The following is a 56,461-nucleotide window of genomic DNA, read 5'->3' as shown; positions in this document are numbered from 1 at the left end:
ACACCGCGCGCGACCCGAAGTCCGCGTCGAAGATGCTGTCCGCCGCGTTGGCCTCCAATGCGAACAACGGATACCCCGCCTCCCCCAACATTTCTGCTGCCTCGCCCGCGGTCCGGGTCCGCAGCACCGGGGCGTGAAAGGCCACCCCAGCCGATGCCTTGATGACCAGCGGATCGAGGCTGGCGACTCCTCGGTGCGGGACGACGATGCCGTCGATTCCGGCTGCTGTTGCGGTGCGCAGGATCATGCCCACGTTCGCCGGTGTCGTCAATCCGTCGAGCAGCAAGACGGTACGAGGTGCGTTCGCCGGATCTGCCAGTGCGTCTGCGAGCGGCCGCATCCTGCGCGCCACCACATCAGCCAACACACCCTGATCATGCCGCCCATTCCCCGCGAGCAACTTCACCCGGTTTGCGCTGGCCCGTTCGACTCGCACAGCGCGGTCGGCGGCGGCGTCCTTGATCTCCTCGATGACTGGTCCGCGCAGCCCCTCGGCGAGGAGCACCTTGTCCACCCGCAGGTTGTAGTCGGCCAACGCCTCCAGCACGGGTTTTCGCCCGTAAACGGTGACGAATCGATCTTTCGGGGAAGCTTCGCTGGTCACGCTGTCAAGTGTCACACGTGCCGCGCAGCGCGCCTCGACTGGAATCCCTCGGGATTGCGCGGGTTGGTGTGCCAGGATCGCGGTCATGTCCGATCGTCTCTCCGCCGCCGATGCGTCCTTCTTGTACCTGGAGGACTACACGACGCCGATGCACGTCGGCGGCGTCGCGGTGTTCCGCCGCCCCCGCACCGGGTTCGACTACGACAAGGTGTTGGCGTTGATCGACCGTCGGCTGGGCTTGGTGCCGCGCTACCGGCAACGTGTGATGCAGGTGCCGGGGAAACTGGCGCGCCCGGTGTGGGTGGACGATCAGGATTTCGACATCACCTACCACGTGCGCCGGTCGGCCCTGCCCAAGCCCGGCAACGATGACCAGTTGCACGACCTGGCCGCCCGACTGATGTCCCGCAAGCTCGACCACGCTCGGCCGCTGTGGGAGCTCTACCTGGTCGAGGGGCTGTCGAAGAACCGGGTCGCGGTTATCACCAAGACGCACCAGGCGATGGTGGACGGGATAGGCGCGATCGACATCGGGCAAGTGATCTTGGACGTGGAGCGCGATCGGGATGTCCCGGACGCCGACGACCTGTGGATGCCCCGCCCGGCGCCGAGCTTGGCGGAACTGGTGGTGGAGGCGATGACCGACGCCGTGCAACGGCCCGGTGAGGTGGTGGAGAACGTTCGGGCTGCTGCGGTGGACGCCACCGTGACGGTCCAGAAGTTCACCCGAGCGCTCGGCGGTGTCGCGTCGGTGCTGCGGACCGCAGTGGTTCCGGCGCCGAGCGGGCCGCTGAACGCGCCGACCTCGACCCAACGCCGTTTCGCGGTCGCGCGGGCGAAGCTCGACGACCTCCGCGCCGTCCGCCGGGCGCACGCCACCACGGTCAACGACGTGGTGCTGGCGGTGGTGACCGGCGCGCTGCGGAACTGGCTGCTGTCCCGCGGTGAGGTGGTGACGCCGTCGACGACCGTGCGCGCGATGGTGCCAGTCTCGGTTCGCTCCGACGATGCCGAGGCGCGAGCGACCTACCCGGAAACCGGGAGCCTGCCGGTCGGGTCGATCGGCAACAAGGTGTCGGCGTATCTGGTGGACCTGCCGGTGGGTGAGGGAAACCCCACGGTTCGGCTGCACCAGGTCAGCCATGCCATGCGCGCGCACGCGGAGTCCGGTCAGTCGGTCGCGGCCAGTGCGCTGGTCAAAGTGTCCGGGTTCGCCCCGCCGACGCTGCACGCGCTGGGCGCGCGGGTCGCCAACCAGTTCTCCGATCGACTGTTCAATGTGCTGGTGACCAACGTGCCCGGACCGCAGGTGCCGTTGTACGCGGCGGGAGCGAGGATGATGGAGATGTTCCCGGTGGTGCCGTTGGCCAAGAACCAGTCGTTGTCGGTCGGCGTGACCTCCTACGACGGTGGCGTGTACTTCGGGTTGAACGCGGATCGGGACGCGATGCCCGATGTGGACGTGTTGGCGGCGATGATCGGAGAAGCAGTGGACGAGATGATCGGGACGGTCGACGCATGAGGGTTTACCTGCCCGCCACGGTGCCGATGCTGCGGCAACTGGTGGACGACAAGCAGCTGCAGCCGTTGAGCGGGACCGCGTTCGCGTTGACCCCGTCGCTGCGCGAGTCCTATGCCAGCGGTGATACCGAAGAGCTGGAGTACGCGGCGATGCGGGAGGCCACCAGGGCGTCGCTGCGGTTGATCGCCGGTGACCTGGGTGCTGGCGAGAAGGTGGAGCTTCGGCGGGTGGTGATCTCCGCCGATGTCGATGACGTCACGCTGCGGCCAGATCTGGATCATGCGGTGGTGAAGGTGTCCGGGCCGGTGAGCTGGCAGCAGATCGCGGCGGTGCACGTGGATGCCACGGAAGCCGAGGAGGCGGTGCGCGCGGCAGCAGAGGTCATCGACGCGGCCGACCTCGGCGACCCGGATGCGGACTTCACCCTCGGCGAAGCCGAAGACCACGAACTGGCCTGGTACGCGCCGCAGGAAGTGCCCTTCCTGCTGGAACTGATGTAGCACGTCAGCGGCTTCCCCAGGGCCACGCCGGATCCCCTGAACTTAGCGGGTACCGTGCCGGGCGGGTGGCACGCCGTCAGCGCGGTGGTTGCTGGGCCCGCGGTGTGGCTTCTTGGAACACGCCGACTTGCTCGATCGGTGGGACGCGGATCTCGACAGGTGCTCCCCAGTCGCGATATGTCGAGGTCAGCGATACCTGCCCGGCCTGGGCGACTTCCTGGCTGGCGGCGAATCGGGTGGGAAGGCCGGATTCGTCCAGCCACAGCTGGTAACCGAGTTCCGGCTCGCCGGAATTGGCGACCTGGCGGAATCGGATCCGCTGCTGCGGGTCGGTGGCCACATCGGCCGCCTGCGCGGTGATGATCCGCAGTTCGTAGCGGGTGGTCGGTTTGCCGTCAACGGTGTCCGGTGCGCTGGCCTGGATCCGAGTGGCTGGCTCGACTCCCGTGAAGGTGGCTCGCGGGTCGATTGCCGCGTGCAGCTGGTCCAGCGTGGGGCTGAGGAGTCTGGAGCCGAAATCCATGCCATCGGGTGCGATCCGGAGCCACGATTTGTTCGGTTCCGGCGGCACCAACGGGGTTTTCAAGTAGCCGACGCCGTCCACGATAGACAGTTGCAGGTGCTGCGGCGGCTGGTTCTTGGCGGCCCGGGTGCGCCCGTCGAATGCGAGATCGGCCAACGATCCCTGGTAGCGGACAACGCCTTCCGCGGTCAGTTCACCTACCATGCCGAGACTTCCGCGCACACTGGTCCGCACGCTGCCCCGCTCGCTGATCTTGCCGATTACCTGCGACAACACGCCATCTGCGGCAGGACGCGGATCGGGGCGGGCGGCCATCAGAGCACTGGGGCGCGGGGGTTGCTCGGCGCTGCAGGCACCTAGCGTGGAGATCAGGGCGAGACCGGCGGACAACACCGCGGTCCTGATGTGGGCTCGTAGCATCAGGCGAGCTCCTCGGGCCGGTGGCGGCACTGTGCTCGTGCGGTTGCCCGCACGTCGTATCGGCCCGAACACGCAAGGAAAAAACGGCTCGTGCCGACCTCCGGGACACGCTAGCAACGATGTCTTGAGGCCACAGGGGACGATCGCTCCCCGTTCGGGGGAAACAAGCTTGCCGGTCCAGGCGGCGGAATCCCCTCGTCCTCGCGCTCGTCTTGCGTGGTGGTGCGACGTGACCGATTTCGTGCGAAATCGCCAATTGCGCCACCCGCGTCGGAAAGGCTCGCGCAGCGAATCTCGGTGGTCAGGCACTGAGAATCCGCAGCGGAGCAAGCTGTGTACATGGTCTGGGCGATTAGCTTGAATCCTCGCCCACCAGATCTGACGCGATCGCCGCGTTCACTTCGCCAACTCGGAACGGGATGACCGGATCACCCGTCGTGCAGCGAAAGGCTCATGAGGTGGCCCCGCGAGCTGCGGCGTCGCAGCGTCACAAGAACGCTGCTGCAAGCTCAAGCAGTTCCCTGTCCGGGCTGGCTCTCGTGGCGTGAGCTGGACGCTCAGAGCTCGTCGAGGCCCGCGCGGGAGCGCAGCAGGCGGCGCAGCGACGCGAGCTGTTCGACGTTGCCGCCGTCAGCCGCGTAGGTGTCCAGGTGGCAGTCGGGGTCGTCGGCGCCACCCAAATGTCCGCAGTTCGACGGGCATTCCTCGGCCGCTTCGGCGAATCCCTCGAACGCCGCGATCACGTCGTCGGCGGTGACGTGTGCCAGGCCGAACGAGCGGATCCCCGGCGTGTCCACCACCCAGCCCCGTCCGGACAGCGGAAGGGCGACCGCCGAGGTCGAGGTGTGTCGACCCTTGCCGACACCGCTGACTTCACCGGTGGCCCGGTCGGCGGCAGGCACCAGCCGGTTGACCAACGTGGACTTCCCCACCCCGGAGTGCCCCACCAGCGCGGACACCCGGTTGGCGAGCAGGCCGCGCAACTCATCCGGCTCGGCATCCAATCGAGTGATCGTGATGGGCATGTCCAAAGAGGAGTAGGTGTCGATCCATTCGCCGGGATCGGCGAGGTCGGCCTTGGTCAGGCACAGCACCGGGGTCAATCCGCCCGCGTAGGCGGCGACCAGGCAGCGGTCGATGAAGCCGGGGCGCGGCGGCGGATCGGCCAGCGCGGTCACGATGACCAACTGCTCGGCATTGGCGACCACGACCCGCTCGTAGGGGTCGGTGTCGTCGGCGGTGCGGCGCAGCACGCTGGTGCGATCGGCGATCCGCACGATCCGCGCCAGCGTGTCCTGCTTGCCGGAGGTGTCGCCGACCAGCTCGACCCGATCCCCGACCACCACTGGCGAACGGCCGAGCTCGCGTGCCCGCATGGCGGTGACCAGCCGGTCCGGGTTTCCACCCAGCGCGCACGTCCACCGGCCGCGGTCGACCGCGACGACCATCGCAGCGGCGGCGTCCGCGTGTTTGGGGCGCTGTTTGCTGCGCGGCCGGGTGCCCCGGCGTCCGGGGCGCACCCGCACATCCGACTCGTCCAGATCCCGCCAGCCGCGCTTGCGCATCAGACCGCCGCCTCCGGAGTCACATCGAATCCTCAAGCATCGCCGTCCACATCCCTGGGAAGTCGGGGATCGTCTTGTTGGTCGTCGCGATGTCCTCGACGACCACGCCGGGCACCTTCAGACCGAGGATCGCGCCAGCCGTGGCCATCCGGTGGTCAGCGTAGGAATGCCAGGTCCCGCCGGTAAGCGGCCGGGCCTCGATCAGCAGTCCGTCCTCGGTCTGCTCGACCGCACCGCCCAGTTTGTTCAGCTCGTTCTGCAGGGCGGCGAGCCGGTCGGTTTCGTGGCCGCGCAGGTGGGCGACACCGCGCAGCTGCGAGCGGCCGGGCGCGAGTGCGGCCAGCGTCGCGACAGTCGGGGTGAGTTCGCCGACGTCGTGCAGGTCGATGTCGATCGGGGCGAGTTCATCGGGGCCGGTGACGGTCAAGCCCCTCGCCGTGCGCTGCACCTCCGCACCCATCTGGCGGAGGATTTCCCGGATTGCGTCACCGGCTTGCGTGGTCTGCGCAGGCCAACCTGGCACGGTCACGGTGCCGCCGGTCGCCGCGGCGGCGGCCAGGAACGGGGTGGCGTTGGACAGATCGGGTTCGATCTCGACGTCGAATGCGCGGATCGGGCCCGCTGCGACCCGCCAGGTATTCGGCTCCGCATCGTCGACATCGGCGCCAGCAGCTCGCAGCATCGACACCGTCATGTCGATGTGCGGCAGCGACGGCACCGGCTTGCCCTGGTGGAGCAGCGTGACGCCCTGTTCGAACCGAGGGGCCGACAGCAGCAGTCCGGAGACGAACTGCGACGAGGCAGAGGCATCGATGGTGACCGGGCCACCGGCCAGCTTTCCGGTGCCGCGCACCTCGAACGGCAGGGCGTTGCCGTCGATGTCGGCGCCCAACTCGCGCAGTGCGTTGAGCATCGTGTCCAGCGGGCGCTGGCGGGCTTGCGCGTCGCCGTCGAAGACGATCCGGCCGACGGCCAATGCCGCGACGGGCGGCACGAACCGCATGACGGTGCCCGCCAGTCCGCACTCAACCTCCGCCGGTCCGTGCAGCGAGGTCGGCGTGACCTGCCACGATCCGTCCGGTCCGTCCTGCACCGCGACGCCCAGGGCGCCCAGCGCCCTGGCCATCAGCTCGGTGTCCCTGCTGCGCAGCGGCGCGCGCAGCGTAGATGGACCCTCGGCGAGCGCGGCGAGCACCAGGGCCCGGTTGGTGATGGACTTCGAACCGGGCACCGAGACGGTCGCACGCACTGCGCCGGAAGCGACGGGAGCAGGCCAGAGCTGGGTCATAGGGCAATGATCCCCCACCTGCCCCACCGAATTCAGCAGCGGGGGCAATCCGGCCACGCCGCTCGCCTGCGGCGATGCGGGCTGCGAGGATGAGGTCAACCAATCGCACCACTCCGAGGTGACGGAGGACAACCAGGCATGTGCGGCAGGTACGCCTCCACGAAGGATCCGGGCAAGCTCGCGGCGGAGTTCGCCGCACTCGACGCCACCGGCGGGGCCGCTCCGGGGGCCGACTTCAACGTCGCGCCGACCAAGGGCGTGCTCAGCGTCGTGCAGCGGCACCCCCGCGACGAGGCCGGTGAGCCGGACCTCGATCGAACCGAACGCAGCATCCGGGTGATGCGGTGGGGGCTGGTGCCGATGTGGGCCAAGGACAAGTCCATCGGCAACCGGATGATCAACGCCAAGTCGGAGACGGTGACCACCAAACCGGCTTTCCGCACCTCGATCAAGCGCTTTCGGTGTCTGCTACCCGCCGACGGTTGGTACGAGTGGACGCGCGACGGCGGCCGCAAGCAGCCGTTCTTCATGACCTCTCCGGATGGCTCCAGCCTCGCGATGGCTGGGATCTTCGCCACTTGGCACGATCCCCAGGTCGAGGACGCGCCCCCGCTGGTGACCTGCTCAGTGCTGACCACCAGCGCGATCGGACGGCTGACCGAAGTGCACGACCGGATGCCGTTGCTGATGCCGTCGACGGCCTGGGAACAGTGGCTCGACCCGGATCTCCAGGACGTCGCCGACCTTCTCGGCCCACCGCCGGGGGAGCTGATCGACGGCCTGGAGATCCGGCCCGTGTCGACGGCGGTCAACAACGTCCGCAACAACGGCGCCGAGCTCGTCGAACGCGTGTCGCTCGACGCCCAACCGCAGGCGGTAGGTTTGGACCAGGAAGCGACGTGAGTCGGTGCCGGACGTGACACAGGCGAACCGGGGTGAGTTCTGATGTGTGGTCGGTACGCCGTCCGGCAGGACCCGGCGGCGCTGGCCGAGGAGTTCGCGGCGGTGGATTGCACGGCCGGTGCGGTCGGAGCGGACTTCAACGTGACACCTACCAAGACGGTGCCGATCATCGTGCAACGCGGTACTGAACGCAGCCTGCGCCCGGTGCGTTGGGGACTGGTGCCGACCTGGGCGAAGGACCTCGGCAGCGGTCCGCCGATGATCAACGCACGCGCCGAGTCGATCACCACCAAACCGGCATTCGCGGATTCGGCGCGGCGTCGCCGTTGCCTGATGCCCGCCACCGGCTGGTACGAGTGGCGACCTGATGATCGGCGGCGGCAACCGTACCTGTGCACCCGAGGAGACGGCGCGACCCTGGCGATGGCTGCGGTGTTCTCCGCGTGGTGGGCGCCGGACTCCACGGACCAGCCGCTGGTGACCTGCGCGGTCGTAACCACCGATGCCGTTGGCGAACTGGCGGACATCCACCACCGCATGCCGCTGGTGCTACCGGAACACCGCTGGGCCGACTGGCTCGACCCGTACCGTTGCGAGATCGCCGACCTGCTGACGCCCGAACCGGATGTGCTCGACGAACTGGCGATCCACCCCGTTTCCACCGAGGTGAACAGCATGCGCAACAACCATCCGAAACTGCTGGAGCGGGTAGCACCAGCGCCCGAACCGGCCGAGCAAGTCGCGCTGTTCGAGTCATGACCAGAGTCGAGGTCGAGACGCCGCACGGCCCGGCAAGGGCCGAGCTGCACTGCGCGGAAGAGGGCCGCGCCGCCCTGCTGCTCGGCCACGGCGCGGGCGGCGGCATCGCCGCGCCCGACCTGGTCGCGGTGACCCGCGCCGCGACCGAAAGCGGCGTGCACGTGGCGCTGATCGAACAGCCCTACCGGGTGGCCGGTCGCAAGGCCCCGGCCCCGGCCAAGCAGCTCGACGCCGCCTGGCTCGCGGTCGTGGAGGATCTCGGCGAACGCTGGTTCGCGGATCTGCCGTTGATCTTCGGTGGCAGGTCCTCCGGCGCGCGGGTTGCCTGCCGCACCGCCGAGGTGGGAGCTGCGTCCGCCGTGTTGTGCCTGGCGTTCCCGCTGCACCCGCCAGGCAAGCCGGAGAAATCGCGGCTCGGGGAACTCGACGGAGTGGAAGCCCCGGTGTTGGTAGTGCAAGGTGATCGGGATGCCTTCGGCCAACCAGAGCCGTCGCACAACCGCGAGGTGGTGCTGGTACCTGGCGACCACTCGCTGAAAGCGGACGTCGACGCTGTCTTCCGCGCCGCCGAGGAGTGGCTCGGTCGAGTCCTCCGCCTCATCGACTAGCTGGTGCACGTCGCTGCACTTCGAAACTGCGGAACGTGTGCGCCTCTCAACTGCGCGCCATCGCTTTGAGCGTTCTTTCGTTGATGGTTGTGCTGACTACAACGTCCCAAGCACTACCGAATAGACCGGAGCCGCGGCACGGTCTCGGATGACGGCGGCGACGATCTCGACGATGCGGAGCGTCGGATGGGCTGCGGGCGCGGGCGGCGAACCCGGCACCGCTGGCGCCGCCAACGGCGGCGATTGATCGGCGAATGCTCTTGCCGACAACGCCAACACGGCCCCAAACAATTCAGTCCCGCCGTCCAAAGCAATCCGAATCCCACTCGCCTAAACCTCAGCGAACACGCCCTCCTCATCGACCGAAGCAAAGGGGCCGCCCCCACCCCCGAAGAACCCGCGACGACAGATGTGAGCAAGGGAACCTTCCTGTCACCGCGCGCAGGCGATCTGCGCAGCAAGGGAACCTTCCGGCCACAAGCGGTCGCATTCACCGATGCCGTGCAAGCAAGGGAACCTTCCTGTCAAAACCCAACCGCATCGTCAGGCCCGGCGGCAGCAAGGGAACCTTCCTGTCACATCCGCGACGTCGAGATCCTGAGCAGTGTGAGCATGGGAACCTTTCTGTCATCCGGCGACCGAACCGAGCTTCGGAGCCCGAGGCCCGATGAGGGCTCGGATGCCGTATCCGCTGCCGTCCGTATCGGCCGCGCAGCGCAGGCAGTTCGCCTCGGATTTGGTGTTCGCGCCGACTGCCTTTGAAAGGACCGGGTAGAAAGGTCCGCCCGGCTCTGCGTGCACCGCTGCTCTCCCACGCCTGCGGCGATGCGGGACAGGAAGCTCCGATCTGTTCGGAGTTGGGACCAGTCAGCGGGAGTGGTCCATGAACGGTCAGGCCGCGATGTCGGCGACGCGGGCTTCGAGCAGTCGCACCAGGTCGTCGGCCGCGAGCTCGATTTCCAGCCCTCGCCGCCCGGCGCTGCAGTAGATCGTGTCGAATCCGGTTGCCGACGTGTCGACCACCACCGGCAGGCGTTTCTTCTGGCCGAGCGGCGAGATCCCGCCCGCGATGTAGCCGGTGGCGCGTTCCGCGTCGGCGATCTCGGCCATCTTCGCCTTCTTGCCGCCAACGGCGGCTGCCAGCGCTTTGAGATCGAGCTGCCCGGTGACCGGGACCACGCCGACGGCGAGTTTCCCGTCGACCTCGGCGACCAGCGTCTTGAAAATCCGCTCCGGCGGCTGTCCAAGGGCCTCGGCCGCTTCCAACCCGTACGAGTCGGCCCGCGGATCGTGCTCGTACGCGTGGACCTGGTGCGGGATGCGTCGTTTGCTCAACAGCGCTGTCGCCGGAGTGCCCTTGCCTGCCATACGCGTCACTCTAGAAGGCCGGAATAACCGTCGATGCGGATCGCGTTGGACGGGTCGTGACGATGGATTCGACGACCACGTGCGTGCTGGACCGTCCTGACCGCGCGCCGCTGTCGACACAGGGTGAGGGCAGGACGGCGCGGGTATCCTCGAAGGCAGGCCATGCAAAAGATCGCATGGATTCGTCGCCTGTTGTCACCTCGTCCAGGCGGCGGGAAAGGAGCCCGGTGCCAAGCACCCCAGAGCACCCGGAGGCAACCGGGCGGCCCGGCGAGGCTGGGCGGCTCAGCACTGCCGACATCGAGCCGTCGATCGACTCCGCTGGAGCCGATCGCACGGACGAGAGCGATGAGCAGCGCGCGGCCCGCTTCGAACGGGACGCGATGCCGCTGCTGGACCAGCTCTACGGCGCGGCGCTGCGGATGACCCGCAACGCCCAGGATGCTGAGGACCTGGTCCAGGAGACCTACCTGAAGGCGTTCTCCGCGTTCAAGTCGTTCGCCCAGGGCACGAACCTCAAGGCGTGGCTGTACCGGATTCTGACCAACACGTACATCAACGGTTACCGCAAGCGTCAGCGGCAACCGCAGCAGCAGCCGACTGACGAGATCGCCGACTGGCAGCTCGCGCAGGCCGAGAACCACACCTCCAGCGGTTTGCGCTCGGCTGAGGTCGAGGCTCTTGACCGGTTGCCGGACAGCGACGTGAAAGCCGCCCTGCAACAGTTGGCGGAAGAGTTCCGCATGGTCGTCTACCTCGCGGACGTGGAAGGTTTCGCGTACAAGGAGATCGCCGAGATCATGGGCACGCCGATCGGCACGGTTATGTCGAGGCTGCACCGTGGTCGTCGGCAGCTGCGTGAGATGCTCACCGACGTCGCCCGTGATCGCGGCTTCTTGCGAGAGACCAAGCGGGAGGTGAGCACTTCATGAACTGCGGTGGGCCCGATGAGGCCTCCTGCGAGGACGTGCTCGCCGAGGTGTGGTTGTTCCTGGACAACGAGTGCGACCAGCAACGGCGCGCTGCCGTGCAACAGCATCTCGACAGTTGCGGGAGTTGCCTCGAACACTTCGGCATCGAAGAGCACATCAAGGCACTGCTGCACCGCAAGTGCAGCGGCGAGCACGCCCCGACGGAGCTGAAGGACCGGCTCCGGGCCTCCATTCGAGAGGCCGTGCTGCGGAAAGCGGACGTGACCGTCGAGCGCGGCCCGGAAGGAACCTCGGTGGAGGTACGGGCGAAACGAACCCCGGCGGAATGACCGCAATACGACGAATGGCCCCGGACCGCTCTGGTCCAGGGCCATTCGAGCTTTCGGCGGCTGGTGCCGTCGTATTCACGAACCGTTGGGGCGCTTGCCGTGGTTGGCCTTGTTCTTGCGCCGGTCCTTCTTCTTGCGGGCCCGCTTACCCATGGCCTCTCCCTCAAGTTCGGCTGTCCGACCAGTCCGGAGACCCCGGGGAGCATGCGCCCACCCGGTCTCCGCTGGGGTTTCAAGCGTCCAGTTTGACATGTCCACCACCTGCCGCCGATGGGTGGTTCCGGTCGTGGTTTCCTAAGCGTGGGCCCCGCGGGTCCGCGATGAGGAGGAAAGCATGGCCGAGGAGATCCGCGCCGAGATGGTCGCCAACGTGATGGCGGTGTCGGTCGCCGAAGGTGACTCGGTCAACGACGGAGCCTCGCTGGTGCTGTTGGAGTCCATGAAGATGGAGATCCCGGTGCTCAGCGAGGCGTCCGGCACGATCAGCACGCTCGCGGTCAAGCCAGGCGACGTGGTCCAGGAAGGCGATCTGATCGCGGTCGTCGAATGAGCGCGACCGCGCCGACTCCGAGGGGCCGACCTTGTCCACGCTGAGTGATCTGCTCGCCGAGCACACCGGATTGTCCGGTACCGCCGCCGACCACCTGCAACTCGTGGTCGCCGAGTGGCAGCTGCTGTCCGACCTGTCGTTCGCCGACTTCCTGCTCTGGGTTCCGATCGGCCCGCAGGACGCCCCGGAAAGCCGCTTCCTCTGTGTGGCGCAGGCGAGGCCGACGACCGCTCCCACGGCCCATCCGGAAGACGTGGTCGGTTCCGTGGTCACCCAGGACGAACATCCGCAGCTGCGGCGCGCCGCACTGGAAGGCCGGATCTGCCGCGAGGAGGACCCGCGCTGGCACCTCGGGGTTCCGGTGCGGCGCGAGACCATTCCCGTGCGGCTGGGAGACGAAATCGTCGCGGTGCTCAGCAGGGACACCAACCTGGCCGTGCCGCGGGTGCCGAGTCCGCTGGAGATCTCCTACCTGGGCAGCGCCGCCGACCTGTGCCAAATGGTCGCCGACGGTTCCTTCCCGACACCGGAGCCAGCGCCCGATGTGCACACCAGCCCGCGGGTCGGCGACGGTCTGATCCGCCTGGACAGCTCCGGGACAGTGGTGTTCGCCAGCCCCAACGCGCTGTCGGCCTACCACCGGATGGGGCACGCCGCGGACTTGGTCGGAGCGCAGCTGGCCCCGCTGACCCGGTCGCTGCTCAACGACCCGTTCGACGCCGACGAGGTCGCGCAACGCACCCGGCGGGCGGTGAGCGGGCAGCCCAGCATGCGCATCGAAGCCGAGGCACGCGGCGCGACAGTCCTGTTCCGCACCCTGCCGCTGCGGCCTCGCGGGCAGGCGGCGGGCGCGCTGGTGCTGGTGCGCGACGTCACCGAGGTAAAGCGCCGGGATCGCGCGCTGATGTCGAAGGACGCGACGATCCGCGAGATCCATCACCGGGTCAAGAACAATCTGCAGACGGTGGCCGCGCTGCTGCGGTTGCAGGCGCGGCGCACCGGCAACAACGAGGCGCGGCTCGCGTTGGACGAGTCGGTACGCCGCGTGACGTCGATCGCGTTGGTGCACGAGACGCTTTCGATGTCGGTGGACGAGCGGGTGGATCTGGATGACGTGGTCGACCGCGTCATCCCGATGATGAGTGATGTCGCTGCGGCGGAGACCGGGGTGAAGGTGCGCCGCGAGGGACGTTTCGGGGTCGTGTCGGCCGAGCTGGCCACGCCGTTGGTGATGGTGCTCACCGAATTGGTGCAGAACGCTTTTGAACACGCCTTCCCGGAAGGGCAGGGCGGTGAAGTGGTCGTGCAGGCGGAGCGTTCGGCGCGTTGGCTGGACGTCGTCATCTCCGATGACGGTCGCGGCTTGCCGAAGGGTTTCTCCCTCGAACGCGCCGAACGCCTCGGCCTGCAGATCGTGCGGACCCTCGTGGAATCCGAACTCCGAGGGTCATTGAGCTTGCGCGGTCGCGGTCGGCAACGCGGTACCGAGGCGGTCTTGCGGGTGCCTCTGAAGTACCGGCGCTGACGTCGCCCCGTTGGTCGGGCCCCGTTGGTCGGGCACCGCGCTGGTGCGTCGATCTAGTGGTGACACGCCGATCGAGTCGGGTGGCGTGTCGCGGCCGATCGGGTCGGGTTTCCCGGGGCCGTCAGCTCATCGAAGTCGAGAGCTTGACGGGTCCTGCCGGGGCCGACATCGACGCGGATCGGCCGGGGGTCTCGTCGGGGCTTGTCGGTTGTCAGATGCGATGGCCGTTCGTTCGACCGGGGCGAAAACGTGCGGTCGGCCACCGGGGGTGTGACCGACCCGACACGTTTTCAGCGAGCTGCCCGACTCAGGCGTTGGTGCGAGCCCGGGTGCGAGCGTTGCGCCGCTTGAGCGCACGCCGCTCGTCTTCGCTCATACCGCCCCAGACGCCAGCGTCCTGCCCGCTCTCCAGTGCCCAGGCCAGGCACTCGGAGGCGACCGGACAACGGCGGCAAACGGCCTTCGCCTCGGCGATCTGCAGCACAGCAGGACCGCTGTTCCCAACGGGGAAGAACAGCTCCGGGTCCTCGTCACGGCAAACCGCACGGTGGCGCCAGTCCATCGTTCCTTGCTCCTCGCTAGGCGCGCCCACGCGCGCCGCTCGTTTCGTTCGGGGTGTTTGTGAATGCTTTCACGGAGTCCGTGTGCTTGTGAATGCTTTCACGAACTGCCGCGATGTCAAGAGTTCGATCTCGCGTGGTGAGAGAACTCACCTGAAAGATCGATAGGACTTGACCAGGGGTTTCGGTCTGTCATCGGTCGCAGGCGGGGGTCGCGAGCCAATAACTACGTTCATCCGTTACGAGAAGGTTATACAGCGACGCGGACAGCATCCGGGACGGAGAAGAACTCGATCGCCGAACGCTCGCCCAGGCAATCGCCGTCGACCTGCAGGCGCAACGGCTCCGTACAGGTTACGCGGAGATACCCCACGTCTGCACGCTGAATTGAGTTTCTTGAGTGTGGTTTCGCTCTACCGCGTAGCATCTGCGCTACATGTTGTAACACAGGGTAAGCATTCATGTTGTGCGGCGCGAAGACGCCCAGGCCGGTATCGAAGCTGGTCTCCGGGCTCATGCGGACCGGGCGAGACCCGAGATACGTCCACGGATCAGTGTTCGAAACGAACACGCTGTGTAGTCTATCGATTGGTTTTTCGTCACCAATTCGCAAGCTGATCAACGGCTCGCGATGCGCCATGCGGAAGTAACAGCTCAGCGCGGTGCGGGCGTACAGGGCGGGAGTCACATTCCGGCCGCGGGAGCGTTGCCGCTCGACCTCGGCGACGACCTCGGCATCCCAACCGACGCCTGCGTTGAAGGTGAACCAGCGGTCGTCGGCTTTGCCGAGGCCCACCCACCGGCCACTGCCGTCGGCCACCGCCCGCAACAGCCGGTGGGTGGCCTCGACCGGGTCCTTGGGCAGACCGAGCGCGCGGGCGAAGACGTTCGCGGAACCGCCCGGCACCACACCCAGCGTCGGCATCGTCTTCTCGCCCGGCTCGCCAGCCGAGAACATGCCGTTGACCACTTCGTTCACCGTGCCATCGCCGCCGTGCGCGATCAGCAGGTCGACGCCGTCCTCGACGGCCGCCCGCGCGGTGTCGGCGGCATGGCCCCAGTGCTGCGTTTCAACGACGTCCAGCTTCAGCTCGCTGGCCAGCGCATGGGCGATCACGTCCCGGCCAGCCGCAGTCGTGGACGTCGCCTGCGGGTTGACGACGAGTACGGCGCGCACAACCCGAAGCCTAGGCGAGGCCGATGGCACCCGATGCACCGTCCGGTGTTCTGCGGCGTCGGGCCGCGTTCAGTTCTCCCGGAGCGCCCCCTTCCGCGGTGAGTCGCACAGGGATCGGCTGACGTGCCCGATCGCGGTGGGATCGGCAGGCTGAGACACCAGGAACGGGTGCGCCGTGCCGTTGACTGCCACCGGGTACCGGCGGACTTCGGATGCGCAACCCCGGAGCGCATCCGATCGTCGTCCACCAGCGCGGGCCGGGCACACGGCGGATCGCCAGGACACCCCGACGCCCGCGACCGCCGCTCCAGCCATGAGTCGATCATTGCGCGTGACCCCGGCCGCAGCCATGCGGCGTTCGGGCGGTATTACCATCGAGAGCGCATACGCAGAGTCACGATTTCATTTCTTGGGAAGGCGACGACGACCGTGTCGACCGAAGTTGTCCCGCGCACCGTGCGAATCGCAGGTGTCCTGACCACGTTGCAAGCGGTGGCCGGACTGATCTTCGTCGGGGCGCTGCTGGTGCGCGGCACTGCCACCGACCTCGGCGGGGTGGGACAACTGGAGCGCGGCGAAACCTACGGCGAAGCCGGGTACTACGCGCTGCTGGCCGCCGGAGTGCTGGCCGCGGGCATCGGGCTGTGGAAGGGGAAGCACTGGGCGCGCACTCCTGCCCTGCTGTTGCAGCTGTTGCTGCTGGGCACCGCGTGGTACGCGTTCGGGCCGTCCGGGCAGCCCGTGATCGCGTTGGTGATCGCGGTGCCCGCCATCGCCGTGCTGTGGTTCCTGTTCAACCGCGAGGGACGGGCCTGGGCGTTTTACGCGAGCACCGCCCCGGACGCGGATCGAGACGACTGAGCGCGCATCTCCGCAGCAGCGTGGGCAAGAGCAGTCCACAAGGGACCTTTCCGCGGCGCCAGTCCCCGGCGGCGCGTTCAGGAGCTGAACGCGCGCAGTGCGTCACCAGTGAGTCGGTACACGGTCCACTCGTCCATCGGGATCGCACCGGCCGCCTTGTAGAAATTGATCGACGGCTCGTTCCAGTTCAGCACGGACCATTCCAGCCGCGCGTAACCACGCTGCACGCACTCCCGCGCCAAAGCCTGCAGCAACGCCTTGCCGAGGCCGGAACCGCGATGCTCCGGTCGGACGTACAGGTCTTCCAGGTAGATGCCGTGCACGCCCTCCCAGGTCGAGAAGTTGAGGAACCACAGGGACAGACCCACGACCGCACCGTCCACTTCGGCCACGTGGCCGAACAGTGCCGGGGCGGGGCCGAACAGGGCGTCCAGCAGTTGCTGCTCGGTCAGGTGGCACTGGTCCGGCGCCTTCTCGTAACGCGCGAGTTCGTGGACCAACTCCACCATGGCGGGCACGTCAGCTCTCATCGCCCGACGGATCATCGACACCTCCACAAGACTTGCCGTGCCGCCCAAGGGTATTCGCCGCGCGGGATTCATCCGGTCAGCCGTGTTGCCACGGCGGGATGTTGGACCGCTCCACCTGCGGTACGCCCCGCTCGTGGCCGAGCACCGTGATACCCGCCGGATCCAGCGCGAAGTGCACCCCCGAAGTGGTCGGCAAACCCAGCCAGCGGGCGATCAGGCAGCGGCTGAAGTGACCGTGACCCACCAGCGCCACATCGGCGTCCGTGTCCTGGATGCGGGCCAGCAGCTTGTCGGCGCGCACCGTGACATCCGCCGCTGTTTCGCCACCGGGGCAGGAGTGCGTCCACACCGTCCAGCCCGGCACCTTCTCGCGGATCTGCGCAGTCGTCAGGCCCTCGTAGTCGCCGTAGTCCCACTCCGCGAGCAGCGGTTCGGTGACGACGTCCGCGAGTCCGGCGAGCGTCGCGGTGCGCTGCGCGCGCTGCCGCGGGCTCGCCAGCACGACGACCGGCCCGGCCGGGCGCAACGCGGAAAGCGTCTGCCCGGCCTGCCGGGCCCGCAGTTCACCTTCGACGGTCAGCGGGATGTCGGAACGGCTGGTGTGCTGGCCGGTCTTGGACCACTCGGTGGTGCCGTGCCGGAGGACGTAAACGCGGTGCTCATCCTGTGCCACGGCGTCGAGCGTAACCGTGCTAAGCAGCGGCTACTCTTTCGCGCACGGCGGCTACCACCGCCGGGTCAGCCTTCTCGGGCGATCCGCAGTCCATCGGCGGTTGCGGGTCGTATTCCATGACCAACTGGATGAACTCACCCGTCTCCCGGCCCCACATCTCAGCCGCCAACGACAGCCCCATGTCGATGCCCGCGGACACCCCTGCGGCGGTAACCACCTTCTCGTCGAAGACCACTCGCTCAGTGGCGACCTCGGCGCCCAGTGCCGCCAGCGTCTCGCGCAGCGTCCAGTGCGTCGTCGCGCGCCTGCCAGCGAGGATCCCGGCCTTCGCCAGCAGCAGGGAACCAGTGCACACCGAGGTCGTCCACGTCGTGCGCGGGTGCACGGCGGCCAGCCAGGAGATAACCGCCGTGTTGTCCAGCGCTGGGCGCCAACCCGAGCCGCCGGGGACGACCACGATGTCAGGTCGGGTGAGTTCGGCGAAGGTCGCCGTCGGCTGGACCGGCAGCCCGGCGTCGCAGCGCACGACATCCCGCGTCGCCGCGACGAAGTGCGGGGTGACCTCCGGATGTGCGGCCAATGCCTCGTACGGCCCGACCAGGTCCAGGGCGGTGAAGCGGTCGTAGAGCACGAATGCGATGTCCATGACGATCTCCTCCTCGTCTTGCGGCGTGAAAACGATCCCTGCGGCAGTTGGGCGGCACGCCCAGCTGCCGCAGGAAGGCGTGCCGCATGGTTTCGGCGCTGGCCGGAACCGGAGCGCCGGGCAATGCCGGTTTCGAGCATCAGGCGGACGGCTGCTACGCCGGACCGCTCGACGTACGGCCGGGGCTGGTGCCGACTTCCGTGGTGAACAGGCGGGTGAAGTTCCACATGCTGAACTGCGACTTCATGCCTGGCCACGCAATCGAGCGTGGCCGCTTCGGTGGATGTCCTCAAGGACGAGTACCCCGCTGATTGGGACCAGAGCGGGGCATCGGGTCAGCGGGCGGCGACTCCGTTGAGCAGGACTTCCGCCGCGAGGCGCCAGTCGGTGCCAGCCGAGATCGCCGCCGACAGACCGACCATGAAGCCGTGGTACGCCTCGGCGGTGACCTCCGCGCGGATCACCCCGGAGTGGCGGGCCCGGTCGATCAGTTCGGCCAGCTTGCGCTCGAAGATGCTCTCGTCACCGGCGGCCGGTTTCGGCGGCAGATCCCGGAATGCCTCGCGCAGGCCCGCGTCCCGGCTCATGGCTTCAGCGGTGCTGCGGACGTTGTCGGCGACTGCTTCCCACGGGTCCGGGACGGCCAGCGCCCGGTCGAGGTTGGCAGCTCGTTCAGTCGCCCACTCCTGCACCAGCGCCGCGACGAGCGCTTGTTTCGTCGGGAAGTTCCGGTAGAGCGTGCCGACTCCCACGCCTGCCCGGCGCGCGATCGGTTCCATCTGCACGCCCGAACCCTCCTCGGCGAACGACTGCCGAGCGGCGTCCAGGATCCGATCGCGGTTGCGGCGGGCATCGGAGCGCAACGGGCGTTCAGCTTCCATGCCCGCAGCGTAACCCAACCGGAATCCAGGTTCCGAAATAGCTTGACGTGATGTTGGTACTACGGGCAGTATTGGGAATCGAAGTTCCGGTTCCGGTTCCGAGTTTGGTTTCAAGGAGGAGATCGAGATGAGTGCGAGTGATGTTCGGGTGGCGGTGCGTCAGCTCATGTCGGCGGCCAACCGCCTCGATCTTGATGGGTTCGTCGGGATGTTCCAGCGCGACGCGGACTTCCACAATCCGATCGGGATGGTCTTGCAGGGCCGTGCCGAGATCCGCGCGCTGCACGAGAAGCTGTATTCGTCGGACCCACCACCGGGTTTCCCGACGTTCGCCAACGTCAGGTCGAGCGGCGAAATCCGGGCTGTTCGGCTCGTGGGTGACGGCGTGGCGATCGCCGATTGGGCCTGGCGGCAACAAGGTGCGCAAGCCGATGGCTCGGAGTGGCCGTCGCGATCGGGAACCACCACGACGGTGTGGAGCCGGGACGGGGACGCGCGCTGGCGAGTGGTGGCCTGGCGGGACAAGGACTTTCCGGCGGGGTACCGGCGACCACCCGGGTACTAGCGGCACCTGACTTCGGTCGTGGCGGAGCAGGACTACCTGGGGCAGTTGGGCACGGCTGGTCTGACCGTCCACGTCGCGGCCACCGGCGTCGCGCCGGTTCAGCCGGGTGGCACCCCGGTCGGTGTCCGCGTACGGGGTTCGGTGGCTATGCCGTCACCTCTTCCTTCGGTCGCCTGAACAGCCCCTCGGACTTCGCGATCACGAGCGTGGCCAGCGAATTGCCAGCCACGTTCAGGCCCGTGCGCGCCATGTCGACCACGAAATCGACGGCGAGCAGGATGGCGACTCCCTCCGCGGGCAGACCGATGACCGCGGACGCCGAGAACAGCACGACGATCGCGGCCGAAGGCACCCCGGCTATTCCCTTGGTCAGCAACATCAGCACCAGCAACATGGTGAGCAGCTGGGGAATCGTCAGCTCCACCCCGTAGGCGTGCGCGAGGAAGACCACCGCGAGCGCCTCGTACATCGTGGCGCCGTCGGCGTTGAAGGAGTACCCGAGTGGAAGGGAGAACGATGACACCGTTCGGTCAACACCGAACCCGTCCAGCCGCCGGATCAGCGGGGCGAGCACGACCTCCGCGCTGCGCGTCAGGAACGACAGCAGCAGGAGGTCCGCGACGGCTCGCAGCATCGGCACGTACGGAACGCGGAAGATGGCCGCGATGATGGGGAACAGCACGACGAGCACCACGATGGCCGCGCCGTAGAAGACCGCGACGAACATGACCAGCTTCAGCACCAAGTCCCACCCGTAGTGCGCGGTGTTGTAGGCCACGAAGGACACCACGGCGAGCGGGGTGAGCCTGACGACCCAGGCGATCACCTGGAACATCGCGTCAGCGATGCCGTCCAGGACGGTGATCACGGGCTTGGCCTTGTCGCCGATCTTGGTCAGCGCCAATCCGAGGAACACCGCGAAGAAGAGGATCGCCAGCAGGTCTCCCTCTCCCAGCGCGGCGAACACGTTCTCCGGGATGATGTTGAGGAACAGGGACGGCAGGTCCATCGACCGCTGGATGTTGTCGGTGTTCGCGGGAGCCAGTGAGTGGAGGTTCGCGCCTCTTCCTATTCCGGTGGCGAAGGCGACGAAGAGGGTCACGATCAGGATTACCGTGGTGACGATCTCGAAGTACAGCAACGCCTTCACTGCCAGCCGTCCCACCGCCCGCACCGATTCCAGGCGCGCGATCGACACGACGATCAGCGGGAAGATCAGCGGAACGATGCTCATCTCGATCAGCCGGATGAACCCGTCGCCGACGATCTTCAGGTGCTCGCTGAACGACGGGGCGGCGAAGCCCAGCACGGCTCCGACAACGAGGGCGACGAGCACTTGGACGCCCAACGGCGGCATGGACAGCCGTCGGCGGCGCTCGGGACCGTCACCAGAGCCGGGTGGTGCCGCGGTCGCGTTTGGATCCTCCATACGCAGCACGTCCTCTCGCAACGGTTCGACAGGGGGATGGCTTTGGAAGTGTGCGACCCGATCAACGAACTGGCGGCACCTCATGCGTCATGTGCATGACCGTTGCCGGGCCGCCAGCGCCCGCCGAACGCTGATCGAATACCGGAGAACCGCGCCCTTACAACCGCAGACGAGGCGATGGCTGAATGGTCCAGGTTGCACGTTTTGATCGATTCCCGCTGGGGCATTTCCCGACGGCGCTTGAGCCGATGGACCGCCTGACAGCACACCTGCGGGAACACCACGCAAAGGTGCCAAACCTGTGGATCAAACGCGACGACTGCACAGGACTGGCGACCGGGGGCAACAAGACGCGGAAGCTGGAGTTCCTGGTGGGTGAAGCGGTCCGGCAGGGGGCCGATGTGCTCATCACGCAAGGAGCGACCCAGTCGAACCACGCCCGCCAGACCGCCGCCGCGGCAGCGCGTGCGGGGATGGACTGCAAGCTGTTGCTTGAGAAACGCCAGGCGCGCGACGAGGAGTACGAGCTCTCCGGCAACGTGCTCCTCGACGACCTGCTCGGCGCCGAGATCGTCGAACGGGTTCCGGCCGGAACCGACATGCAGCAGGCGATGGAGCTGCTCGCCGACGACCTGCGTGCGAACGGCAAGCGGCCGTACGTGATCCCGGGCGGCGGCTCGAACCCGTTGGGAGCGGTGGGATACGTCGTGTGCGCGCAGGAGTTGGAGTCCGCTTCGATCGCGGTCGACTGGGTCGTGCACGGCACCGGCAGTTCTGGAACGCAGGCTGGGCTCGTCGCGGGGTTTCGCGCGATGCGCAGCCCGGCCCAGGTGCTCGGGATCAGCGTGCGGCAGTCCGCGGAAGCCCAGATAGACGCGGTCTTCGGCCTAGCCGAGCGCACGGCGGCCCTCATCGGCGCCGATGGAGTGGTCGCCAGGGAGGACGTGCTGGTGGACGACCGCTGGGTCGGTGCGGGGTATGGCATGCCGACTGCCGCGATGGTCGAGGCGGTCCGGCTCGTCGCGTCGACCGAAGGCGTCCTGCTCGATCCCGTGTACTCGGGCAAGGGCTTCGCTGGCCTGCTGGGCAACATCGCAGACGGCCGTTTCGCCGTGTCGGACAACGTGGTGTTCCTGCACACCGGGGGCAGCGCTGGCCTTTTCGGATACCGCTCGGCCTTTGAGCGCAGCTGAACGCGCGGCACGGCAGCCGCCGCGTTGGCAGCTGGGCGGATCCAACCCCGACCGTACCCGGCGATGCTGGCCGTCCAGCGGTAGTTGCGGGGCGGCTGCATTGCCTTGCCACACCGCACACCCCTGCTCGATCGGCGCAGGGACACCGGCGCCGCAACCAGCACGCGGACTTGGTGCGGCTGCGGTAGGGAGTCTCTACCAGGACCGGCTGGGCCGCGCGTACGTCGCGACGCAGCCGTGCGCCGCCGGGTAGGCACTCTTCTCGGCGAGTCCGGCCGCGCTGTGCCACACGGTGGCCACGCGCCGCGGCATCCGCTCGCGCCGCGCCCGGTACAGGCGGATTTCCAGCTCGGCTGACAGGGACGCGCCGCCGACCTGCCGCAGCGTGCCAGCGGCGACGCCGGGAGCCGCGAGGTCGTCGGGCAGCCACCCGACGCCCATGCCCGCGTACACGAGCGAGGCCAGCGCCGACGTCAAGTCGCTCTGGACGATCGGAGAGAGGTGCAGGTCATGCCCAGCCAGCAGCCGATCGGTGACACGACCCAGAAATGCGCCTTGCCCGTGCAACACCACCGGCACGGGATCGCTCGCGGTGCCGGGCAGGGTGAAGTCCACTTGCCCGGCGGTCACCGAGGAGTACGGCGCCAGCCGGTCCGTGGCCACTGCGAGCCACTCGGCCTCGGTGTCCGGGACGGCTGGCGGGCCAGCCGGATCAGCGTAGGCGAGCAGCAGGTCGCAGCCTCCGTGCAGCAGCATGTCGTAGCCGTCGAGGGTGTCGGCGGGCAGCAGCGAGCACGGCACCGCCCGTTGATCACCGAAGCGTGCCCACCACGCGGGGAAGAACGTCGTCGCCAACGTGTGCGTCGCCGCGATCCGGACGGCGCCCCGTGGCGTTCGCTGTCGTCCGCGGATCTCCTCGCGGATCGCACCGAGCCCGGCCATGGTCTGGATCGCGCTCGCCCGCACCTTCGCCCCGGCCGGGGTCAGCGCCACGGGGAAGGTCGACCGGTCCACCAGCGCGCCGCCGAACCACAGCTCCAGCGCGCGGATCCGGCGACTGAACGCGGGCTGGCTGATGTGCTGGGCCGCGGCGGCCCGAGTGAAGCTCTCGTGCTCGGCCAGCGCCAGAAAGCTCTCCAGCCAACCGATGTCCACGGGCGCAGCCTAATACCGATGATCAGCGGCTCGGTCGGTCTCGTCTCAGATAGCGGAACAGTGCCTTGGTCGAACTGGGCGCGTGCCGACCGGCCGGGCGCTTCGCCTGCTGCTGGCTGGCGGTGGCGACGACCTCGGATGATCTCGGCAAGGTCGGCGTCAGCGACAGCCCGGCCCCGTCGGTGTCTGCGGCATCGCTGGGCGGGAGATCCGATTTCATATCCAAAATGAGGCTTGCGCCGGATGTGTGCGCGGACTAGAAAAATATTCACTGCATACAGCGCCGGAGTGCCCGATCTTCGCTCCAGGACACCCCGGGTGGCACTGAACGACGCATCGTCGCGCCGGACCACCTCACTGCATCGAACCCATCGCTACGCGGCGAAGATTCCTCGTCCGCTCGATCCGCTGTGCCCGGCCGCGGGCCATTCCCCAACGGCCGCGCCGTGCTCTGACAACTGAAACCGACTCCCCGAAGGAGCGGATATGCGCTCACCCCTCCGAAGACTCGCCGTGGTCGCCGCCGCGGTCGTCGCTCTGGTGGCGCCAGTCCTGCCGCCCACCGCGGTGGCTGCGTCCAGCATCCCGGCTCCCGAGCAGTACTTCGGCTTCCGCATCGGATCCGATGGTCGGCTGGCGATGTGGGACCAGATGGTGCCCTACTTCCAATTGATCGCCGATCGCAGCAACCGGGTGAACTACGAGGAGGTGGGCAGGACAACGCAGAACAATCCGTACCTGATGCTCACCATCAGCTCGAAGAACAACCTCGACAACCTCGACCGGCTGGTCCAGATCAACAGTCGCCTCGCGGACCCGCGCGGCCTGTCGCCGACCGAGGCGGAGAGCCTGGCCCGCGAGGGCAAGCCGTTCTACTACGTGCAGGCTGGCATCCACTCCAACGAGGTCGGCAACTCGCAGGCGATGCTGGAGATCGCGCACCGACTTGCGACCGAGGATTCCCCGTACATCAACAACATCCTCGACAACGCCGTGATCCTGATGGTGCCAGCGCAGAACCCGGACGGGCTGAAGCTGGTCAACGACTACTTCAACGCCACCGCGGGAACCAACTACGCGCGCGTCTACCCGGACCTGTACCAGAAGTACACCGGGCACGACGACAACCGCGACTGGTTCATGTTCACCCAGGTCGAGTCCGATTTGATGGTCTCGATCCAGAACAAGTACCACCCGCAGGCGTTCCAGGACGCGCACCAAGCGGGCACCGGGGCACCGCGCATGTTCACCCCGCCCTACCTCTCGCCGTACGACCCGAACATCGACCCGATCACCGTGCAGCAGACCAACGACATGGGCATGGCGATGCAGCGCGGCATGACCTCGGCGGGCATGAAGGGCGTCGGCTGGGCCCAGTCCTACGACTACTGGACGCCGTCGCGGCAGTACCAGGTCTACCACGGTGCGGCCCGGCTGCTGACCGAGGCGGCGAGCGTTTCCGACCTGGCGTATCCGCAGATCGGTGACGGTCCGCTGGGGCAGCAGGAGTCGGACATCAACTTCATCGAGCCCTACGACAGCAACAAGTGGACGCTGCGCCAGATCGTGGATTACACCTCCCAGACCTTCTACTCGGGCGTGGACGAGCTGGCCAACGACGGCTACAACTGGCTGAAGGACTTCTACAAGGTGGGCTTGCGCAACGTCGAGCGCACCGACGCGTTCGCCTACGTCATCCCGGCTGGCCAGCGCGACCCGCAGGCCGTCCGCGACACCCTGGAGATCATGCTGACCGGTGCCGTGGAGGTCCGGCAGGCGTTGGCGCCGTTCACGGCGGGTGGCAAGGAGTACCCGAAGGGCTCCTACGTCATCTACATGGCGCAGCCGTACTCCGGCTTCGCCAAGACCCTGCTGGAAATCCAGCACTACCCGCAGTTGCTCCAGTACCCCGGCGGGCCGCCGCAGCGCCCATACGACGTGACCGCGCAGACGCTGCCCATGCTGCTCGGTTTCCAGGCCGACCTGATCAAGGACTCGTTCTCGGCGAGCACCAGCCCGGTCACGCGGCCCGACCCTGCGCCGGTCACCATCCCGGCACCGCCCGGCGAGGGCGGCGCGTACGTGCTCGGTCCCGAGTCCTACGGCGTGTACCAGATCGTGTCGAAGCTGCAGAGCGAAGGCATTCCCACCTTCCGGGCGGCGGCCGAGTTCGCCGACGCTGGCCGCACGTATCCGGCTGGCACCTTCATCGTCCCGCCCACCGACGCGGCGACGAAGGTGCTGGCGGAGCAGTCGAAGGCGACCGGGATCCCGGTCTACTCGATCGCTGACGTGCCCCAGATCGAAGGCGTCCAGCTCAAGCCGGGCACCAGGATCGGTCTGCTCAAGCCGCCGAACAACATGCCATCCGGCTGGCTGATGTGGATGTTCGACCAGTACAAGGTCAACTACCAGATCGTCCAGGCCAGCGATTACGGCAACCTCGCGGGCAAGTTCGACGCCATCCTGATGCCCGACGGCGTGAGCAAGAACTCCATCGTCAACGGGCTCAGAGCCGATCGCTACCCACCGGAGTGGAGCTGGGCGTTCGGCGTCGGCGAGGAGGGCTGGAACAAACTGCGCGACTTCGTCAACGGCGGCGGCACGCTGGTGAGCTTCGGCAGCGCCACCGGCACCGCGCAGGAGCTGTTCGGCCTGCCCTTGGAATCCACGTTGCCGGAGAGCACGTCGGTGTTCTACAGCCCCGGCTCGCTGCTGAGCCAGGACATCGACACGAGCGACCCCGCCGCGTGGGGCATGACCGAGCACAACCCGGTCTGGTTCGACGAAGACGACGCCTACCGGATCACCGACCCGAACAAGTTCCCGCACCACGTGGTCGGGAACTACCCCAGCCGCAACGAGCAACTCGAAAGCGGCTGGCTCATCGGCGGTGAGTACCTCAACGGCGCGGTGAACACGGTGTCCTGGCAGATCGGCAAGGGCTCCGTGGTCACCTTCGGCAACCAGGCGGCGTTCCGCACTTGGAACCGCGGTGAGCAGAAGATGATCTTCAACGCGCTCTACAACGGTCCGTCGCTGAAACTGTCCCCCGACCAGTTCGCGGCCATCGCGGGCTGACCATCCTCGCAGGTGGGGCGGCGCCAACGGCGGCGTCGCCCCGTTCACCCCGATTCGGTGACTCCGGGAGGTTCCGTGAACCGCCGTCCAATCCGTCTACTGTGCACGGTCGCGGCCGGACTCGTAGTGCTTGCCAGCTGCGCCTCCGGTCCGTTCGCGGGCGGTCCTGCGGAGACGGCACCACCGGTGTCGATCACCCGGTACGCGGACGCCGCACCGCCCCGACCACCCGAGCAGGTGGCCGTGGACAACCGGGCGATCGCACAAGCGGCCCTGCCCACGGACGCCGACCTCCCCGGTTTCGCCTCGGCATCGCCGACCGAGGCGAGGCTGCTGCTCTGCCCGACAGCGACCGAGACGGTGCCGGATTCGATCGTGCACGCCTCCGGATCGTGGTCGGGAACCGGCGACCAGGCGGGTCGCACGCTCACCGTCACGGTGGTGTTCGACCCGGAGAAGGCGCCAGCCGATCGGTTGCTCGCGACGTTGCTGCCGCAGGACTGCGCCGAGGACGCGGGCGGGTTCCACTACGTCTACGACCGCCAACCCTTCGAGCAGTCCGACGGTTGGAGCGGCGCGCTGAACACGATTCTCGCCACGGACACCAGAACCGGGCAGCACAGCTACCGAACGGCCTATCTGGTGTCCAAAGGGGACGCTCTGGTGAACGTCGTGGCGTCCCGAGCCGACCGAGAAACCTTCGACCCCTCGGTGGACGAGACGGCCGCACACGCACTGGAACTGGTACTAGGCAGGTTCGCTGGCTGAAGCACCGCGAGCGCGGTGGGATTCGCGCCTGCGGCAGCCCGAGCCGTTCCGGTTCAGCGGCCTACTGGCTGGTTCCGCACCAGGTAGCGCACCAGCATGGCGCCGTCCTCGGCGAGAACAGATGCGAGCGAGAGGTCAACGGGTTCCAGTGACACCCCTGTGGCGATCCGCTCATGCGTGCCGCTGACCAGCAGCGGGGAGATCGTCAGACGCAGCTCGTCAACCACACCTGCGGCCAGCAGTCCACCGAAGAGGTGCGGACCTCCCTCGCAGTCGATCCGCCGCAGGTCCCGATCGGCCAATGCCTCGATCGCGGCGGCGAGGTCAACGGAGTCCTCGCCGACGACGAGCAGTTCTGCCCCCGCTTCCTCCCACGCCTTCTGCTTCTTCACCGGTGCGGCAGCGCAGGTGATCACGATGGTCGGGGTGGCGGCCGCGGCGATCACCGGAGCGTCGGAGGGCAGTGACCGCCCGGTCGTGACGACCGCGGTCGGCGGCACGTCGCGGAGCCCGTGTCGCCGACGCCGTTCGAGCGTGGCTTCATCCGGGTGCACGCCGCGAAACTCCTCGACCATCGCAGTCGTCGCACCGACCAGCAGGACGTCCGCGAGATCGCTTCCGAGTTTGAGCACCTTCTGGTCGGCCGGGTTGGAGAGTTCGCGTGCGCGGCCTCCTACCTCAACCGCTCCATCAGCACTGGAGACGTAGTTGACGGCGAGCCATCGACGCGTCTCGGGATACGCGTAGAGGTGTTCGAGCTGCTGTTCGTCGAGGTCCGCGTTCTCTGGCCAGATCTGCTTCATCACGAGATCCATTCCTGCGCCCGTGCCGGGACCCGCGTGCCGTTGATGCACGCGACCATCTCCAGCGTGCGTCGAGTCGGAAGAACCTGATGTGCCCGGAACATCGCCGCTCCAGCGCGGGCCGCGATCGCCGTGGCGGCCAACGTACCCGTGAGGAGCTCGTCCCGATCGGCCACATCCAGGTCGAGGCTTTCGCGGACGAAGGTCTTGTTCGACAGCGCCATCAGCACCGGCCACCCCGTGGACACGATTTCTTGGACGCGCGCGACCAGGGCCAGGTGGTCGGAAGTGTTCTTCCCGTATCCGGTGCCATCGACGAGGATGCCGCCGCGCGGCACTCCTTTGGATTCGGCCAGCTCGGCGAGTCGCACCGTCTCGTCCAGCACGGTGGTGACGACGTCCTCGTAATCCGAGCGAACCGGCTCCGCCCGAGGTGCGCGGTTGGCGTGGGTGCACACGTAACCGGCATCGTAGGCTGCCGCCACGTCGAGGATCTGCGGATCCGCGGCACCCCACGCGTCGTTGATGATGTCGGCGCCAGCCCGGCAGACCGCATCGGCCACCTCGTGCCGCCAGGTATCGACGCTGATCAGCACGTCTGGATACGACGCCCGAATCCACTCGACGGTCGGCAGCACCCGCCGGATCTCCTGCTCGGTATCCACCTCCGCGCCGGGACTCGCGGTCACCCCACCGATGTCGATCACATCGGCACCTTCCGCAACGGCACGATCGACAGCTGCCTTGGCCGCGTCTTCCGCGAACGTGGCACCCCGGTCGTAGAACGAATCGGGCGTCCGGTTGACGATCGCCATCACCAACGCCCGGTCTCGAACCACTCGCCGACCTCGGAACACGAGGTCGAATGCGTTAGCGCCAAGATCCTGCACTGGGCCGATCCTTCCTGCGGTGCTGCCCGAGCTGCGATCACGCCCGGTGGCAGGTGTGCGCTCAGGGGCCGGGTACGGACCAGTCTGCCAGAGCTGACCGCATCGGTACCCGAAGCGATGTGAACGAGGCCAACGATCGTCCACATAGGTCGGAGCCCGGCGGCCGGTCGTTGGAGAAGGTCGATGGGCGAAAAAAGACGCCGACCTGCGGAGAGATGTTTCCGCTGGTCAGCGCCTTGATCAGGCTCGTCGCCTCAGCCCTGCTTGGTTTCCCAGAAGATCTTGTCGATCTCGGCGATGTACTCCAGCAGCTGCTGGCCGGACTTCGGGTCCATGGAACCCTTCGTGCCGGTCGCGCCCGCGGCCTTGGTGGCCTTGTTGACCAGCTCGTGCAGCTGCGGGTACTTCTCGAAGTGCGGCGGCTTGAAGTAGTCGGTCCACAGCACCCACAGGTGGTGCTTGACCAACTCGGAGCGCTGCTCGGCGATCAGAATCGCCCGCGTGCGGAACTCCGGGTCCTCATTGGCCTGGTACTTCTCCTGGATCGCCTTGACGGACTCAGCCTCGATCCGTGCCTGCGCTGGGTCGTACACACCGCATGGAAGGTCGCAGTGCGCGGTCGCCTCTAGGCGGGGGCTGAGGATTCGCGACAAGAGTCGCATGATTCCTCCCTGACAGTGAGTGCTCCGACAGAGCCGACCCTACTCTGGAAGATCCTCGACGTCCTACCGGAGGTGGCTGTGAAATCCCTCGGGCGCTGGCCCTGGCGGCGGTTGCTGGTGCGCGGGCCGTCGATGGTTCCCACCCTGCGGGATCGCGATGTCGTGCTGCTGCGGCTGCGCGGCCGTGCCCGGTCGCGCGACGTCGTGCTGGTCCGCTGGGCCCAGCGTCCGGGGCAACTGTCGGTGAAGCGCGCGCTGCGCCGGGAAGGCAGCGGCTGGCACGTCGAGGGGGACAACAACTTCGGTTCGACCGACTCGCGGGAACTCGGCCCGGCCGAGGTCCTCGGCGTCATCCGCTGGCGGCTCTGGCCGAATCCGGGCCGGGTGCGGTGAATGGCTGCTCAGCTGGCGGTGCGCAGCGTTTCGTAGCGGGCCAAGCAAGTTTCGTAGTCCGGAAGTAGACCTTGTTCCGCGGCTTTGGCGAGACCTGGGGCATTCCGGTCCTTTTCGGACAGGATAGGTTCGCCGTCCAGTTCCGACCAGGGCAGTGCCAGGTCGGGGTCGAGCGGGTCGATGCCGTGTTCGGCGGTCGGGTTGTAGGGCGTCGAGCAGAGGTAGGCCATCACGGTGTCGTCGGTGAGTGCCGCGAACGCGTGTCCGAGACCTTCGGCCAAGTAGACGGCCCGGTATTCGGTGGAGTCCAGCCGGATCGCCGCCCAGCGGCCGAACGTCGGCGAGCCGACCCGGACGTCGACGACCACGTCCAGCAGTGCGCCTTTCGGGCAGTACACGTACTTCGCTTGACCGGGCGGCACGGCTGCGAAGTGCACGCCCCGGATGACGTTGCGCGCCGAGACGCTGTGGTTGGTCTGCGCGACCCGCAACGGATGTCCGGTCGCTTCGACGAACGCCGTTTCCTGGAACGGCGCGACGAACAGACCGCGGTGGTCGGGGAAGGACTTCGGGGTGAATTCGAACGCGCCGGTGATTTCGAGTCGACTTACCTGCACGGTCGAAAGCCTAGGAGGCGCGTTGGAATACGGTCCGCTGGGGCGTAGTTGACGTCCGTCAGATGTACCGCGAATCGTCGAATCGAAATCGGACGCGCGTACTGCCGACATGCCGGTCTAAAAAGGACGCGCGTACTGCCAAGTCGAGTTGACGTTTTGTTGAAACTGCTGGTGAGGTTATGTGATCCCGGTCGCTGACAGTGATCTGGTGGCCTGGCACACTGTCCGAACCGCAGCGTCCGCCGAGCCGCTGTCCGACCAGGGCGGCCGAGCTCGGTCATTTCGAGACGTCGGCCTGACCGGTACGCCCGGAAAGGCCGCGTCGTACGGGCGGCGATGTGCCGCCCATTCGCCAGACCGGGGATGTGCCCCGGTTGTCGGCATGGCTACAGGAGGGACGCCGTGACCACCGTGAACGACAGCACCGCTAGCGGAGTCGGTGCGGATTTGACCAACGAGGAGATCTTCGCGGCGCACGAAGGCGGCAAGCTCGCCGTCGGGGTGACTGCGCCGCTGGATTCCGCGCGGGACCTGTCGATCGCTTATACCCCCGGTGTGGCGCAGGTCAGCCGCGCCATCGCCAGCGACCGGGCGCTGGCTGACCGCTACACCTGGACGCAGCGGTTGGTGGCCGTGGTCAGCGATGGCAGCGCCGTGCTCGGGCTGGGCGACATCGGGCCGCGGGCGGCGTTGCCGGTGATGGAGGGCAAGTCGGCGCTGTTCAAGACCTTCGCCGGGCTCGACTCGATCCCGCTGGTGCTGGACACCAACGACGTCGACGAGATCGTGGAGACCCTGGTCCGGCTGCGCCCGTCGTTCGGCGCGGTCAACCTGGAGGACATCTCCGCGCCGCGGTGCTTCGAACTGGAGCGCCGGGTGATCGAGGCGTTGGACTGCCCGGTGATGCACGACGACCAGCACGGCACCGCCGTGGTCGTGCTGGCCGCCCTGCGCAACGCCGCCAAGGTCGTCGACCGGGAGCTGAGCTCGTTGCGCGTGGTGATCTCCGGTGCTGGTGCGGCCGGTGTGGCGTGCGCGGAGATCTTGCACGTCGCCGGGGTCGGCGAGGTCGTCGTGCTCGACTCGCGCGGCGTGATCCACGCCGGGCGGACCGACCTGACGCCGATCAAGCAGGAGTTGCTCGGCTACACCAACCCGCGCGGCATCACCGGCGGGGCCGCCGAGGCGCTGCAAGGCGCCGATGTGGTGGTCGGGGTGTCGGTCGGGCAGCTCCCGGAGGAGCTGGTGGCGACGATGGCCGACAACGCCATCGTGTTCGCGCTGGCCAACCCCGACCCGGAGATCCACCCGGACGTCGCGCGGCGGCACGCGGCCGTGGTCGCCACCGGGCGCAGCGACTTCCCGAACCAGATCAACAACGTGCTGGCGTTCCCCGGCATCTTCAAGGGTGCGCTGGACGCCGGAGCGAGCAAGATCACCGACAGCATGAAGGTCGCGGCCGCCGAGGCGATCGCGGCGGTCGCCGCCGACGAGCTCAGCGCGGACCACATCATGCCCAGCCCGTTGGACCCGCGGGTGGCGCCGGAGGTCAGCGCGGCGGTCGCCAAGGCAGCCCGAGCCGACGGAGTCGCCAAGGCATAAGGAAGTGCTGAACTCGTTTTTGTGGCGGAAAGCGGCTCGCGCCGCTTGCCTGACGACCACCCCCGTCACGCCCAAGCCGCGAGTTCTAAGTCGCGCAGGCTGTCGCCGCGAGGCCCGACGGCGGTAGGTTCGGAGGCCGCAGACAGCGGGGCCGGGGGAGCCAGCAGTGGCTGCCCCGGCGCCGCGAAAGCGGCGGCAACCGAATTTCGTCGGTCGGCGTCATCATGTTGGGCGATGACTGTCACCTCTCCAGGGAACCGGTCCGGGGCCCCGGCACCATGGCGTTAAGCCCGGTGCGCCGACAGGTAAGGTCTGCCACACGGTCCGCTGTGTTTCATGTCACTCGTTAGTGGCACGTCAAGCGGCCGCAGTCGGCGGCCGAGCGGCTGCTATGCAGGAGGGGTGCTGTTGACCAAGCGGAGCGAGAGAAACCGGACGACCTCCGGTGGTCTCGGCCTGGCCAACGCCCACGCCGAGGAGTTCGCGCTGGTCGAACTGCCAGCCGCACCAGCTCTGCTGAGCACCGAGGACGGGGTCGTGGTTCGGGCCACCGAGCAGGCCGCGAAGTTGGCCGGAGAAGCCAGCCCCGCTGTCCTGATCGGCTGTCGGCTCACGGACCTGGTGATCCGCGACGGGTCGGTGTCCTTGCTGCGGGCGCGGGGCGGCCGCATCCCGGTCCGTCCGCTGACCTGGCCGCACGCGGACGACAGCCGGTTGCGCGTCACCGTGCTGGTCGACGTGTCGGATCTGGCCGAGGCGGAACCGGAGACGACCGACAACGGTGACGCCAACGAGCGGCGTTGGTTGCTCGAAGCGCAGCGGATCGCCAAGGTCGGCAGCTGGGTGTTCTACCCGGAAACCGGCGAGTTCTACCGCAGTCCGGTGCTCGCGGAATTCCTCGGCGGTTCCGGCGCGGCACAGGCGACCGACGCGAGTGCGATGGTCGCGGCGACCTACCCCGAGGACCGGGACCGCGCCGAGCAGTTCTACACCGATGTGCTCTCCGCGCCCGAGGGTGAACTGCTGGAGGTCGAACTCCGCGACCTGCCAGGCAAGCGGGTTTACCTGTGCACGGGGCGAGCGGAGTACAACCGCTCTGGGCGGGTCGAGCGGGTGCAGGGCACCGTCCAGGACGTCACCGAGCCCCGGGCGCTGGAACGCCAGCTCCGCGACGAACGGCGCAAGCTGCAGGACGCGCAGCGCATCGCCAGGCTCGGCACCTGGGAATGGGATCCGCGGTCCGAGGTCATGCGGTTGTCGAGCATGTTGCACGAGATCATCGGCAAGCCGACCGCCACGCCCATCACCTTCGACAGCTACCTGGAACGGGTGCACCCGGACGATCAGGGCTGGGTACGGCAGGCGTGGCGGCCACTCCTCGAACAACACGACCCGGTCGAGGTCGAGCACCGCTACGTGCGGTTGGATGGCGCGATGCGGATCCTGCGCATGCACGGCACCGCGATCCGGGATGCCGACGGCCAGGACGTGCTGGTCGGCACCGCCCAGGACGTCACCGAGCAGCGGGCCGTGGTGACCCGCATGGAGCGCTCCAGCCAGCGGTTCACCGACCTGGTCAGCATCACCCCGGTCGGGATCGGGCTGTTCGACCGCGCCGAGCGGCTGGTCGACGCCAACGATGCGCTGTGCGACCTGCTCGGTTACCGGCTTGAGCAGTTGCGCGGCATGACAGTGCGGAACATCACCCACCCCGACGAGCAGGAAACCAGCCTGCCCGCGCCGGGCGAGCGATCGGGGATCCGGCGACGTGTGCCGCAGCGGGTGCTGGTGCGCTCCGACGGTGAGCCGGTGTACTGCGAACTGCACACGTCGTCGTCGGTGCAGGACGACGGCACCCAGTTCTGGCTGGTGGTGTTCCAGGACATCACCGAGCGGCGGCGCGCGGCCGAGGCCCTGCGCTACCAGGCCACCCACGACGACCTCACCGGATTGCCGAACCGGGCGGCGGTCAAGGACCTGCTAAGCCACCTGCTGGGGCGTGCCGACTCGCACCGCGTCGCCGTGCTGTTCTGCGACATCGACAACTTCAAGCGGGTGAACGACTCGCTGGGCCACGACGCCGGGGACGAACTGCTGGTCGCGCTGGCGCGACGACTGGAGGGCGGTTTGCCGGACGGGTGCACGGCCGCTCGGCTCTCCGGCGACGAGTTCGTGATCATCTGCCAGGACATCGAGGCGGTCGGCGGCGTCGACTCGCTGGCGACCAGGGTTTCCGGGCTGCTGCGCACCGCCGTGCCGGTGCACGGCCAGCTGATCCGGGTTTCGGCGTCGATCGGCGCCGCAGTGCCCAACGGCACCGGTGCCGGTGGTGAGGACCTGTTGCGGTTCGCCGACGCGGCGATGTTCGAGGCGAAAGGTCGCGGCGCTGGCAAGGTTTCGCTGGCCAGCCCAGCGCTGATGGCCTCGGCGGATCGACAGCTGCACCTGGAAGGGCAGTTGCGGGACGCGCTGAACAACGACGGCCTGGCCCTGCACTACCAGCCGGTGGTGAACTCCGATGGTGTGGTGGTCACCGCCGAAGCGCTGGTGCGCTGGCCGCACCCGGACCGCGGGATGCTCGCGCCGGATGCGTTCCTGCCCGTGGCGGAGCAGGGCGACCTGCTGCGCGAGCTGGACCGCTGGGTGCTGCGGACCGCGCTGCGCGAGGCTGCCACCTGGCCAGCCCGCAACGGCCGTCCGGTCGGCGTAGCGGTGAACCTCGCGGGTCTGGTGCCCGGCGGGCCGGAGTTCGTCGATGCGGTCGCCGACATCGTCGCCGAGACCGGCATCGCCTGGGACCGGGTGATCCTGGAGTTGGTGGAGACCGCGCTGGTGGATCTGCCGTCGCGGACCCGGCACGAGATGGGCGAGTTGGTCGCGCGGGGCGTGCGGTTCGCCGTTGACGACTTCGGCACCGGCTACTCGTCGCTGGCCCGGCTCAAGGACCTGCCCGCGCAGATCATCAAGGTGGACCGCCGATTCGTGGCCGGAGTCGGCGGCGACGCCTCGGATTTCGCGGTGGCGCGGGCCGTGGTGGACATGGCGCGTGCGATGGGACGGCAGTGCGTGGCCGAAGGCGTGGAGACCGCGACGCAGTTCCACGTGCTTTCCGGGGTCGGCGTGGATGCCTACCAGGGGTGGCTGTTCTCCGGCGCGATCCCGGCCCGCGAGTTCCGCGAGCTCGTCTCCTGCGGCCCGCTGCCCATCCCCGGAGCCTGAGCTTCCCGGACGGCCAGCTCCGGTGCCTGTTCTCGAACCGTTTTCCGCGTGCCGGTGTTGTGCCGATTTCGCCCGCCGCTCAGCGGCGCATCGACGCTCCCGTCATGCGCGGGCCGAAGCGCGGAGCACTTCGGCGATGCGATGGCGGGGCAGGTCGATCAGGCGCAGGTCGAGATCGGTGGGATTTGGTGCCAGCGCGGTGACGCGGTCTTTCGCTTCGCGTTTGGTCAGTTCCGCGTCCGAATGCGCGATCAGCGCCTCGCGCCAGATGTTGCCGACCTTGCCGTGCGCCCGGTGCAGCAGATAACTCGCCACCGAGGGCTCTTCGACCAGCTCCGCCACCAGGATCGCGTGCTTCGAATCCGGGCTGCTGCGGTGGAACCGCACCCGGTACTTCGCCGCGACCAGTTCGGACAGCGCGCGCTGCTGGCGCTCGCCGGTGATGTCCGGGTGGTTGTTGTCGACCAGGAATCCGGCCCGTTCGGTGTTGCAGGCCAACAGCATCCGCAACAGCCACGGCCCAGGATCGGGCCGCAGGTCGAACACCGGTGCGCCCTGCTTCGTCCGGATCGGCCGGGACCAGCCGGGATCCCGCAGCGACGACACCGGGCCGCCGACCCGATCACCCACCGCGCGCAGGAATTCCGCCGGTGCGGCTGCCTCCAGCGCCTCCACCGACTGCGGGCCGTGGGTGTAGATCCCAGGAGCCTGGCGCAGCGCCAACTTGCGGGTGTGCGCGGTCGGCTGGCACACGTACAGATCGCTGGCGCTGCCGATGGCCTGCGCACCGAAGTACCGGTGGAACCGCGGCAGGATCGCCTCGAACACCACGCCCAGCCGAAGCAGTTCCTGCTGCACCTTGTGCCCCAGCGCCGGGGTCCGCGGGCTGTAGCCGTAGGCGATCAGCAGCCTGCTGTGCTGGCTGGCCAGGCATTCGGCGGCGCGGGTGGCGAACAGTCCGACGCCTTCCGGGGTGTAGGGCGGGTCGGTGAACACCAGGTCCGCCCAGCCCTCCAGCACCGGCGGCACGCCGAACCGCAGGTCGGCGTGCAGGGTGCGGACGGCGAAACCGCGTTCGGCGGAAACTTCGTCGATGTGCCGCAGGATTCGTTCGTCGACGTCCACGACGGTGACCGACGCCGACGGCACGACGAGGCTCAACGCCAACGACGTCAGGTCGTGATCGCCGAGGCAGAGCACGTGCGCACCGTGCAGGTCGTAGTTGTCGCGCAGCCATTCGGCGCGGCGCAGGACGGTTTCCGGCGTGGCCGTCACGTGGTCGAGCGCTTCCACCGGCGCCGGTCCGCCGGTGATGAAACCGCGCATCAGCTCCAGTTGGTCGGGCCCGGCGGGTGGCGCGGCGTGCAGTTCGTGCAGCGCGAAGCGTTCCCGGTAGCGGTCGCGGGCATCCGGCAGGAGGCGATATGTCTCGCGGGTGGCTTCGACATCGGGACCGGCTGCGGCGAGCAGATCCTCGACCGTGCGCCGCGAGACGGCGGTCCGGCGGATCAGTTCGTCGAGCGTCGGCGCGCCTTCGGCGAGTTGTGCGAGGACTTCGCGCAGTCGGCGGGCGAGTACTCCGGCGTCGGCGACGAGCGCGTGCACCGCGTCGATCGGCTCGGGAGTTGCGGGATGCTGGGCTGTGTTCATCGGGTTCCTCAGCTTACGGCGTGACCCGAGCTCCCACTTGGTGGGATCGCACAGCTCGGACGCGGCCGGAAGATCACGCGTCGGTCTCGGTCAATCGCATGCTTCGGCCGATCGAGCTAGGGTCGGCCGGGCTTGGAGGACCGCGACTATCCGTGAGGGGGCTCGGTTGATCGAGTTCCAGGCCGTGCGCAAGCAGTACGACAACGGCACTGTCGCCGTCCACGAACTCAGCCTGTCGGTGCAGACGGGCACGATCACCGTGTTGGTGGGGCCGTCCGGGTGCGGCAAGACCACCCTGATGCGGATGGTGAACCGGATGATCGAGCCGTCGTCGGGAACAGTGCTGATCGATGGCACTGACGTGCGCGAGCGCGATCCCGCGCAGCTGCGCCGCGGCATCGGTTACGTCATCCAGCAGGCCGGACTGTTCCCGCACCGCAACGTCCTCGACAACGTTGCGACGGTGCCGCTGCTGCACGGCCGCAGTCGGCGGGAGGCGCGGCAGCGCGCCGGTGAGCTGCTGGAGCTGGTCGGGCTGTCGCAGGAGTTGGCCAAGCGCTACCCCGCGCAGCTCTCCGGCGGTCAGCAGCAACGCGTCGGGGTGGCGCGAGCGCTGGCCGCCGATCCGCCGGTGCTGTTGATGGACGAGCCGTTCAGCGCGGTCGACCCGGTGGTGCGGGAGGGCCTGCAGGACGAGTTGCTGCGCCTGCAGGGCGAGCTGGACAAGACGGTCCTGTTCGTCACCCACGACATCGACGAGGCGATCAAGCTCGGCGAGAAGGTCGCGGTGCTGCGGGAGGGCGGGTACCTCGCCCAGTACGCCGAGCCCGACGACCTGCTGGCCGAACCGGCCTGCGACTTCGTGGCCTCCTTCGTCGGCCGGGACCGCGGCTATCGGCGGCTGTCCTTCGTGGCCTCCGACGGGGTGCGCCCGCAACCGCTGGACGTGGTCGAAGTGGGCACGCAGGTGGCTGCGGAGCAGCAGTGGCAACTGGCGGTGGATGGCGACGGACGGCCGCGCGGCTGGCTCCCGCCCGGCACCGCGGTGGCTGGCGAGCTCACCGAGGACCAGCTGGTGTCGGGCGGCTCGCTCTACACCGAGTACGGCCCGCTGCGTGGCGCTCTCGATGCGGCGTTATCCGCACCGTCCGGCCTCGGTGTCGTCATCGACGGCGACGGGCGGTTCGTCGGTGTGATCACCGCCGAGCACGTGCTCGACGTGATCGAGCAGCACCGCCGCCGTGGCGGTGAAGTGCCGTGATCGATTTCTTCGAGAGCCCCAGCAACCGGGAGATGGTGTTCAGCCAGCTCGGTGAGCACCTCTACCTGGCCTTACTGCCGCTGCTGCTCGGGCTCCTGGCGGCGCTGCCGCTGGGACGGCTCGCCCAACAGGTGCGCTGGTTGCGCGGCCCGCTGCAAGGCGGGGCGAACATCCTCTACACGATTCCGTCGCTGGCGTTGTTCGTGATCATCCCCGGGATTCTGGGCACGCCGCTGCTGTCGCCGATCAACGTGATCATCGCCCTGACGCTCTACACGGCTGCGCTGCTGGTTCGCCCGGTGCGGGACGCCCTGGACTCGGTGCCCGCGCACATCGTCGCGGCTGCCACCGCGATGGGCTACCGCTCCGGTCGGCGGTTCCTGGCCGTGGAGCTGCCGCTGGCGGTGCCGGTGTTGGCCGCCGCGGTCCGGGTGGCGTCGGTGAGCAACATCAGCCTGGTCAGCGTGGGTGCGCTGGTCGGCATCGGCGGGTTGGGGCGGCTGTTCACCGACGGCTTCCAGCGCGACTACCCGGCGCAGATCGTGGTCGGCATCGTGCTGACCCTGCTGCTGGCCCTGGTGGCCGACCTGGTGCTGGTGGCGCTGTGGCGGATGTCCACGCCGTGGTCGCGGGCGGTGAGCCGCGCATGATCGGCGAGCTGATCGCGTGGTTGACCGACCCGGCGCACTGGACCGGGCCGGGCGGGATCCTGGTGCAGACGCTGCTGCACCTCTACTACTGCGTGTTCGCGGTCGCCGTCGCGTCGGTAGTGGCCGTGCCGCTCGGTGTCTACATCGGACACACCGGGCGCGGCGCGGTTTTCGTGGTGGGGATCAGCAATGCGATGCGGGCGTTGCCGACGTTGGGCGTGGTGACGCTGCTGGTGCTGGGGTTCGGACTCGGCGAAGGCCCGGCGCTGGCCGGGCTGGTGGTGCTGGCCATCCCGGCGATCCTCTCCGGTGCCTACGCGGGGGTCCGCAACGCCCCGGCCGATGCGGTCGACGCGGCCAAGGGCATGGGGATGACGCCCGTGCAGCGGCTGTGGCAGGTGGAGTTGCCGACCGCGCTGCCGCTGGTGTTCGGCGGGGTGCGCAGCGCGATGCTCCAGGTGGTCGCCACCGCCGCGGTCGCGGCCTACGTCGGGCTCGGCGGCCTGGGGCGGATCCTGCTGGACGGACTGAAGATCAGCGACTACGCGCAGATGGCTTCGGCCGCGATCGTCATCGCGGTGCTCGCGGTGGTGCTGGACCTGGTGCTGGCGGCCGTGACCCGGCTGTTGGTGCCGCGCGGTCTGGTGCTGGCCGCCCGACGAGGAGGTAAGGATTGATGAAGCGGTTGCTGGTGTGCGCTGCTGCGGCGGCGCTGCTGCTGACCGGCTGCGGTTCGCAGGACCCGCTGGAAGCGAACCAGAGCCAGGGCGGCTCGCTGGTGATCGGCTCGGCCGACTTCGCCGAGAGCGAGCTGATGATGCACATCTACGCCGAGGCGCTGAAGACGACCGGGGCGGACGTGCAGACTCGGCCGCGCATCGGTGCCCGGGAGTTCTACGTCAACGCGGTGCGCAACGGCGAACTCGCGGTGGTGCCCGACTACACCGGGAACCTGCTGGAGTACCTGGACCCGCAGGCGACGGCGACCGAGAGCCAACAGGTCTACGACCAGCTCAAACGCGCCGTCGGAGCCGACATGGACCTGCTTGAGCAGTCCCCGGCGGAGGACTCCGACGTGCTGACCGTCACCTCGGCCACCGCAGGCACCGGGGTGCGTTCGATGAGCGACCTCGGGCCGCGCTGCGGCGAGTTCGTGCTCGGTGCGCCCGCGGAGTGGAAGTCCCGCTGGGAAGCCAAGATCGCGCAGGACTACGGCTGCCGGTTCAAGGAGATCCGCAGCGTGGAGGCGGGCAACATCACCATCAGCGCGTTGACCAGCAACCAGATCCAGGTGGCGAACCTGTTCACCACCTCGTCGCAGATCGCCGCGAACAACCTGGTGAAGCTCGACGACCCGAAGAACATGTTCCCGGCGCAGAACGTGGTCCCGCTGATCCACAAGGGGAAGCTGAACCCGCAGCAGGTCGAGGTGCTCAACAGGGTGTCCCGCGCCCTCGACACGGACAAGCTCACCGAGCTCAACCGCCGCCTGGAGGTCGACAAGGCCAACCCGGCCGACGTCGCCAAGGACTTCGTCACCAGCGTCGGCCTGTGATCCTCGTGAGTGGGAATGGCCGCACGAGCGACCATTCCCACTCACGACCGGTCAGACGGTGCGGCCGCTGATTCTGGTGGTCAGTTCGGTGGCCGCTTGGCCGACCTGGTCGGCCAGCTCCGGCCAGGTCTGGTTGCACGGCTCGTCTCGCGGGGTGTCGCAGAAGTGGCGGAAGGTCACGCTGATGGCCGCGATGGGGCGCGCGCCGTGGTCGAACACCGCGCACGCCACCGACGCGAAACCCGCGGTCACGAAGCCGTCCTCGACCGCCCAGCCGCGGCGTCGCTCAGTTGCGAGCAGTCGGCGCAGTTCGGGCAGGTTTCGCGGGCCCCGATCGGTGCGCTGCACGAACCGCTCGCTGGACGGCAACAACGCCCGCACGTGCGCGGCGGGCAGCCGCGCGAGCATCGCTCGCCCGGAGGCGGTCAGCTGGGCGGGCAGCCGGACGCCCACGTCGGTGACCAGGGTTTGCGGCTGGGACGGGCGTTCCTTGATCAGGTAGAGCGACTCGCCGCCGTGCAGGACGCCCAGGTGCGCCGTGCAGCCCACTTGGTCCACGAGCCGTCGCAGCAGCGGTCCGGCGAGGCGTTCCAGCGGGTCGTGCCGCAGGTAGGCCGAGCCGAGTTCGAAGGCCGCCATGCCCAGCCCGTAGCGCCGCTCCTCCGGCAGGTGGATGACGAAACCCGCCGCGACCAGTTCGGCCAGCAGGTGGTAGGTGGTCGACCGGGGCAGGTCGAGGTCGCGGGCGATGACCCCGGCCGACACCGGTCCGGCGCGGCCCGCCAGCACGCGCAAGATCGCCAGCCCCCGCCGCAGCGCGGGCACATCACTGCTGCGGCCCACGACCCCTCCCCGAACCTGTTGCCGGACGGAACCTCGGACGCCGTGGATCCAGTGCTGGCTTCCTCGCGCCGATGTTCGTTCCAGTGTCTGTCTTTGTTCTTGTTCTTGAAGCGGTGAAGCCGCGGGGATCCCGGACCGAGAAGGCTTCTGAGGTTCCGCTACCCGTACCGCCCCGCAAAACGAGCTCGACTTCTTAAGGAGTCTGGTATTCCAGACAATCTCACTCTATCCGGGCTTCTGCCAACCGCGCAGTGGCGTTGCTATGGAGTTATGCAGGACAACGTGCTGAACATCGGCCCGGAGCCGCTCGACCGCGACCAGGTGGTCGAGGTGGCTCGCAGCGGCACCAGGGTGAAACTGAGCCAGCTCGCCGAGCAGGGCATCGCCGCCACCCGGAAACACATCGATGCCCTGGCAGCCGAGCAACGCCCCGTGTACGGGGTCTCGACCGGTTTCGGCGCGTTGGCGGTGCGGCACATCCCGGGCGATCGGCGCGCGGCATTGCAGCAGTCCTTCGTGCGTTCACATGCGGCGGGCGCCGGTACCGCCGTCGAGCCGGAGGTGGTGCGCGCGCAGATGTTGCTGCGGCTGCACACGATCGCGACCGGGCGCACGGGGGTCCGACCGGAGACTGCTCGCGCATTGGTCGCGATGCTGAACGCGGGAATCGTGCCCGTGGTGCACGAGTTCGGGTCGCTGGGCTGCTCCGGTGACCTCGCGCCGCTGGCTGCCGTCGCGCTCGCCCTCACCGGCGAAGGTGAGGTCTTCGACGCCGCGGGGCATCGTCGTCCGGCCGCTGATGCGCTGGCCGAAGCGGGGATCGAACCGGTGGTGCTCGTGGAGAAGGAAGGTCTGGCCCTGACCAACGGCACCGACGGCATGCTCGGCATGCTGGTGCTCGCATTGCATGACTTCGCCGCGCTGCTGGACGTGGCCGACGTGACGGCGGCGATGAGCGTGGAGGCGTTGCTGGGCACGGACCGGGCGTTCGCCGCGGACCTCCAGCGGCTGCGCCCGCATCCGGGGCAGGCGGTTTCGGCAGCCCGGATGTTGGCGATGCTGGCGGACTCGCCGATCGTCGCCAGCCACCGCGGACCGGACTGCACTCGCGTGCAGGACGCGTACTCGCTGCGCTGCGCGCCGCAGGTGCACGGCGCCGCGCGGGACACCGTCAGCCACGCCGAACTCGTCGCGGACCGGGAACTCGCCTCGGCCATCGACAATCCGGTCGTGCTCGATGACGGCCGGGTGGAATCCAACGGCAACTTCCACGGTGCTCCGTTGGCCTATGCGTTGGACTTCCTCGCCATCCCGCTGGCGGACGTCGCCAGCATGGCTGATCGGCGCACTGATCGGATGCTCGACGTCGCGCGTTCGCACGGGTTGCCCGCGTTCCTCGCCGATGATCCGGGCGTCGACTCCGGGCACATGATCGCGCACTACACGCAGGCCGGGGTGGTCTCCGAACTGAAGCGGCTAGCGGTACCAGCATCGGTGGACTCGATCCCGACGAGCGCGATGCAGGAGGACCACGTGTCGATGGGCTGGTCCGCCGCGCGCAAGCTCCGCCGCGGCATCGACGGCCTGGTCACCGTGCTCGCCGTCGAACTGCTCACCGCTGCGCGGGCCCTCGACCTGCGCGCACCGCTGGAACCGGGCCCGGCAAGCGGTGCGGTCCGCGACCTGCTGCGCACCCGTGTTCCCGGCCCCGGCCCCGACCGCCACGTCGCACCGGAGATCGCCGCGGCAGAAGAGCTGATCCGCTCCGGTACCGTGCGGGACGCCGCAGCCGACTTCACGAAACCCACAGTCGACTGGAGGGTGTCATGAGCAGCCCTGTGTCAACCCCGGTTCTCGTCAACCGCACCTCAGGGGACCGTGAAGCAAGCCAGCCACAAGAAACCGCGAAACGCGAGATTGAGCCGGACGCAACCACCACTGCGAATCGCGGAGAGGCGGTACTGGAGGCGGAACTGTCATGAGCCAAGCCCGACCCGTGCGCGCCCCGCGCGGCACAACTCTGACCGCGCGCAGTTGGAGCACCGAAGCGCCGCTGCGGATGCTGCAGAACAACCTCGACCCGGAGGTCGCCGAGCGGCCCGACGATCTAGTGGTCTACGGCGGCACCGGCAAGGCGGCGCGCAACTGGGCGTCGTTCGACGCGATCGTCCGCGAGCTGACCACGTTGCGCGAAGACGAGACGCTGCTGGTGCAATCCGGCAAGCCGGTCGGGGTGCTGCAGACCCACGAGTGGGCGCCGCGGGTGCTGATCGCCAACTCCAACCTGGTCGGTGACTGGGCGAACTGGTCGGAGTTCCGCCGCCTCGACGCGCTCGGCCTGATGATGTACGGGCAGATGACCGCCGGGTCGTGGATCTACATCGGCACCCAAGGGATTCTGCAGGGCACCTACGAGACGTTCGCGGCGATCGCCGCCCGCCGCTTCGGCGGCAGCCTGGCTGGCACGCTGACGGTCACCGCCGGGCTCGGCGGCATGGGCGGGGCCCAGCCGTTGGCGGTGACGATGAACGAAGGCGTGGCCCTGGTCATCGAGTGCAACCCCGAGCGCGTGCACCGCCGGGTTCGGCACGGCTATCTCGACGAGGTCGCCGCGGATCTCGACGACGCGGTTGAGAAGGCCGTCGCGGCGAAGAAGCAGCGGCGCGCGTATTCGGTCGCGGTGCTCGGCAACGCCGCCGAGGTGCTGCCGGAGATGCTGCGGCGCGGCGTGCCGGTGGACATCGTCACCGACCAGACCTCCGCGCACGACCCGCTGTCCTACCTGCCGCTGGGCGTCGCGCTCGAAGACTGGGACGACTACGCGGCGCAGAAGCCCGACGAGTTCACCGAACGGGCGCGCGATTCGATGGCCAAGCACGTGGAAGCGATGGTCGGGTTCCTCGACGCGGGCGCGGAGGTCTTCGACTACGGCAACTCGCTGCGCAGCGAAGCCCAACTCGGCGGCTACGACCGGGCGTTCGCCTACCAGGGTTTCGTGCCCGCCTACATCCGGCCGCTGTTCTGCGAGGGCAAGGGGCCGTTCCGGTGGGCGGCGCTGTCCGGGGACCCGACCGACATCGCCAAGACCGACCAGGCGATCCTCGACCTCTTCGGCGCGGACGAACACCTGGCACGGTGGATCCGGCTGGCCCGCGAGAAGGTGTCCTTCCAGGGCCTGCCCGCGCGGATCTGCTGGCTGGGCTACGGCGAACGGGCCGAGGCGGGCCTGCGGTTCAACGAGATGGTGGCTTCCGGAGAGCTCGCGGCGCCGCTGGTGCTGGGCCGGGACCACCTGGACTGCGGGTCGGTGGCCTCGCCGTACCGGGAAACCGAGGCGATGGCCGACACCTCGGACGCGGTCGCGGACTGGCCGCTGCTGAACGCCCTGGTCAACACGGCCTCCGGCGCGACGTGGGTGTCGCTGCACCACGGCGGCGGGGTCGGGATGGGGCGATCCCTGCACGCGGGACAAGTCACGGTCGCCGACGGCACCGAGCTGGCCGCGCGGAAGCTGGCGCGGGTGCTGACCAACGACCCGGGCATGGGGGTGATCCGGCACGTCGACGCGGGCTACGAGCGGGCGGAGCAGGTGGCGGCCGAACGCGGCCTCCGCACCCCGCTCGTCGGATGACGCGAAGCGGCGGTGCGGTGCTCAACGACGGCGACTCGACCACCCGCACGGCACGCGGAAGTTCGAGGACGGGCTCTGAAACCGGCGCATCCAGCGTGCGCCGGTGTCCGGGAAGGAGCAGGTGTGGCAGGACCGAACGAGTTGTTGGCGGCCATCGCGGACGTTGGCGCGGATCGGCGTCGGGGCGGGTACTCCCGGCACGTCTTCGACGATGCCGAGCGGGAACTGCGCGAATGGTTCGTCGAGCAGGCCGAGGCGCGTGACCTGCGGGTCAGCACCGATCGCAACGCCAACATCTGGGCCTGGTGGGGTGATCCCGGCGACGACGCGGTGGTGACCGGCAGCCACCTCGACTCGGTGCCCGGTGGTGGTGCGTTCGACGGCCCGCTGGGCGTGGTCAGCGCGCTGAGCGCCGTGGACATCTTGCGGGACAAGGGATTTCGGCCCCGCCGGCCGCTGGCGGTGCTGGTCTTCGCAGAGGAGGAGGGCGGTCGGTTCGGCGTGCCGTGCCTGGGGTCCCGACTGCTGACCGGCACCATCGACGCCGACAAGGCCGGTGCGCTCCGCGATCCCAGCGGCGTGACCTTCGCCGAAGCCATGCGCTCGTTCGGCGCGGATCCCGTCCGACTGGGACGGGACGTGGAGGCGCTGCGGCGCATCGGGCAGTTCGTCGAACTGCACGTGGAACAGGGCCGCGGCCTGGTCGACCTGGATCGGCCGGTCGCGGTCGCGTCGTCGATCCTGGCGCACGGCAGGTGGCGGTTCCGGTTCCGCGGTCAGGGCAATCACGCTGGTGCCACGCTGATCTCCGACCGGCACGATCCGATGCTGCCCGCGTCCCAGCTCGTCCTCGCCGCGCGGCGGGCGGCGTCGGGTGTCGCGGGCGGCCGGGCGACGGTGGGCCGACTGGTCCCGAACCCAGGCGGCACCAACGTCATTGCCTCCACTGTGGACCTCTGGTTGGACGCGAGGTCCCCGGACGACCGGTCGACGAGGTCGATGGTCGAGGACCTGTCCGGGGTCGCTTCGGAGTTCGCGTCCGCTGAGGGCTGCCAGGTCGATGTGACCGAAGAGTCCTACGGGGGCACGGTGCACTTCGACGCAGTGTTCCGAGACCAGCTCAGCGGCCTGCTGGACGACGCACCGGCGTTGTCGACGGGAGCTGGCCACGATGCGGGGATCCTCGCCGCCGAGGTCCCGGCGGCCATGCTCTTCGTCCGCAACCCGACCGGTATCAGCCACGCCCCGGAGGAGCACGCGGAGCCTGACGACTGCACCGCAGGCGCGCGAGCACTCGCGCGGGTGCTGGAAAACCTGGCGGGGTGACGCGGGTGACGACGTACTGGTGCGAATGGGCCTGGTTGTCGCCGGGGCCGCAACAAGGCGTGCTCTTCGAGGTCGAAGGCGGCCGCATCACGACGGTGAGTTCCGCGCGAACCCCACCGGAGCACGCCGAACGGCTGCCCGGAATGACGTTGCCCGGTGCCGCGAATGCGCACTCACACGCGTTCCACCGTGCGCTGCGCGGCTGGCACGGCGGTGCCCGCGGCACCTTCTGGACCTGGCGCGAGCAGATGTACCAGGTGGCTGCGGCACTGGACCCGGACAGCTACTACCGGCTCGCTCGCGGGGTTTACGCCGAAATGGCACTGGCCGGGATCACGTGCGTCGGCGAGTTCCACTACCTGCACCACGCGCCGAACGGCGCCCGCTACGACGACCCGAACGCGATGGGCCGGGCCGTCGTGCAGGCTGCCCAGGACGTCGGGATCAGGCTCACCCTGCTGGACACCTGTTACCTGGCGGGCGGTTTCGACCGGCCGCTGGCCGGTGTGCAGCTGCGATTCTCCGACGGCAGCGCGACGAACTGGGCCGACCGACTCGAAGAGTTCACTGTGGACAGTGAGTGGGTGCGGGTTGGTGCCGCCCTGCATTCGGTCCGCGCGGTGCCCGCCGAGGAGATCCCGGAAGTGACGGGCTGGGCCCACAAGAACGACGCCCCGCTGCATCTGCACCTCTCCGAACAGCGCGCCGAGAACGAAGCGTGCCTAGCGGCACACGGATGCACCCCGACCCAACTGCTGGCCTCGCGCGGCGCGTTGGGCGCCGATGTGACAGCGGTGCACGCCACGCATCTGGCCGCATCCGATGTCGCGCTGCTGGGTGGCAGTGGGACCGGGGTGTGCTTGTGCCCGACGACGGAGGCAGATCTGGCCGACGGTATCGGCCCGGCAGCTGCGTTGCACGCTGCCGGGAGCCCGCTTTCGATCGGCAGCGACGGCCATTCGGTGATCGACCCGTTCGCGGAGGTGCAGGCCGTCGAGTCATATCTGCGGTTGGACACCGAGACCCGCGGGCACTTCGCGGCCGAGGAGTTGCTCGCGATGGCGACCACCGCCGGACACCAGGCGCTGGGCTGGGCCGACGCGGGTTGGCTCGGCGTCGGTGCCCGCGCCGACTTCGTCGCGGTCGATCTCGACTCGACACGGCTGGCCGGTGTGGCACCCGAGTCGATCCCGGCTTTCGCACGTGCCGACGACGTGCGGGTGACGATCGCCGACGGTCGGCGCATCGTGCAGGACGGCGCGCACCAGACGATCGATGCCGCGCGAGAACTCCAGGACGCGATCAACGCGCTGCGGTAGACGACTACGACGAGCAGGGATCAGTCAACGATGACAAGCACTGTTATTACCGGCATCGGCGAGCTGACGACGAACGACGAACTCGGCACATTGTCGGATGCCGCCCTGGTCATCGACGGTGACCGGGTCGTGTGGGCCGGTCCCGCGACCAGCGCCCCGGATGCCGACGAGCGGTTCGACGTCGATGGGCGCGCGGTCCTGCCCGGCTGGGTCGACAGCCACACCCACCTGGTGTTCGCCGGGGACCGCACCGCCGAGTTCGCCGCGAGGATGGCCGGAAAGCCCTACCAGGCTGGCGGAATCGCGGTGACGGTGCAGGCGACGCGAGCCGCGACCGACGCGGAGCTGGCCGCCAACTTGCGCAAGCACATCGCGGAAGCCGCAGCGCAGGGCACGACGTGCGTGGAGACCAAGACCGGATACGGCTTGACGGTCGCCGACGAACTGCGGGCGGCGAAGATCGCCGCCGAAGCCGACGAAGTGACCTTCCTCGGTGCGCATCTGGTGCCACCGGGTAGCGATGCGGACACCTACGTGGATCTGGTGTGCGGCGAGATGCTCGATGCCGTCGCGCCGCACGTCCGCTGGTGCGACGTGTTCTGCGAGAAAGGCGCATTCGACGCCGACCAGTCCAGGCGGGTGCTGGAAGCGGCGAAAAGGCGCGGACTGGGGCTGCGGGTGCACGGCAACCAACTCGCGCCCGGACCGGGCGTCCGGCTGGCTGTCGAACTCGGTGCCGCGAGTGTGGATCACTGCACCTATCTCGCGGAGTCCGATGTGGATGCGTTGGCCGATTCGAACACCGTCGCAACGCTGTTGCCCGCGTGCGATCTGTCCACCCGCCAATCGCTGCCTGATGCACGAGCGCTGATCGACGCTGGTGCGACGGTCGCGTTGGCCTCGAATTGCAATCCGGGTTCCTCCTACACCTCGTCGATGGCGTTCTGCGTTGCGACGGCTGTGCTGCAGATGCGGATGAGCATCGAAGAGGCAGTGCGCGCGGCGACCTGGGGCGGCGCGCGGGCGTTGCGCCGCGAGTCGGGTGACGGCGCGGTCGGAGTGCTCCGCGCCGGTGCGCGAGCCGACATCCACGTCCTCGACGCCCCGAGCACGACCTGGCTTGCTTACCGCCCCGGAGTGCCCCTCACCCACGCCGTCTGGCGAGCAGGTGCGCGGCTCAGGTAGGTGTCCGCGACTGCGCCATGAAGAACAGCTCCGGGTCCGCTTCATCCAGGCCGTAGACGATCCCCGCGGAATGCCATCCCAAGGAAAGCAGCAAGGACTGCATGGCGTGGTTGGACAAGTTCGTCGACGTTCCGCCAGGTCGGTGTGACAGGAAGGTTCCCTTCCTCGCGTCAGACCGGCCAGCAGCGCAGTCCGATCTGCCGTCTGGCTGGGTACGAGCCGATGGGGACGGGGACGGTCTGACGTCGGTCCGTCGAGCACCGCCAGGCCCGTCCGGTGACAGGAAGGTTCCCTTGCTCCGTTCCCATGCCGTTGGTCTCCGGGAAGGCACCAGGATTACGCCTTAACGGGAAATGGACTCGCGTTCTTTGTTCGCGAGCAGAGCATCCAGCACGACGCGGACCAACGGGTGGTCTTCGCGTCCGCACTGGACGGCCGCGAAGACGCGGCGCGTCGGCGGCTTGCCCGCGACCGGTCGCGCCACCGCGCCCTGATCCGCGGCGATGGCCGTGCGGGGCACCAATGCGACACCGGCGCCAGCCGCGACCAGCGCCACCACGGCGTGGAAATCATCGGACGTATGCGTGATGTTCGGCACGAATCCCGCGTTCTCGCAGCACACTTGAGCCACCGCGCGGCACGGGTTGCCCGGCAGCGGTGCGATCCACTCGGCGTCGCGCAGTTCGTCGAGCCCGACCTCGGCAGCAGCGCCGAGCGGATGCTCCGGCGGCAACACCACGTCGAACGGCTCCGCGTAGAGCGGAAACCGGCTCACTCGGCGTGCATCGGCCTGCAAAGTGGAGGTGTACTCCATCGAGATCGCGATATCGACCTCGCCAGCCAGCAACATCACCAGGCTGTTGTGCGCTTCAGCGTCACGCACCAGCACCCGGACTTCCGGTGCGCGTCGGCGCAGCGCCACGATCGACGGCGCCACCACCTGGGTGATCGCCGACGCGAAGGACGCGACCTCGACCGTGCCGACCGTGCCCGCCGCGCACGCGGCCAAGCTCGCTTCCGCGCGCTCCAACTCGGCGAGCACCGCCTTGGCGTGCTCGACCAGCAACTCACCTGCCGCGGTCAGCCGCACGCGGCGGCCCTGCCGGACGAGCAGCGGTTGCCCGACCTCGTGCTCCAACGCGATGAGCTGCTGCGACACTGCCGACGGCGTCAGGTACAGCTTCTCCGCCGCCGCTCGCACGGTGCCGTGGTCGGCGAGCGCGCGGAGGATCAAGAGCCGCCGCGGGTCGATCACCGGGCGATGATACCCATCCTGGCCCGCGCCGCGACGAACGCCGAGACCGCCCGTTCCACGTCGTCAGCGCGGTGCGCGGCGGACATCTGGGTGCGGATCCGGGCCTTGCCCTTGGGCACCACGGGATAGGAGAAGCCGATCACGTAAACGCCCTCGGCGAGCAACAGGTCCGCCATTCTGGCTGCCTCGGCGGCGTCGCCGATCATCACCGGAATGATCGGATGCTCGCCGGGCAGCAGGTCGAACCCCTCCTCGGTCATCCGACGGCGGAAAAGCACACTGTTCGCCCGCAGCCTCTCCCGCAGTTCGGGTTGCGAGGCCACCAGGTCCAATGCGGCTAGTGAAGCGGCCACGATCGACGGCGCGAGCGAGTTCGAGAACAGGTAAGGCCGGGAGCGCTGCCGCAACAGTTCGACGATCTCGGCGCGCGCGGACACGTAGCCACCGCTGGCCCCGCCCAGTGCCTTGCCGAGCGTCCCGGTGACGACGTCGACCCGGTCGGCGACGCCGAAGAGTTCGGGTGTACCCGCGCCGGTCGGCCCGGTGAACCCGACCGCATGCGAGTCGTCGACCATCACCAGGGCCTCGTGCTTCTCGGCGAGCGCGCAGATCTCGTCCAGCGGCGCCAGGTAGCCATCCATCGAGAACACCCCGTCGGTGACGACGAGCTTGCGCCGCGCGTCAGCGTTGTCCTGGAGCAGCCGCTCCAGATCGACCATGTCCCGATTCCGGTACCGGGCACGACGGGCTTTGCACAGCCGGATGCCGTCGATGATGCTCGCGTGGTTGAGCTCATCGGAGATGACCACGTCCCGATCGTCGAGCAGAGTCTCGAAAAGCCCGCCGTTGGCGTCGAAGCACGAGCTGTAGAGAATTGTGTCCTCGGTGCCCAGGAATTCCGACAGCCGTCGCTCCAACTCCTTGTGCGGCGCCTGGGTACCGCAGATGAACCGCACCGACGCCATCCCGAAACCCCACTTGGCCAGCGCTCCCTCAGCAGCGGCGAGCAGCGCGGGGTGGTCGGCCAGCCCCAGGTAGTTGTTCGCGCAGAAGTTCAACACCTCGGCATCGGCGACGCCAACCCGCGCGCTCTGCGGCGAGCTCAGCACCCGCTCGTCCTTGTACAGGCCCGCGGCTCGGATTTCGGCCAACTCGGCCCGCACGTCATCGGCGATCGTGTACATCAGGCGGAACCTTTCGCTGTCCAGTCGAGGATGACCTTGCCGCACCGGCCGCTGCGGGCCGTGTCGAACGCCTCGGCATGCTGCGTGTACGGGAACCGGTGCGTGATGACCGGCGCGAGGTCCAATCCGGACTCCAGCAGCACCGACATCGCATACCAGGTTTCGAACATCTCCCGCCCGTAGATGCCTTTGACGGTCAGCATTTTGAACACCACCGAGCTCCAGTCGAACGAGAAGCTCTCGGCGGGCAGCCCCAGCATCGCGATCCGGCCACCGTGCGACATGTTCTCCACGACCTCCCGCAACGCCGACGGCTGCCCGGAGACCTCCATCGCGACATCGAAGCCTTCACTCATGCCCAACTGCTGCTGCGCGTCCGCGATGCGGGTCCGCGAGACGTCCACGGCCAGATCCACCCCGACCCGCCGGGCCAGTTCCAGCCGGTGCTCGCTGACATCGGTGATCACCACGTGACGCGCACCCGCGTGCTTGGCCACCGACGCCGCCATCAGCCCGATCGGCCCGGCGCCGGTGATCAGCACGTCCTCACCGACGACCGGGAAGCTGAGCGCGGTGTGCACCGCATTGCCGAACGGGTCGAAGATCGCCGCGACATCCGGATCGACCGCGCTGCGATGCACCCAGACGTTCTGCTCCGGCAACACGGCGAACTCGGCGAACGCGCCGTTTCGGTGCACCCCGAGGCCCTTCGTGTGCGCGCACAGGTGACGGCGGCCCGCGAGGCAGTTGCGGCACTTGCCGCACACCAAATGGCCTTCACCGCTGACGAAATCGCCGACCTCGGCCTGGGTCACCGCGCTGCCGATCGCCACCACCTCACCGGCGAACTCGTGACCGACGACCAGCGGGGTGGGCACGGTGCGCGCCGCCCAGTCGTCCCACGACGCGATGTGCAGGTCCGTCCCGCAGATCCCGGTGCGCATCACCCGCACCACCACCTCGTTCGGACCGGGCGTGGGATCGGGGAGCTCAGCCAACTCCAAGCCAGGCGCGGGTGAGGTCTTCACCAGTGCGCGCAACTCGCCTCCACTCTGGATGGTGCTCGTCGCAACGGAGTTTGGCCCGGTGCGGGCAGACCGGTCCATCTCGACTTTCTGCACTGACTGGTTAGCGCCGCTGCACAACGCGCCGCGCCCCACCGCCTTCGACGAGTGGGGCGCGGCGCGGTCAGTGGGTTCAGCGGATCCCGGCCAGCCCACCCGTCGGGTCGGAGAGCTGGTCGTCCTGTTCCTGCTGGTCGTCCTGGCCCTGCTGGTCTTCGGGGCTGAGCAGGTCCTGCTGGCCTTCTTGGTCCTGTTGGCCCAGCTGGCCTTCCTGGTCCTGTTGGCCTTGTTGGCTCTCCTGGTCCTGTTGGCCCAACAGGGCGTCCTGGCTCGGCATGTCTCCCTGGCTCGACTGGTCGTCCTGGCCCAACTGGTCCTGCTCGGACGACTGCTGGAAGTCGCCGATCGCTTCGGCGATCGTGGCCAGAACCTGGTCCGGGTCCGGCGGCTGCGGTTCGTGGGCAGCAGCGGCAGTTCCGGCCGTTCCCAACACGGCAAGGCCGGTGAGCAGGGTGCTGGCAAGCAGACGTCGCATGAAACTCCTCCGTAGTCGTGGTTGGCATTGCCACCGCAGAGGCGATCACACATCTGCCGCACTCGCCGGGTACGTCACCCCGTAGTGGATCAATTCCCCAATCCCGGCACCGCCCCGGCCACGTTCGAACACCGCAGAAGCGAGCCCCAACCGGTTTGCGGGCCTAGCGGAATCGAAGCAAGGGAACCTTCCTGTCACCGGACCGCGGATAGAGGAGGCGGCCGGTGCGAGGAAGGGAACCTTCCTGTCACTCGCGTAGTCCGGGGGTGGGAGTTTCCCGGTCCCGGCGGCTACGGCTTGACTTCTACTTTGGTGGAGATTTGAGGATCGTTGCCGGAGTTGGTGAGCAAGGGGAGGCCCGATGACGACCAGCTGCAACGCACTGCCCGACATCACCCGATCCGACGTTGGCACGATCCTGGTCAGCCCGTGGCTCGTGGGCACCCCGCAACGGCAGCGGGACGCGGTGGACGCGACTATCGAGGAGTGGCAGAACGCGCCACAGCCGAAGGCGTTCCTGTCGCTGAACTGCTTCGTGAGCGGCGACGGAGCGACCGTGTTGAACTACGCGCAGTGGACCGACGACGATGCGCACCGCGAGTTCATGCGGACCTACCGGCCAGCTCTGGTGCGCGGCATCGATGAAGTCGTGCCGGGCATCGAACGTCCTGGACTGGTCCGGTACCGCCTGCACGGCAGCCTCGCCGCGACCGAGCGCGGTCGCGGCGAAGTGGTGGCGGTCTTCACGTCGGACGCCAACGGCATCGAGCACGCGCGGAACCTGCTCGACGAGGCTCGCGCCCGGATCGGTGCGGAATCTGATCTCCCGCCGGGGCTGCACGCCGTCCACTTCCACATCAGCATCGACGGCGCCAGGGTGCTGATCTACGAGGAGTGGTCCGATGAAGCGGCAGCCACCAACGGCACCCACCACCTCGAACCCCCGACCGCCGACAACCTCTACCGACTGCACCGAAGCATCACCCACTACAGGAGCTGACCGTGGAGCAAGGGAACCTTCCTGCCACTGCCGGGTCGACGGAGCCCGTGTCGACGCGAGGATGGGAACCTTCCTGTCATTTGCGGCAGGAAGGTTCCCTTGCTGTCGATCGTTGTGAAGGGCTGTTCGGCGGACGCGTGGCGTAAGAGGCCCATCCGGTTGGGGAATCTGCCGTCCGGCTGTGAACGGCGTCATGAATGCGGTTCAATTCCGCGGCCGACGATTGAGCGCGGGACTGGCTCGAACGCGTCGAAGCGGGCGACCGCATCTCGGGACGGTCCGAGTTCGCGATGGAAGGGCGGCTGGGGAGAGCCCCGCTGCCATGCCCGTGTCAGCGAAGGGCTCTTCCCGCGGTCTTCGCCGTTACTCGTCGTCGGCGTCGTCGCGGGCGAGGAACGTGGCCAGCCGCTCGGTGGCGTCCTCGAACTCGGGGTTGAGGTCCACGAAGGCCCGCATCCGGTCGGCGACCCAGGCCAGCGTGACCTCGTCGTCACCGCGACGATCTTCGAGTTCCTCAATGCCGCGGTCGGTGAAATACACCGTGTCCTCCTAGTTTGTCCGTCCTGGGACGGTGTGCTCAGGGTGGGCAGAACAGCAGACTACGAAACGCCATGTCGGGCACGGCAACGGAACTGGCTTTGCTGACGGAAAAGTTCCCATGCTCCTGCTGCGCGCCCTGGCCCTCGGCCGGAGGCCGGAGCTGAATGCCACGCCGAAACGGCGCGACCGCACCCAGCCTGACGTGAGGAAGGGAACCTTCCTGCCACGGAACCGCGCCAGGGCCTGCTGCCGGGCCGCGACACGAAACGGGCCGCCGGTTCCTGGTGGGAACCGGCGGCCCGTGTCAGCCGTGAATCAGGCGAAGGCTTCGTGCACGACCTCGGCCTGCTCGACCTCGTGGACCTTGGCCATACCGGTGGCCGGTGCGGCCATCGGACGGCGCGAGACCCTTTCGAGCTTGCCGACCAGTTGCGGGAACAGTTCCGGCAGGGCCAAGCCCAGGAACGGCCACGCACCCTGGTTGGCTGGCTCCTCCTGCGTCCACCGGATCGAGGTGGCATTCGGGTACCGCTCGAACACCGCACCCAGCTTGCGGTGCGGCAACGGGTAGAGCTGCTCCAACCGGACGATCGCGGTGTCGGTGATGCCCTGCTTGTCCCGGTGCGCGGCCAGTTCGTAGTAGAGCTTGCCGGTGCACAGCACCACGTTGCGCACCCCAGCGGGGTCCGGCTGCGCCGGGTCGTCGATCACCGACGTGAACTTGCCCTCGGTGAAGTCCTCGACCGGGCTGCTCGCGGCCTTCAACCGCAGCATCGACTTCGGTGTGAACACCACCAGCGGACGGTGGATGCCGTCCAACGCGTGCCGCCGCAGCAGGTGGAAGTAGTTCGCCGGAGTCGACGGCAGCGCGACCGTCATCGACCCCTCGGCGCACAGTTGCAGCCACCGCTCGATGCGCCCGGAGGTGTGGTCCGGCCCCTGGCCCTCGTGCCCGTGCGGCAGCAGCATGACCACGTCGGACCGCTGACCCCACTTGGCCTCGCCCGACGAGATGAATTCGTCGATGATCGACTGGGCGCCGTTGAAGAAGTCACCGAACTGCGCTTCCCACAGCACCAGGGAGTCCGGGTTGCCGACCGAGTAGCCGTACTCGAAGCCCAGCGCCGCGAACTCCGACAGCGCCGAGTCGTAGACCATGTACTTCGCCTGGTCGCTCGACAGGTTCTGCAGCGGGGTGTACTCGGTGTTGTCCTTGCGGTCGATGAGCACCGAGTGCCGCTGGCCGAAGGTGCCGCGGCGGCTGTCCTGGCCGGTCAGGCGGACCTGGCGGCCCTCCATGACCAGCGAGCCGAACGCCAGCAGCTCACCGAACGCCCAGTCGATGCCGCCTTCGCGACCCATCTTGGCGCGCCGTTCCAGCACCGGCTTGACGCGCGGGTGCGGGGTGAAGCCCTCCGGCAGGTTGATCTGTGACTCGGCGATGCGCTCCACGGTCTCCCGCGAGATCGCCGTGGCCAGCCCGCGCGGCACCAACTGCTCGGCCTCCACCGACGGGCTCGGCGCTGGCGGGTGCTTCTCCAACTCGCGCACCTCGTTGAACACGTGCTCCAGCTGGGACGCGTAATCCTTCAGCGCCTTCTCGGCCTCTTCGACGGTGATGTCACCGCGGCCGATCAGCGCCTCGGTGTAGACCTTGCGGACGCTGCGCATCTTGTCGATCGCGTCGTACATCTTCGGCTGCGTCATCGACGGGTCGTCACCCTCGTTGTGCCCGCGGCGGCGGTAGCAGACCATGTCGATCACGACGTCCTTGCCGAACGCCTGGCGGTACGCCACGGCCAGCTTGGCGACCCAGACGCAAGCCTCCGGGTCGTCGCCGTTGACGTGGAACACCGGGGCACCGATCATCTTGGCCACGTCGGTGCAGTACTTGCTCGACCGCGAGTGCTCTGGCGCGGTGGTGTAACCGACCTGGTTGTTGGCGATCACGTGAACCGTGCCGCCGGTGCGGTAGCCGCGCAGCAGCGACAGGTTCAGCGTCTCAGCGACAACGCCCTGACCAGCGAAAGCCGCATCGCCGTGCAGCAGCACCGGCAGGACCGTGAAGCCCTCCTGGCCCTTGTCCAGCAGGTCCTGCTTGGCGCGGACGATGCCCTCCAGCACCGGGTCGACGGCTTCCAGGTGCGACGGGTTGGACGTCAGCGACACCTTCGTCTCGCCGTCGCCGAACATCCGGAAGTACTTGCCCTCGGCACCGAGGTGGTACTTGACGTCACCGGAGCCGTGCGCCTGGCCCGGGTCCAGGTTGCCCTCGAACTCGCGGAAGATCTGCGAGATCGGCTTGCCGACGATGTTGGCCAGCACGTTGAGCCGACCGCGGTGCGGCATGCCGATGACGACC

At 68.3% G+C, this 56,461-nt stretch carries 56 protein-coding genes (2 of these 56 only partly in view); 27 read left to right on the top strand and 29 right to left on the bottom strand.

The features are described 5' to 3' along the window. Positions 1-604 carry the 5' portion of a TrmH family RNA methyltransferase gene (locus MOQ72_RS05035; RefSeq protein ID WP_242180872.1) on the bottom strand. 158 nt of this gene lie to the left of the window's left edge, so 604 of the gene's 762 nt are visible here — the first part of the coding sequence; its start codon is at positions 602-604; its stop codon lies off the left edge, out of view. 85 nt (positions 605-689) lie between these two features. Between MOQ72_RS05035 and MOQ72_RS05030 the strand changes: the two genes are divergently transcribed. Together MOQ72_RS05030 and MOQ72_RS05025 are read left to right on the top strand one after the other, a co-directional pair. Further along, positions 690-2,126: a WS/DGAT/MGAT family O-acyltransferase gene (locus MOQ72_RS05030; protein WP_242180871.1), complete on the top strand. Its 1,437-nt coding sequence runs from the start codon at positions 690-692 to the stop codon at positions 2,124-2,126. Further along, positions 2,123-2,626: a DUF6912 family protein gene (locus MOQ72_RS05025; RefSeq protein WP_242180870.1), complete on the top strand. Its 504-nt coding sequence runs from the start codon at positions 2,123-2,125 to the stop codon at positions 2,624-2,626. The genes MOQ72_RS05030 and MOQ72_RS05025 overlap by 4 nt, the downstream gene beginning before the upstream one ends. Positions 2,627-2,702: 76 nt before the next feature. On the opposite strand, the gene MOQ72_RS05020 is transcribed toward MOQ72_RS05025, so the two are convergent. From MOQ72_RS05020 to aroA, 3 genes are all read right to left on the bottom strand, one after another. After that, positions 2,703-3,569: an SCO4651 family lipoprotein gene (locus MOQ72_RS05020; protein WP_242180869.1), complete on the bottom strand. Its 867-nt coding sequence runs from the start codon at positions 3,567-3,569 to the stop codon at positions 2,703-2,705. Between the two features lie 557 nt (positions 3,570-4,126). Next, on the bottom strand, positions 4,127-5,134 hold the full coding sequence (rsgA, locus tag MOQ72_RS05015) for a ribosome small subunit-dependent GTPase A (RefSeq protein WP_242180868.1): 1,008 nt from the start codon (positions 5,132-5,134) through the stop codon (positions 4,127-4,129). 19 nt (positions 5,135-5,153) lie between these two features. Further along, the gene (gene aroA, locus MOQ72_RS05010) at positions 5,154-6,422 is read right to left on the bottom strand and encodes a 3-phosphoshikimate 1-carboxyvinyltransferase (RefSeq protein WP_242180867.1); all 1,269 of its coding nucleotides are present in this window, start codon (positions 6,420-6,422) and stop codon (positions 5,154-5,156) included. A gap of 138 nt (positions 6,423-6,560) precedes the next feature. Between aroA and MOQ72_RS05005 the strand changes: the two genes are divergently transcribed. From MOQ72_RS05005 to MOQ72_RS04995, 3 genes are read left to right on the top strand one after another with little or no spacing between them, the layout of a single operon-like run. Further along, a complete protein-coding gene (locus MOQ72_RS05005) occupies positions 6,561-7,325 on the top strand; it encodes an SOS response-associated peptidase (protein ID WP_242180866.1) in 765 nt (254 codons plus the stop codon). Between the two features lie 42 nt (positions 7,326-7,367). After that, positions 7,368-8,084 carry an SOS response-associated peptidase gene (locus MOQ72_RS05000; protein WP_242180865.1) on the top strand — a complete coding sequence of 239 codons (717 nt, stop codon included), beginning with the start codon at positions 7,368-7,370 and terminating at the stop codon, positions 8,082-8,084. Next, positions 8,081-8,692, top strand: coding sequence for an alpha/beta hydrolase family protein (locus tag MOQ72_RS04995; protein WP_242180864.1), 612 nt, complete (start codon positions 8,081-8,083; stop codon positions 8,690-8,692). The genes MOQ72_RS05000 and MOQ72_RS04995 overlap by 4 nt, the downstream gene beginning before the upstream one ends. 891 nt (positions 8,693-9,583) lie before the next feature. Here the strand turns inward: MOQ72_RS04995 and ybaK are convergent. Then, positions 9,584-10,060 carry a Cys-tRNA(Pro) deacylase gene (gene ybaK, locus MOQ72_RS04990; RefSeq protein WP_242180863.1) on the bottom strand — a complete coding sequence of 159 codons (477 nt, stop codon included), beginning with the start codon at positions 10,058-10,060 and terminating at the stop codon, positions 9,584-9,586. A gap of 311 nt (positions 10,061-10,371) precedes the next feature. Between ybaK and MOQ72_RS04985 the strand changes: the two genes are divergently transcribed. Both MOQ72_RS04985 and rsrA read left to right on the top strand, forming a co-directional pair. Next, positions 10,372-10,992 carry a sigma-70 family RNA polymerase sigma factor gene (locus MOQ72_RS04985; protein WP_308197848.1) on the top strand — a complete coding sequence of 207 codons (621 nt, stop codon included), beginning with the start codon at positions 10,372-10,374 and terminating at the stop codon, positions 10,990-10,992. Then, entirely contained in the window at positions 10,989-11,321 is a 333-nt protein-coding gene (rsrA, locus tag MOQ72_RS04980) for a mycothiol system anti-sigma-R factor (RefSeq protein ID WP_242180862.1), read from the top strand. Before MOQ72_RS04985 ends, rsrA begins: the two co-directional genes overlap by 4 nt. Before the next feature lie 75 nt (positions 11,322-11,396). On the opposite strand, the gene MOQ72_RS45530 is transcribed toward rsrA, so the two are convergent. Continuing rightward, the gene (locus MOQ72_RS45530) at positions 11,397-11,474 is read right to left on the bottom strand and encodes a 50S ribosomal protein bL37 (protein WP_371812874.1); all 78 of its coding nucleotides are present in this window, start codon (positions 11,472-11,474) and stop codon (positions 11,397-11,399) included. A gap of 181 nt (positions 11,475-11,655) precedes the next feature. On the opposite strand from MOQ72_RS45530, the gene MOQ72_RS04975 reads away from it, so the two are divergent. Together MOQ72_RS04975 and MOQ72_RS04970 are read left to right on the top strand one after the other, a co-directional pair. Further along, entirely contained in the window at positions 11,656-11,871 is a 216-nt protein-coding gene (locus MOQ72_RS04975) for a biotin/lipoyl-binding carrier protein (RefSeq protein ID WP_242180861.1), read from the top strand. Between the two features lie 31 nt (positions 11,872-11,902). Next, the gene (locus MOQ72_RS04970; protein WP_242180860.1) at positions 11,903-13,396 is read left to right on the top strand and encodes a PAS domain-containing sensor histidine kinase; all 1,494 of its coding nucleotides are present in this window, start codon (positions 11,903-11,905) and stop codon (positions 13,394-13,396) included. A 307-nt stretch (positions 13,397-13,703) separates the two neighbouring features. On the opposite strand, the gene MOQ72_RS04965 is transcribed toward MOQ72_RS04970, so the two are convergent. From MOQ72_RS04965 to MOQ72_RS04955, 3 genes are all read right to left on the bottom strand, one after another. Next, entirely contained in the window at positions 13,704-13,958 is a 255-nt protein-coding gene (locus MOQ72_RS04965; RefSeq protein WP_010304783.1) for a WhiB family transcriptional regulator, read from the bottom strand. Between the two features lie 248 nt (positions 13,959-14,206). Further along, positions 14,207-15,133: a diacylglycerol/lipid kinase family protein gene (locus MOQ72_RS04960; RefSeq protein ID WP_242180859.1), complete on the bottom strand. Its 927-nt coding sequence runs from the start codon at positions 15,131-15,133 to the stop codon at positions 14,207-14,209. A gap of 69 nt (positions 15,134-15,202) precedes the next feature. Next, complete coding sequence (locus tag MOQ72_RS04955) at positions 15,203-15,448, bottom strand: hypothetical protein (protein ID WP_242180858.1); 246 nt, start codon at positions 15,446-15,448, stop codon at positions 15,203-15,205. Between the two features lie 114 nt (positions 15,449-15,562). Between MOQ72_RS04955 and MOQ72_RS04950 the strand changes: the two genes are divergently transcribed. Continuing rightward, positions 15,563-15,994 carry a hypothetical protein gene (locus MOQ72_RS04950; RefSeq protein WP_242180857.1) on the top strand — a complete coding sequence of 144 codons (432 nt, stop codon included), beginning with the start codon at positions 15,563-15,565 and terminating at the stop codon, positions 15,992-15,994. Positions 15,995-16,071: 77 nt separating this feature from the next. Here the strand turns inward: MOQ72_RS04950 and MOQ72_RS04945 are convergent, their stop codons facing one another. From MOQ72_RS04945 to MOQ72_RS04930, 4 genes are all read right to left on the bottom strand, one after another. Beyond that, complete coding sequence (locus MOQ72_RS04945) at positions 16,072-16,539, bottom strand: GNAT family N-acetyltransferase (RefSeq protein WP_242180856.1); 468 nt, start codon at positions 16,537-16,539, stop codon at positions 16,072-16,074. A 61-nt stretch (positions 16,540-16,600) separates the two neighbouring features. Next, entirely contained in the window at positions 16,601-17,197 is a 597-nt protein-coding gene (locus MOQ72_RS04940; protein WP_242180855.1) for a histidine phosphatase family protein, read from the bottom strand. Between the two features lie 19 nt (positions 17,198-17,216). Further along, positions 17,217-17,843, bottom strand: a complete 627-nt coding sequence (locus MOQ72_RS04935) for a DJ-1/PfpI family protein (RefSeq protein ID WP_242180854.1) — start codon at positions 17,841-17,843, stop codon at positions 17,217-17,219. A gap of 335 nt (positions 17,844-18,178) precedes the next feature. Further along, positions 18,179-18,724, bottom strand: a complete 546-nt coding sequence (locus MOQ72_RS04930; RefSeq protein ID WP_242180853.1) for a TetR/AcrR family transcriptional regulator — start codon at positions 18,722-18,724, stop codon at positions 18,179-18,181. 127 nt (positions 18,725-18,851) lie between these two features. Between MOQ72_RS04930 and MOQ72_RS04925 the strand changes: the two genes are divergently transcribed. Further along, a complete protein-coding gene (locus MOQ72_RS04925; protein WP_242180851.1) occupies positions 18,852-19,289 on the top strand; it encodes a YybH family protein in 438 nt (145 codons plus the stop codon). A 145-nt stretch (positions 19,290-19,434) separates the two neighbouring features. Here the strand turns inward: MOQ72_RS04925 and MOQ72_RS04920 are convergent, their stop codons facing one another. After that, positions 19,435-20,718, bottom strand: a complete 1,284-nt coding sequence (locus MOQ72_RS04920) for a dicarboxylate/amino acid:cation symporter (protein WP_242180847.1) — start codon at positions 20,716-20,718, stop codon at positions 19,435-19,437. A 185-nt stretch (positions 20,719-20,903) separates the two neighbouring features. Between MOQ72_RS04920 and cuyA the strand changes: the two genes are divergently transcribed. After that, positions 20,904-21,911 carry a D-cysteate sulfo-lyase gene (gene cuyA, locus MOQ72_RS04915; protein ID WP_242180846.1) on the top strand — a complete coding sequence of 336 codons (1,008 nt, stop codon included), beginning with the start codon at positions 20,904-20,906 and terminating at the stop codon, positions 21,909-21,911. A gap of 195 nt (positions 21,912-22,106) precedes the next feature. Here the strand turns inward: cuyA and MOQ72_RS04910 are convergent, their stop codons facing one another. Further along, on the bottom strand, positions 22,107-23,066 hold the full coding sequence (locus MOQ72_RS04910) for a LysR family transcriptional regulator (protein ID WP_242180844.1): 960 nt from the start codon (positions 23,064-23,066) through the stop codon (positions 22,107-22,109). 22 nt (positions 23,067-23,088) lie between these two features. Next, positions 23,089-23,286: a hypothetical protein gene (locus tag MOQ72_RS04905; protein WP_242180842.1), complete on the bottom strand. Its 198-nt coding sequence runs from the start codon at positions 23,284-23,286 to the stop codon at positions 23,089-23,091. Between the two features lie 266 nt (positions 23,287-23,552). Between MOQ72_RS04905 and MOQ72_RS04900 the strand changes: the two genes are divergently transcribed. Both MOQ72_RS04900 and MOQ72_RS04895 read left to right on the top strand, forming a co-directional pair. Continuing rightward, positions 23,553-26,147 (top strand): M14 family zinc carboxypeptidase, encoded by a 2,595-nt coding sequence (locus MOQ72_RS04900; protein WP_242180841.1) that lies wholly within the window; start codon positions 23,553-23,555, stop codon positions 26,145-26,147. 75 nt (positions 26,148-26,222) lie between these two features. Further along, positions 26,223-26,915 (top strand): hypothetical protein, encoded by a 693-nt coding sequence (locus tag MOQ72_RS04895; protein WP_242180839.1) that lies wholly within the window; start codon positions 26,223-26,225, stop codon positions 26,913-26,915. 53 nt (positions 26,916-26,968) lie between these two features. Here the strand turns inward: MOQ72_RS04895 and MOQ72_RS04890 are convergent, their stop codons facing one another. The 3 genes from MOQ72_RS04890 to sodN all read right to left on the bottom strand — a co-directional run bounded on the left by MOQ72_RS04890 (position 26,969) and on the right by sodN (position 29,270). Next, entirely contained in the window at positions 26,969-27,718 is a 750-nt protein-coding gene (locus tag MOQ72_RS04890; protein WP_242180838.1) for a dihydrofolate reductase family protein, read from the bottom strand. After that, on the bottom strand, positions 27,718-28,533 hold the full coding sequence (gene folP, locus MOQ72_RS04885) for a dihydropteroate synthase (protein ID WP_242180885.1): 816 nt from the start codon (positions 28,531-28,533) through the stop codon (positions 27,718-27,720). Before folP ends, MOQ72_RS04890 begins: the two co-directional genes overlap by 1 nt. A gap of 329 nt (positions 28,534-28,862) precedes the next feature. Further along, positions 28,863-29,270, bottom strand: a complete 408-nt coding sequence (gene sodN / locus MOQ72_RS04880; RefSeq protein WP_242180835.1) for a superoxide dismutase, Ni — start codon at positions 29,268-29,270, stop codon at positions 28,863-28,865. 72 nt (positions 29,271-29,342) lie between these two features. Between sodN and MOQ72_RS04875 the strand changes: the two genes are divergently transcribed. Further along, a complete protein-coding gene (locus MOQ72_RS04875; RefSeq protein WP_372495280.1) occupies positions 29,343-29,663 on the top strand; it encodes a S24/S26 family peptidase in 321 nt (106 codons plus the stop codon). 8 nt (positions 29,664-29,671) lie between these two features. Here MOQ72_RS04875 and MOQ72_RS04870 read toward each other — a convergent pair whose 3' ends face one another. Next, positions 29,672-30,280, bottom strand: a complete 609-nt coding sequence (locus MOQ72_RS04870; protein ID WP_242180834.1) for a dTDP-4-dehydrorhamnose 3,5-epimerase family protein — start codon at positions 30,278-30,280, stop codon at positions 29,672-29,674. A gap of 402 nt (positions 30,281-30,682) precedes the next feature. Here MOQ72_RS04870 and MOQ72_RS04865 point away from each other — a divergent pair, with 402 nt between their 5' ends. Together MOQ72_RS04865 and MOQ72_RS04860 are read left to right on the top strand one after the other, a co-directional pair. Then, the gene (locus MOQ72_RS04865; RefSeq protein WP_242180831.1) at positions 30,683-31,882 is read left to right on the top strand and encodes an NAD(P)-dependent malic enzyme; all 1,200 of its coding nucleotides are present in this window, start codon (positions 30,683-30,685) and stop codon (positions 31,880-31,882) included. Positions 31,883-32,284: 402 nt separating this feature from the next. Further along, a complete protein-coding gene (locus MOQ72_RS04860; RefSeq protein WP_242180829.1) occupies positions 32,285-35,101 on the top strand; it encodes a sensor domain-containing protein in 2,817 nt (938 codons plus the stop codon). A gap of 102 nt (positions 35,102-35,203) precedes the next feature. On the opposite strand, the gene MOQ72_RS04855 is transcribed toward MOQ72_RS04860, so the two are convergent. After that, on the bottom strand, positions 35,204-36,751 hold the full coding sequence (locus MOQ72_RS04855) for a bis-aminopropyl spermidine synthase family protein (protein WP_242180827.1): 1,548 nt from the start codon (positions 36,749-36,751) through the stop codon (positions 35,204-35,206). Between the two features lie 166 nt (positions 36,752-36,917). Between MOQ72_RS04855 and MOQ72_RS04850 the strand changes: the two genes are divergently transcribed. The 4 genes from MOQ72_RS04850 to MOQ72_RS04835 are packed head-to-tail and all read left to right on the top strand — an operon-like array spanning position 36,918 to position 40,217. Further along, complete coding sequence (locus MOQ72_RS04850; protein WP_242180824.1) at positions 36,918-38,012, top strand: ABC transporter ATP-binding protein; 1,095 nt, start codon at positions 36,918-36,920, stop codon at positions 38,010-38,012. Positions 38,013-38,044: 32 nt separating this feature from the next. Next, positions 38,045-38,662 (top strand): ABC transporter permease, encoded by a 618-nt coding sequence (locus MOQ72_RS04845; RefSeq protein WP_242180883.1) that lies wholly within the window; start codon positions 38,045-38,047, stop codon positions 38,660-38,662. Then, positions 38,659-39,339, top strand: coding sequence for an ABC transporter permease (locus tag MOQ72_RS04840; RefSeq protein WP_242180882.1), 681 nt, complete (start codon positions 38,659-38,661; stop codon positions 39,337-39,339). The genes MOQ72_RS04845 and MOQ72_RS04840 overlap by 4 nt, the downstream gene beginning before the upstream one ends. Continuing rightward, positions 39,339-40,217, top strand: a complete 879-nt coding sequence (locus tag MOQ72_RS04835; RefSeq protein ID WP_242180821.1) for an ABC transporter substrate-binding protein — start codon at positions 39,339-39,341, stop codon at positions 40,215-40,217. The genes MOQ72_RS04840 and MOQ72_RS04835 overlap by 1 nt, the downstream gene beginning before the upstream one ends. 51 nt (positions 40,218-40,268) lie before the next feature. Here the strand turns inward: MOQ72_RS04835 and MOQ72_RS04830 are convergent, their stop codons facing one another. After that, positions 40,269-41,060, bottom strand: a complete 792-nt coding sequence (locus tag MOQ72_RS04830; protein ID WP_242180816.1) for an IclR family transcriptional regulator — start codon at positions 41,058-41,060, stop codon at positions 40,269-40,271. Between the two features lie 270 nt (positions 41,061-41,330). Between MOQ72_RS04830 and hutH the strand changes: the two genes are divergently transcribed. From hutH to hutI, 5 genes are all read left to right on the top strand, one after another. Continuing rightward, complete coding sequence (hutH, locus tag MOQ72_RS04825) at positions 41,331-42,890, top strand: histidine ammonia-lyase (protein WP_242180813.1); 1,560 nt, start codon at positions 41,331-41,333, stop codon at positions 42,888-42,890. Positions 42,891-43,038: 148 nt separating this feature from the next. Then, positions 43,039-44,691: a urocanate hydratase gene (hutU, locus tag MOQ72_RS04820; RefSeq protein WP_242180812.1), complete on the top strand. Its 1,653-nt coding sequence runs from the start codon at positions 43,039-43,041 to the stop codon at positions 44,689-44,691. 123 nt (positions 44,692-44,814) lie between these two features. Continuing rightward, complete coding sequence (locus MOQ72_RS04815) at positions 44,815-46,017, top strand: allantoate amidohydrolase (protein ID WP_242180810.1); 1,203 nt, start codon at positions 44,815-44,817, stop codon at positions 46,015-46,017. A 5-nt stretch (positions 46,018-46,022) separates the two neighbouring features. Continuing rightward, a complete protein-coding gene (locus MOQ72_RS04810) occupies positions 46,023-47,336 on the top strand; it encodes a formimidoylglutamate deiminase (protein WP_242180809.1) in 1,314 nt (437 codons plus the stop codon). 30 nt (positions 47,337-47,366) lie between these two features. After that, entirely contained in the window at positions 47,367-48,521 is a 1,155-nt protein-coding gene (gene hutI, locus MOQ72_RS04805; protein ID WP_242180806.1) for an imidazolonepropionase, read from the top strand. On the opposite strand, the gene MOQ72_RS44315 is transcribed toward hutI, so the two are convergent. The 5 genes from MOQ72_RS44315 to MOQ72_RS04785 form a co-directional block, all read right to left on the bottom strand. Next, positions 48,514-48,639 carry a hypothetical protein gene (locus MOQ72_RS44315; RefSeq protein WP_277953539.1) on the bottom strand — a complete coding sequence of 42 codons (126 nt, stop codon included), beginning with the start codon at positions 48,637-48,639 and terminating at the stop codon, positions 48,514-48,516. The two genes, hutI and MOQ72_RS44315, sit on opposite strands and share 8 nt — an antisense overlap. A gap of 225 nt (positions 48,640-48,864) precedes the next feature. Beyond that, entirely contained in the window at positions 48,865-49,776 is a 912-nt protein-coding gene (locus MOQ72_RS04800; protein WP_242180804.1) for a LysR family transcriptional regulator, read from the bottom strand. Further along, entirely contained in the window at positions 49,773-50,960 is a 1,188-nt protein-coding gene (locus MOQ72_RS04795) for a glycine C-acetyltransferase (RefSeq protein WP_242180803.1), read from the bottom strand. Before MOQ72_RS04795 ends, MOQ72_RS04800 begins: the two co-directional genes overlap by 4 nt. Continuing rightward, the gene (tdh, locus tag MOQ72_RS04790; protein ID WP_242180801.1) at positions 50,960-52,000 is read right to left on the bottom strand and encodes an L-threonine 3-dehydrogenase; all 1,041 of its coding nucleotides are present in this window, start codon (positions 51,998-52,000) and stop codon (positions 50,960-50,962) included. The genes MOQ72_RS04795 and tdh overlap by 1 nt, the downstream gene beginning before the upstream one ends. Positions 52,001-52,157: 157 nt before the next feature. Further along, a complete protein-coding gene (locus MOQ72_RS04785) occupies positions 52,158-52,559 on the bottom strand; it encodes a hypothetical protein (protein WP_242180799.1) in 402 nt (133 codons plus the stop codon). Between the two features lie 361 nt (positions 52,560-52,920). Here MOQ72_RS04785 and MOQ72_RS04780 point away from each other — a divergent pair, with 361 nt between their 5' ends. After that, a complete protein-coding gene (locus MOQ72_RS04780; RefSeq protein WP_242180798.1) occupies positions 52,921-53,559 on the top strand; it encodes a hypothetical protein in 639 nt (212 codons plus the stop codon). Between the two features lie 363 nt (positions 53,560-53,922). On the opposite strand, the gene MOQ72_RS04775 is transcribed toward MOQ72_RS04780, so the two are convergent. Next, on the bottom strand, positions 53,923-54,099 hold the full coding sequence (locus MOQ72_RS04775; protein WP_242180795.1) for a DUF6104 family protein: 177 nt from the start codon (positions 54,097-54,099) through the stop codon (positions 53,923-53,925). Between the two features lie 315 nt (positions 54,100-54,414). Further along, a protein-coding gene (locus MOQ72_RS04770; RefSeq protein WP_242180881.1) for a multifunctional oxoglutarate decarboxylase/oxoglutarate dehydrogenase thiamine pyrophosphate-binding subunit/dihydrolipoyllysine-residue succinyltransferase subunit crosses the window boundary here: on the bottom strand, positions 54,415-56,461 show its 3' portion. 1,583 nt of this gene lie beyond the right edge of the window; 2,047 of the gene's 3,630 nt are visible here — the last part of the coding sequence; its start codon lies off the right edge, out of view; the stop codon is at positions 54,415-54,417.

The sequence above is a fragment of the Saccharopolyspora soli genome (genome assembly GCF_022678645.1).
Taxonomy (GTDB): domain Bacteria; phylum Actinomycetota; class Actinomycetes; order Mycobacteriales; family Pseudonocardiaceae; genus Saccharopolyspora; species Saccharopolyspora soli.
The sequence above is the reverse complement of the archived record's forward strand: the minus strand, read 5'-3'. Positions and strand labels throughout refer to the sequence as shown.

Coding starts and splice junctions, on each gene's coding strand:
- cuyA (WP_242180846.1), top strand. CDS start 20,904: ATGGTCCAGGTTGCACGTTTTGATCGATTCCCGCTGGGGCATTTCCCG.
- MOQ72_RS05025 (WP_242180870.1), top strand. CDS start 2,123: ATGAGGGTTTACCTGCCCGCCACGGTGCCGATGCTGCGGCAACTGGTG.
- MOQ72_RS05020 (WP_242180869.1), bottom strand. CDS start 3,569: ATGCTACGAGCCCACATCAGGACCGCGGTGTTGTCCGCCGGTCTCGCC.
- MOQ72_RS45530 (WP_371812874.1), bottom strand. CDS start 11,474: ATGGGTAAGCGGGCCCGCAAGAAGAAGGACCGGCGCAAGAACAAGGCC.
- MOQ72_RS04920 (WP_242180847.1), bottom strand. CDS start 20,718: ATGGAGGATCCAAACGCGACCGCGGCACCACCCGGCTCTGGTGACGGT.
- MOQ72_RS04780 (WP_242180798.1), top strand. CDS start 52,921: ATGACGACCAGCTGCAACGCACTGCCCGACATCACCCGATCCGACGTT.
- MOQ72_RS04955 (WP_242180858.1), bottom strand. CDS start 15,448: ATGGCTGGAGCGGCGGTCGCGGGCGTCGGGGTGTCCTGGCGATCCGCC.
- MOQ72_RS04845 (WP_242180883.1), top strand. CDS start 38,045: ATGGTGTTCAGCCAGCTCGGTGAGCACCTCTACCTGGCCTTACTGCCG.
- hutU (WP_242180812.1), top strand. CDS start 43,039: ATGAGCCAAGCCCGACCCGTGCGCGCCCCGCGCGGCACAACTCTGACC.
- sodN (WP_242180835.1), bottom strand. CDS start 29,270: ATGCGACTCTTGTCGCGAATCCTCAGCCCCCGCCTAGAGGCGACCGCG.
- MOQ72_RS04835 (WP_242180821.1), top strand. CDS start 39,339: ATGAAGCGGTTGCTGGTGTGCGCTGCTGCGGCGGCGCTGCTGCTGACC.
- MOQ72_RS04965 (WP_010304783.1), bottom strand. CDS start 13,958: ATGGACTGGCGCCACCGTGCGGTTTGCCGTGACGAGGACCCGGAGCTG.
- MOQ72_RS04890 (WP_242180838.1), bottom strand. CDS start 27,718: ATGAAGCAGATCTGGCCAGAGAACGCGGACCTCGACGAACAGCAGCTC.
- MOQ72_RS04795 (WP_242180803.1), bottom strand. CDS start 50,960: ATGTACACGATCGCCGATGACGTGCGGGCCGAGTTGGCCGAAATCCGA.
- MOQ72_RS04975 (WP_242180861.1), top strand. CDS start 11,656: ATGGCCGAGGAGATCCGCGCCGAGATGGTCGCCAACGTGATGGCGGTG.
- MOQ72_RS05005 (WP_242180866.1), top strand. CDS start 6,561: ATGTGCGGCAGGTACGCCTCCACGAAGGATCCGGGCAAGCTCGCGGCG.
- MOQ72_RS04925 (WP_242180851.1), top strand. CDS start 18,852: ATGAGTGCGAGTGATGTTCGGGTGGCGGTGCGTCAGCTCATGTCGGCG.
- aroA (WP_242180867.1), bottom strand. CDS start 6,422: ATGACCCAGCTCTGGCCTGCTCCCGTCGCTTCCGGCGCAGTGCGTGCG.
- MOQ72_RS04935 (WP_242180854.1), bottom strand. CDS start 17,843: ATGGACATCGCATTCGTGCTCTACGACCGCTTCACCGCCCTGGACCTG.
- MOQ72_RS05030 (WP_242180871.1), top strand. CDS start 690: ATGTCCGATCGTCTCTCCGCCGCCGATGCGTCCTTCTTGTACCTGGAG.
- MOQ72_RS04995 (WP_242180864.1), top strand. CDS start 8,081: ATGACCAGAGTCGAGGTCGAGACGCCGCACGGCCCGGCAAGGGCCGAG.
- rsrA (WP_242180862.1), top strand. CDS start 10,989: ATGAACTGCGGTGGGCCCGATGAGGCCTCCTGCGAGGACGTGCTCGCC.
- MOQ72_RS04855 (WP_242180827.1), bottom strand. CDS start 36,751: ATGAACACAGCCCAGCATCCCGCAACTCCCGAGCCGATCGACGCGGTG.
- MOQ72_RS04900 (WP_242180841.1), top strand. CDS start 23,553: ATGCGCTCACCCCTCCGAAGACTCGCCGTGGTCGCCGCCGCGGTCGTC.
- rsgA (WP_242180868.1), bottom strand. CDS start 5,134: ATGCGCAAGCGCGGCTGGCGGGATCTGGACGAGTCGGATGTGCGGGTG.
- ybaK (WP_242180863.1), bottom strand. CDS start 10,060: ATGGCAGGCAAGGGCACTCCGGCGACAGCGCTGTTGAGCAAACGACGC.
- MOQ72_RS05000 (WP_242180865.1), top strand. CDS start 7,368: ATGTGTGGTCGGTACGCCGTCCGGCAGGACCCGGCGGCGCTGGCCGAG.
- MOQ72_RS04945 (WP_242180856.1), bottom strand. CDS start 16,539: ATGATCCGTCGGGCGATGAGAGCTGACGTGCCCGCCATGGTGGAGTTG.
- MOQ72_RS04905 (WP_242180842.1), bottom strand. CDS start 23,286: ATGAAATCGGATCTCCCGCCCAGCGATGCCGCAGACACCGACGGGGCC.
- MOQ72_RS04930 (WP_242180853.1), bottom strand. CDS start 18,724: ATGGAAGCTGAACGCCCGTTGCGCTCCGATGCCCGCCGCAACCGCGAT.
- hutI (WP_242180806.1), top strand. CDS start 47,367: ATGACAAGCACTGTTATTACCGGCATCGGCGAGCTGACGACGAACGAC.
- folP (WP_242180885.1), bottom strand. CDS start 28,533: ATGGCGATCGTCAACCGGACGCCCGATTCGTTCTACGACCGGGGTGCC.
- hutH (WP_242180813.1), top strand. CDS start 41,331: ATGCAGGACAACGTGCTGAACATCGGCCCGGAGCCGCTCGACCGCGAC.
- MOQ72_RS04840 (WP_242180882.1), top strand. CDS start 38,659: ATGATCGGCGAGCTGATCGCGTGGTTGACCGACCCGGCGCACTGGACC.
- MOQ72_RS04785 (WP_242180799.1), bottom strand. CDS start 52,559: ATGCGACGTCTGCTTGCCAGCACCCTGCTCACCGGCCTTGCCGTGTTG.